The 56513-nt window shown below is 57.1% G+C and carries 58 protein-coding genes (2 of these 58 running past the window's edge); 24 read left to right on the forward strand and 34 right to left on the reverse strand.

All coding sequences use genetic code 11. The annotated features are described in order from the left end of the window. The 6 genes from A8B84_RS10515 to A8B84_RS10540 form a co-directional block, all read right to left on the reverse strand. Window positions 1-941, reverse strand: the 5' portion of a protein-coding gene (locus A8B84_RS10515; RefSeq protein ID WP_064229148.1) for an extracellular solute-binding protein. 100 nt of this gene lie to the left of the window's left edge; only the first 941 of its 1041 coding nucleotides appear in the window; the start codon lies at window positions 939-941; its stop codon lies off the left edge, out of view. Further along, window positions 938-1708, reverse strand: coding sequence for a spermidine/putrescine ABC transporter permease PotC (potC, locus tag A8B84_RS10520; protein ID WP_064229149.1), 771 nt, complete (start codon window positions 1706-1708; stop codon window positions 938-940). The genes A8B84_RS10515 and potC overlap by 4 nt, the downstream gene beginning before the upstream one ends. Beyond that, window positions 1708-2565, reverse strand: a complete 858-nt coding sequence (gene potB, locus A8B84_RS10525; RefSeq protein WP_064229150.1) for a spermidine/putrescine ABC transporter permease PotB — start codon at window positions 2563-2565, stop codon at window positions 1708-1710. Before potB ends, potC begins: the two co-directional genes overlap by 1 nt. Then, window positions 2558-3682 carry a spermidine/putrescine ABC transporter ATP-binding protein PotA gene (potA, locus tag A8B84_RS10530; protein WP_064229151.1) on the reverse strand — a complete coding sequence of 375 codons (1125 nt, stop codon included), beginning with the start codon at window positions 3680-3682 and terminating at the stop codon, window positions 2558-2560. Before potA ends, potB begins: the two co-directional genes overlap by 8 nt. Before the next feature lie 141 nt (window positions 3683-3823). Then, window positions 3824-4894, reverse strand: coding sequence for a TRAP transporter substrate-binding protein (locus A8B84_RS10535; RefSeq protein WP_201257888.1), 1071 nt, complete (start codon window positions 4892-4894; stop codon window positions 3824-3826). 107 nt (window positions 4895-5001) lie between these two features. Beyond that, window positions 5002-6678 (reverse strand): methyl-accepting chemotaxis protein, encoded by a 1677-nt coding sequence (locus A8B84_RS10540; protein ID WP_064229153.1) that lies wholly within the window; start codon window positions 6676-6678, stop codon window positions 5002-5004. Window positions 6679-6903: 225 nt separating this feature from the next. On the opposite strand from A8B84_RS10540, the gene A8B84_RS10545 reads away from it, so the two are divergent. Next, entirely contained in the window at window positions 6904-8256 is a 1353-nt protein-coding gene (locus A8B84_RS10545) for a CHAD domain-containing protein (protein WP_064229154.1), read from the forward strand. After that, the gene (locus A8B84_RS10550) at window positions 8240-8611 is read left to right on the forward strand and encodes a thiol-disulfide oxidoreductase DCC family protein (protein WP_064229155.1); all 372 of its coding nucleotides are present in this window, start codon (window positions 8240-8242) and stop codon (window positions 8609-8611) included. Before A8B84_RS10545 ends, A8B84_RS10550 begins: the two co-directional genes overlap by 17 nt. Here A8B84_RS10550 and A8B84_RS10555 read toward each other — a convergent pair. Continuing rightward, window positions 8608-9621, reverse strand: coding sequence for a DUF2235 domain-containing protein (locus A8B84_RS10555; RefSeq protein WP_064229156.1), 1014 nt, complete (start codon window positions 9619-9621; stop codon window positions 8608-8610). The two genes, A8B84_RS10550 and A8B84_RS10555, sit on opposite strands and share 4 nt — an antisense overlap. Window positions 9622-9669: 48 nt before the next feature. Continuing rightward, a complete protein-coding gene (locus A8B84_RS10560) occupies window positions 9670-9879 on the reverse strand; it encodes a DUF3565 domain-containing protein (protein WP_064229157.1) in 210 nt (69 codons plus the stop codon). A 94-nt stretch (window positions 9880-9973) separates the two neighbouring features. Here A8B84_RS10560 and A8B84_RS10565 point away from each other — a divergent pair, with 94 nt between their 5' ends. Next, window positions 9974-10354, forward strand: coding sequence for a rhodanese-like domain-containing protein (locus A8B84_RS10565; protein WP_064229158.1), 381 nt, complete (start codon window positions 9974-9976; stop codon window positions 10352-10354). 7 nt (window positions 10355-10361) lie between these two features. Here A8B84_RS10565 and A8B84_RS10570 read toward each other — a convergent pair whose 3' ends face one another. Then, entirely contained in the window at window positions 10362-10820 is a 459-nt protein-coding gene (locus tag A8B84_RS10570; protein WP_227512789.1) for a YchJ family protein, read from the reverse strand. Window positions 10821-10919: 99 nt separating this feature from the next. On the opposite strand from A8B84_RS10570, the gene A8B84_RS10575 reads away from it, so the two are divergent. After that, window positions 10920-11651, forward strand: coding sequence for a sulfite exporter TauE/SafE family protein (locus A8B84_RS10575; RefSeq protein ID WP_064229160.1), 732 nt, complete (start codon window positions 10920-10922; stop codon window positions 11649-11651). On the opposite strand, the gene A8B84_RS10580 is transcribed toward A8B84_RS10575, so the two are convergent. Continuing rightward, window positions 11648-12328 (reverse strand): hypothetical protein, encoded by a 681-nt coding sequence (locus A8B84_RS10580; RefSeq protein ID WP_064229161.1) that lies wholly within the window; start codon window positions 12326-12328, stop codon window positions 11648-11650. The genes A8B84_RS10575 and A8B84_RS10580 overlap by 4 nt on opposite strands. Before the next feature lie 163 nt (window positions 12329-12491). Between A8B84_RS10580 and A8B84_RS10585 the strand changes: the two genes are divergently transcribed. After that, a complete protein-coding gene (locus A8B84_RS10585) occupies window positions 12492-13829 on the forward strand; it encodes an HD-GYP domain-containing protein (RefSeq protein ID WP_064229162.1) in 1338 nt (445 codons plus the stop codon). A 96-nt stretch (window positions 13830-13925) separates the two neighbouring features. After that, entirely contained in the window at window positions 13926-14879 is a 954-nt protein-coding gene (locus A8B84_RS10590) for a GGDEF domain-containing protein (protein ID WP_064229163.1), read from the forward strand. A 17-nt stretch (window positions 14880-14896) separates the two neighbouring features. On the opposite strand, the gene A8B84_RS10595 is transcribed toward A8B84_RS10590, so the two are convergent. The 5 genes from A8B84_RS10595 to A8B84_RS10615 form a co-directional block, all read right to left on the reverse strand. After that, window positions 14897-15325 carry a hotdog fold thioesterase gene (locus A8B84_RS10595; RefSeq protein ID WP_064229164.1) on the reverse strand — a complete coding sequence of 143 codons (429 nt, stop codon included), beginning with the start codon at window positions 15323-15325 and terminating at the stop codon, window positions 14897-14899. A gap of 71 nt (window positions 15326-15396) precedes the next feature. Continuing rightward, window positions 15397-17664 carry an EAL domain-containing protein gene (locus A8B84_RS10600; protein ID WP_064229165.1) on the reverse strand — a complete coding sequence of 756 codons (2268 nt, stop codon included), beginning with the start codon at window positions 17662-17664 and terminating at the stop codon, window positions 15397-15399. Between the two features lie 120 nt (window positions 17665-17784). Further along, window positions 17785-18543: a substrate-binding periplasmic protein gene (locus A8B84_RS10605; RefSeq protein WP_227512854.1), complete on the reverse strand. Its 759-nt coding sequence runs from the start codon at window positions 18541-18543 to the stop codon at window positions 17785-17787. 46 nt (window positions 18544-18589) lie between these two features. Then, window positions 18590-19972: a ribonuclease J gene (locus tag A8B84_RS10610; RefSeq protein WP_064229166.1), complete on the reverse strand. Its 1383-nt coding sequence runs from the start codon at window positions 19970-19972 to the stop codon at window positions 18590-18592. Then, on the reverse strand, window positions 19969-20721 hold the full coding sequence (locus A8B84_RS10615; protein WP_064229167.1) for a substrate-binding periplasmic protein: 753 nt from the start codon (window positions 20719-20721) through the stop codon (window positions 19969-19971). The genes A8B84_RS10610 and A8B84_RS10615 overlap by 4 nt, the downstream gene beginning before the upstream one ends. A 215-nt stretch (window positions 20722-20936) precedes the next feature. On the opposite strand from A8B84_RS10615, the gene A8B84_RS10620 reads away from it, so the two are divergent. After that, a complete protein-coding gene (locus A8B84_RS10620; RefSeq protein ID WP_064229168.1) occupies window positions 20937-21620 on the forward strand; it encodes a type 1 glutamine amidotransferase domain-containing protein in 684 nt (227 codons plus the stop codon). A gap of 74 nt (window positions 21621-21694) precedes the next feature. On the opposite strand, the gene A8B84_RS10625 is transcribed toward A8B84_RS10620, so the two are convergent. After that, window positions 21695-22147: an acyl-CoA thioesterase gene (locus tag A8B84_RS10625; protein WP_064229169.1), complete on the reverse strand. Its 453-nt coding sequence runs from the start codon at window positions 22145-22147 to the stop codon at window positions 21695-21697. 95 nt (window positions 22148-22242) lie between these two features. Between A8B84_RS10625 and A8B84_RS10630 the strand changes: the two genes are divergently transcribed. Continuing rightward, window positions 22243-22971, forward strand: a complete 729-nt coding sequence (locus A8B84_RS10630) for a MotA/TolQ/ExbB proton channel family protein (protein WP_064229170.1) — start codon at window positions 22243-22245, stop codon at window positions 22969-22971. Beyond that, complete coding sequence (locus A8B84_RS10635) at window positions 22968-23993, forward strand: peptidoglycan -binding protein (RefSeq protein WP_064229171.1); 1026 nt, start codon at window positions 22968-22970, stop codon at window positions 23991-23993. The genes A8B84_RS10630 and A8B84_RS10635 overlap by 4 nt, the downstream gene beginning before the upstream one ends. Here the strand turns inward: A8B84_RS10635 and A8B84_RS10640 are convergent. The 17 genes from A8B84_RS10640 to A8B84_RS10720 form a co-directional block, all read right to left on the reverse strand. Next, entirely contained in the window at window positions 23990-24931 is a 942-nt protein-coding gene (locus tag A8B84_RS10640; RefSeq protein WP_064229172.1) for a ketopantoate reductase family protein, read from the reverse strand. The genes A8B84_RS10635 and A8B84_RS10640 overlap by 4 nt on opposite strands. 28 nt (window positions 24932-24959) lie before the next feature. Then, a complete protein-coding gene (locus A8B84_RS10645; RefSeq protein WP_227512790.1) occupies window positions 24960-25655 on the reverse strand; it encodes a hypothetical protein in 696 nt (231 codons plus the stop codon). Window positions 25656-25706: 51 nt separating this feature from the next. Continuing rightward, window positions 25707-25898 (reverse strand): 4-oxalocrotonate tautomerase, encoded by a 192-nt coding sequence (locus A8B84_RS10650; protein WP_064229174.1) that lies wholly within the window; start codon window positions 25896-25898, stop codon window positions 25707-25709. Window positions 25899-25907: 9 nt separating this feature from the next. Next, window positions 25908-26702 carry a 2-oxo-3-hexenedioate decarboxylase gene (gene dmpH, locus A8B84_RS10655; RefSeq protein ID WP_064229175.1) on the reverse strand — a complete coding sequence of 265 codons (795 nt, stop codon included), beginning with the start codon at window positions 26700-26702 and terminating at the stop codon, window positions 25908-25910. Continuing rightward, window positions 26699-27736, reverse strand: coding sequence for a 4-hydroxy-2-oxovalerate aldolase (gene dmpG / locus A8B84_RS10660; RefSeq protein ID WP_014579151.1), 1038 nt, complete (start codon window positions 27734-27736; stop codon window positions 26699-26701). Before dmpG ends, dmpH begins: the two co-directional genes overlap by 4 nt. A gap of 13 nt (window positions 27737-27749) precedes the next feature. Next, a complete protein-coding gene (locus A8B84_RS10665; RefSeq protein WP_062783127.1) occupies window positions 27750-28685 on the reverse strand; it encodes an acetaldehyde dehydrogenase (acetylating) in 936 nt (311 codons plus the stop codon). 26 nt (window positions 28686-28711) lie between these two features. Next, window positions 28712-29497: a 2-oxopent-4-enoate hydratase gene (gene dmpE / locus A8B84_RS10670; RefSeq protein ID WP_014579149.1), complete on the reverse strand. Its 786-nt coding sequence runs from the start codon at window positions 29495-29497 to the stop codon at window positions 28712-28714. Further along, entirely contained in the window at window positions 29497-30354 is an 858-nt protein-coding gene (locus A8B84_RS10675; protein WP_064229176.1) for an alpha/beta fold hydrolase, read from the reverse strand. Before A8B84_RS10675 ends, dmpE begins: the two co-directional genes overlap by 1 nt. Window positions 30355-30361: 7 nt before the next feature. Beyond that, window positions 30362-31822 carry a 2-hydroxymuconic semialdehyde dehydrogenase gene (locus tag A8B84_RS10680; protein ID WP_064229177.1) on the reverse strand — a complete coding sequence of 487 codons (1461 nt, stop codon included), beginning with the start codon at window positions 31820-31822 and terminating at the stop codon, window positions 30362-30364. 33 nt (window positions 31823-31855) lie between these two features. Beyond that, complete coding sequence (locus tag A8B84_RS10685; protein WP_064229178.1) at window positions 31856-32779, reverse strand: catechol 2,3-dioxygenase; 924 nt, start codon at window positions 32777-32779, stop codon at window positions 31856-31858. A 5-nt stretch (window positions 32780-32784) separates the two neighbouring features. Then, window positions 32785-33120: a 2Fe-2S iron-sulfur cluster-binding protein gene (locus A8B84_RS10690; RefSeq protein ID WP_064229179.1), complete on the reverse strand. Its 336-nt coding sequence runs from the start codon at window positions 33118-33120 to the stop codon at window positions 32785-32787. A 13-nt stretch (window positions 33121-33133) separates the two neighbouring features. Beyond that, window positions 33134-34195, reverse strand: a complete 1062-nt coding sequence (locus tag A8B84_RS10695; protein WP_062783135.1) for an NADH:ubiquinone reductase (Na(+)-transporting) subunit F — start codon at window positions 34193-34195, stop codon at window positions 33134-33136. 10 nt (window positions 34196-34205) lie between these two features. Beyond that, window positions 34206-34565, reverse strand: a complete 360-nt coding sequence (locus A8B84_RS10700; protein ID WP_064229180.1) for a phenol hydroxylase subunit P4 — start codon at window positions 34563-34565, stop codon at window positions 34206-34208. 67 nt (window positions 34566-34632) lie between these two features. Continuing rightward, a complete protein-coding gene (locus A8B84_RS10705; RefSeq protein ID WP_014579142.1) occupies window positions 34633-36180 on the reverse strand; it encodes an aromatic/alkene/methane monooxygenase hydroxylase/oxygenase subunit alpha in 1548 nt (515 codons plus the stop codon). A 14-nt stretch (window positions 36181-36194) separates the two neighbouring features. Further along, window positions 36195-36464 (reverse strand): MmoB/DmpM family protein, encoded by a 270-nt coding sequence (locus A8B84_RS10710; RefSeq protein ID WP_014579141.1) that lies wholly within the window; start codon window positions 36462-36464, stop codon window positions 36195-36197. Then, window positions 36461-37462 carry an aromatic/alkene monooxygenase hydroxylase subunit beta gene (locus tag A8B84_RS10715; RefSeq protein ID WP_014579140.1) on the reverse strand — a complete coding sequence of 334 codons (1002 nt, stop codon included), beginning with the start codon at window positions 37460-37462 and terminating at the stop codon, window positions 36461-36463. The genes A8B84_RS10710 and A8B84_RS10715 overlap by 4 nt, the downstream gene beginning before the upstream one ends. Window positions 37463-37512: 50 nt before the next feature. Beyond that, entirely contained in the window at window positions 37513-37773 is a 261-nt protein-coding gene (locus A8B84_RS10720; RefSeq protein ID WP_014579139.1) for a phenol hydroxylase subunit, read from the reverse strand. 382 nt (window positions 37774-38155) lie between these two features. Here A8B84_RS10720 and A8B84_RS10725 point away from each other — a divergent pair, with 382 nt between their 5' ends. From A8B84_RS10725 to A8B84_RS10750, 6 genes are all read left to right on the forward strand, one after another. After that, window positions 38156-39862, forward strand: a complete 1707-nt coding sequence (locus A8B84_RS10725; RefSeq protein WP_064229181.1) for a sigma-54-dependent Fis family transcriptional regulator — start codon at window positions 38156-38158, stop codon at window positions 39860-39862. Between the two features lie 256 nt (window positions 39863-40118). After that, window positions 40119-41111 (forward strand): WD40/YVTN/BNR-like repeat-containing protein, encoded by a 993-nt coding sequence (locus tag A8B84_RS10730; RefSeq protein WP_064229182.1) that lies wholly within the window; start codon window positions 40119-40121, stop codon window positions 41109-41111. A gap of 11 nt (window positions 41112-41122) precedes the next feature. Beyond that, entirely contained in the window at window positions 41123-43588 is a 2466-nt protein-coding gene (locus A8B84_RS10735; protein WP_064229183.1) for an efflux RND transporter permease subunit, read from the forward strand. 43 nt (window positions 43589-43631) lie between these two features. After that, window positions 43632-45545 carry a DUF1302 family protein gene (locus A8B84_RS10740; RefSeq protein WP_014579135.1) on the forward strand — a complete coding sequence of 638 codons (1914 nt, stop codon included), beginning with the start codon at window positions 43632-43634 and terminating at the stop codon, window positions 45543-45545. A gap of 15 nt (window positions 45546-45560) precedes the next feature. Then, window positions 45561-46889, forward strand: a complete 1329-nt coding sequence (locus A8B84_RS10745; RefSeq protein WP_064229184.1) for a DUF1329 domain-containing protein — start codon at window positions 45561-45563, stop codon at window positions 46887-46889. 75 nt (window positions 46890-46964) lie between these two features. Continuing rightward, window positions 46965-47561 (forward strand): antibiotic biosynthesis monooxygenase, encoded by a 597-nt coding sequence (locus A8B84_RS10750; protein WP_064229185.1) that lies wholly within the window; start codon window positions 46965-46967, stop codon window positions 47559-47561. A gap of 83 nt (window positions 47562-47644) precedes the next feature. On the opposite strand, the gene A8B84_RS10755 is transcribed toward A8B84_RS10750, so the two are convergent. Beyond that, window positions 47645-48757, reverse strand: coding sequence for an S-(hydroxymethyl)glutathione dehydrogenase/class III alcohol dehydrogenase (locus A8B84_RS10755; RefSeq protein ID WP_064229186.1), 1113 nt, complete (start codon window positions 48755-48757; stop codon window positions 47645-47647). A gap of 176 nt (window positions 48758-48933) precedes the next feature. Between A8B84_RS10755 and A8B84_RS10760 the strand changes: the two genes are divergently transcribed. From A8B84_RS10760 to A8B84_RS10800, 9 genes are all read left to right on the forward strand, one after another. Continuing rightward, window positions 48934-50256, forward strand: a complete 1323-nt coding sequence (locus A8B84_RS10760; protein WP_064229187.1) for a DASH family cryptochrome — start codon at window positions 48934-48936, stop codon at window positions 50254-50256. Between the two features lie 16 nt (window positions 50257-50272). Then, complete coding sequence (locus tag A8B84_RS10765) at window positions 50273-50779, forward strand: DUF6231 family protein (RefSeq protein WP_064229188.1); 507 nt, start codon at window positions 50273-50275, stop codon at window positions 50777-50779. After that, window positions 50770-52431: a phytoene desaturase family protein gene (locus A8B84_RS10770; protein ID WP_064229189.1), complete on the forward strand. Its 1662-nt coding sequence runs from the start codon at window positions 50770-50772 to the stop codon at window positions 52429-52431. The genes A8B84_RS10765 and A8B84_RS10770 overlap by 10 nt, the downstream gene beginning before the upstream one ends. A gap of 6 nt (window positions 52432-52437) precedes the next feature. Then, on the forward strand, window positions 52438-53031 hold the full coding sequence (locus tag A8B84_RS10775) for a tRNA-uridine aminocarboxypropyltransferase (RefSeq protein ID WP_064229190.1): 594 nt from the start codon (window positions 52438-52440) through the stop codon (window positions 53029-53031). Window positions 53032-53103: 72 nt separating this feature from the next. Next, window positions 53104-53361: a TIGR03643 family protein gene (locus A8B84_RS10780; RefSeq protein WP_064229191.1), complete on the forward strand. Its 258-nt coding sequence runs from the start codon at window positions 53104-53106 to the stop codon at window positions 53359-53361. 78 nt (window positions 53362-53439) lie between these two features. Beyond that, complete coding sequence (locus A8B84_RS10785; RefSeq protein WP_064229192.1) at window positions 53440-53859, forward strand: YkvA family protein; 420 nt, start codon at window positions 53440-53442, stop codon at window positions 53857-53859. 68 nt (window positions 53860-53927) lie between these two features. Continuing rightward, a complete protein-coding gene (gene pomA, locus A8B84_RS10790; RefSeq protein ID WP_064229193.1) occupies window positions 53928-54698 on the forward strand; it encodes a flagellar motor protein PomA in 771 nt (256 codons plus the stop codon). Between the two features lie 2 nt (window positions 54699-54700). Next, window positions 54701-55624, forward strand: coding sequence for a flagellar motor protein MotB (locus A8B84_RS10795; protein WP_064229194.1), 924 nt, complete (start codon window positions 54701-54703; stop codon window positions 55622-55624). A 222-nt stretch (window positions 55625-55846) separates the two neighbouring features. Next, a protein-coding gene (locus tag A8B84_RS10800) for an ammonium transporter (protein WP_064229195.1) crosses the window boundary here: on the forward strand, window positions 55847-56513 show its 5' portion. It continues 542 nt past the right edge of the window; the window shows 667 of its 1209 coding nt (coding positions 1-667); it begins with the start codon at window positions 55847-55849; its stop codon lies off the right edge, out of view.

The following is a 56513-nucleotide window of genomic DNA, read 5'->3' on the forward strand; positions in this document are numbered from 1 at the left end:
TTCGGATAGCTTGCCCGGTTGTTGGCGACTTCGTCCGGCAGCAGGTCCCGCGCCGCCAGATTTGGCGTGGCATAACCGATTTCCTCGCTGATCAGCGCGGAAATTTCAGGCTGCAGTACAAAACTGATGAACTGATGGGCGGCTTCAGGATTCTTGGCGTTCTTCGGAATCACGAAGCTGTCCAGCCAGGCAATGATGCCCTCTTCCGGATAGACGTACTCCAAAGACTCCATGGTGTCCTTGCCCATCACGGCTTCGCCGTTCCAGATCATGCCAACATCGGTCTCGCCTTCCAGGTACGGCATGCGGGGCGCATCGGAGTTGAAGGTTCGAACCGAGGGTATCAGCTCGGAGAGCTTTTCATAGGCCGCCTCGATTTCATCCGGATTGGTGCTGTTGCCGGAGTACCCCAGTACCCGCAAGCCAACGTGGAAAACTTCCCGCATGTCGTTGGTGAGCATCACCCTGCCATCGAAACGATCTTGCCACAGGTCTTCCCAGGCGGTGACCGGCTCGCCTTCGATGTCTGCGGTGTCCACTGCCAGGCCCGTGGTACCCCAAAGATAAGGCACGGAGAATTTGTTCTCCGGATCGATATCGAGGTTCACCAGCTCGGGATCCAGATTGTCAAAGCCCTCGATCTTGCTGCGATCAATCGGCAACAACAGGTCTTCCTGGCGCATCTTGCTGACGTAGTAGGTCGACGGCACCGCCAGGTCATAGGCTGCGCTATCATCCAGCAGTTTCAGACGGGCATACATGGCCTCATTACTGTCGTAGGTGGTATAGACCACCGGAATGCCGGTTTCCTCGGTGAAGCGGTCAAGCACTTCCTGAGGCATGTATTCGGACCAGTTATAGAGGTTGAGAACCTGGGGCTCCTCGGAACTGCACCCCGTCAATCCCACTGCCAGCATGCCGGCCAGTGCCAGTTTCTTCATCGTTTGCTCCTTATCAGAATCCATTGAGACAACATCAGCATAACCAGTGAAAACACCAGCAACAGTGTGCCCAGGGCATTCACCTCGGGTTTCAGGCCCACGCGCACCATGGAGTAGATGCGCAGGGGCAGAATTTCATAGCTCGGGCCACTCACAAAGGTGCTGACCACCACATCATCGAGAGACAGTGTAAACCCTAGCAGCCAGCCTGCCAGTAACGCCGGCATGATCACCGGGATCAGCACGGTGCGGGTCATCGTAAAATCAGAAGCGCCGAGATCCCGGGCCGCCTCGGGCAGGCTCTCGTCGAAACCACTCAACCGGGCCATGACCGTGATCACCACAAACGGCAGGCAGAAGGTGACGTGAGCCAGCAGCAGGGAAACGTAACCCAGCTGCAGCCCTACCAGCAGGAACAGGGCCAGCAGAGAAATAGCCAGGACAATCTCCGGCGACATCATCACCACAAACAGCATGCCATTGAGCAGCTTCTTGCCCCGGAACCGATACCGATGCAGGGCCAGGGCTGTCAGGGCGCCGATCACCGTGGACACCGTGGCCGCAGACAGCGCCAGCCAGAGGGAATTCCACATGGCATTGACCATGGCCCGGTTATTGAAAAGCGCCTCGTACCAGCGCAGGCTGAGCCCGCCCCAGGCGTAGCCGGTGCGGGATTCATTGAACGAGAACACCACCAGCACCACGATGGGCACATAGAGCAGGATGTAGACCAGGGTCAGATAGGTGCGGGGCAGCCATCGTGTCATCAGGCACCCTCCTCGCCAATTCGCCGTTTACTCAGGCGATGGGCGAACATGAGGAACGCCATGGTCACGGTAAGCACGATGCTGGCCGCAGCCCCGAAGGGCCAGTTACGGGCATCGAGAAACTGATTCTTGATCACATTACCCACCAGCAAATTGCGGGAACCGCCAAGAATATCCGGAACAAAGAAAAGCCCCATGGCCGGCAGCAAGACCAGCATCACGCCGGCCAGAATCCCCGGCAGGGTGAGCGGGACAATTACATGGATAAAGGTGGACAGCCGACCCGCGCCCAGATCGTGGGAAGCCAGCAGCAGTTCCTGCTTCAGATCCTCGAACACCGAATACAGCGGCAGGATCATGAACGGCAGCAGCAGATACACCAGACCAATGATCACCGCGCCCTCGGTATAGAGCAGCTGCAGGGGCTCATCGATCAGCCCGATCGACATCAGGGCGCTGTTCAGCAAACCGTTGGTGGCCAGGATCAGCTTCAGGGCGTAGGTGCGCACCAGGGAATTGGTCCAGAAGGGCACGATCAGCAGGAAAATCAGTATCAGCTGACGCTGTTTGCCCACCTTGGACAACGCCCAGGCAAACGGATAGCCAATCAGCAGACACACCAGGGTGGTCATCGCCGCCATGTACAGGGAGTGCAGGAAAACCTCCAGATACAGCGGATCAAATAGCTGGCGATAGGCATCCAGATTCAGGGGCAGAGACAGGAACGAGACCGGGTCCCGGGTCATGACACTGGCACCGACCACCAACAGGTTCGGTGCCAATACCAGAAACAGGAGCCAGCCCCACACCAGAATCAGAACGGCAGTCTTGAACGGCTGCTGCATAACCCTATGCATCGGCCGACACGCCCTCTTCGGGTAATGCTTCGCCGGTTTCCCCGGGCAACAACCATTCCCAGCCGTCCACCCAACTGACCTTGACCGGTTCGCCCAGACGGTAATCGAAGGCCGGATCGTCCTCATCAAAAAACTCACTGGCCAGAACTTCGGTACCGTCTGCGAGATGGATCACCGAATCCAGTGTGCTGCCCTTGTAGTTACGTTCGACAATCTTGCCCGCCACGCCCTGCTCGTCAGCGGGGTCCAGCACTCTGATATCTTCAGGGCGAAGAAGCACGTTCAGGGGCTGGCCTTCGCGCACCACAAAGTCGGGGCGGCGCAGGGTTCGCTTGAGGCCAAAGACATCCACCGTAATGGAACCGTCGTGGACCGTTTCGACGGTGCCGGGGAAAAAATTGGTCTCGCCAACAAATCGGGCGGTAAACAGGTTGGCCGGTCGCTCGTAGACCTCCCGGGGCGTTCCAAGCTGCTGAACCAGGCCATCCTTGAGTACCACCACCCGATCCGACATCGACAGGGCCTCTTCCTGATCGTGGGTCACAAAGACAAAGGTGATGCCGAGCTCCCGCTGCAGTCGCTTCAGCTCAACCTGCATGGTGCGGCGTAGTTTGTAGTCCAGGGCCGAGAGCGGTTCATCCAGCAGTAGCAGCCGCGGCCGTTTGACCACCGCCCGGGCGATGGCAACCCGCTGCTGCTGACCGCCGGACAGCTGATGGGGCTTACGACGGGCGAAATCCTGCAACTGGACCATGGCCAGCGCTTCATCGACACGCAGGCGTATCTCGTCCTTCGGGCGCTTTTCCATTTTCAGGCCGTAGGCCACATTGTCGAACACCGACATATGGGGGAAGAGCGCATAATGCTGGAATACGGTATTGAGCGGACGGTTTTCCGGGGCGGTGTAGGTGAGATCCTCTCCCGCCAGGGTGATGGTGCCCTCGTCAGGATGTTCGAAACCGGCCATCAGGCGCAGCAGGGTGGTTTTGCCGCAACCGGAAGGCCCCAACAGGGTAATGAACTCGCCGTCGTAGATCTCAAGATCCAGACCGTCGAGCACCGTTTTGCCACCGAATTGCTTGGAAAGATTGCTCAGGGATAGCAGTGTCTGTTTCATCGGCGCTGCCCAAAGAATGAGCGGCCTATTTTTCCAGAAACCAACACAAACAAAAAGGGGCGTCAGGGTATTTCAGCCCCGATGCCCCTTTGTCTGGCAGCGCCTTCAAGCCTTCGACAGGCTGGAACGCATCGTCAGAATTCAGTCTTCGGCCACGCTGTTCAGGTAGGCCTTGTCTGAAATGTTGGTCCACTGACGAACCTGCTTGAGGTAGTCACGCTGGGACTCGATGATTTCCTTCGCGAGCGGATCCTTCTCAGCGGCCTCGGCCAGCAGCCGGTTAGTGGTGCTGCGTAGTGCATCAATGACTTCCGGCGGGAACACCTTGTGGGTGACGTCCGGGTAGTCTTCCTTCATGCGATCCCAGGCTACGCCGCTTTGATGGGTGCTCTGGATGTACATGTCATAAGCGGCAGTGCGCATGGCGACCCGCAGAATCTCCTGAAGATCCTTTGGCAGCTCTTCCCAGGTCTTCTTGTTGATCAGGAACTGAACTTCTGCACCTGGCTCCTGCCAGCCCGAATAGTAGTACTTGGCGATCTGGTGGAAACCCATCTGGAAATCCAGGGCAGGACCGACCCATTCAACGGCATCCACGGTGCCACGCTCGAGTGCGGTGTAAAGCTCACCCGGCGGCAGGTTGGTCACGGCAACGCCCAGCTCGGACATGACTTCGCCGGCAAAACCGGGGGTGCGCATCTTCAGGCCCTGAAGATCCTCAAGGGAGTTGATCTCCTTGCGGAACCAGCCACCCATCTGGTTACCGGTATTGCCACCCGGGAAAGAGAGCATGCCGTAGGGCTCATACACTTTCTGCATCAGCTCCATGCCCTCGCCATGGTAGAACCAGGCGTACATTTCAGGCGCGATCAGCCCGAACGGGATGGTGGTGAAGTACATGGCATTAGGGATGGTGCCCTTGTAGTAATAGGAGGCGGTGTGCCCCATGTCGTACTGTCCGTTGCGCACCAGATCAAAGATCCCGAAAGGTGCCTTGTGCTTGTTGGACGGATCTATGCGAATCTGCAACCGGCCATCCGACATGGTTTCCGCCATGTCTGCCATATGCTGAACAGTCTCTCCCAGTACCGGAGAGTTGGGCCCCCAGGTTTGCGCAAGGCGCAAGGTGAAGTTTTCCTCGGCCACCGCGGACACGCTGAACACAGTAGCCGCAGCGGCCACGGCCGCAAGCAGTGTTTTCCGGATTGTCATTGTGTTGGCTTCCATTATTGTTGGTATGAAAACAGGTATTTCTGTCGCGAAACCATCATAGCTTTCTCATGGTGTTCCGCCAATCGGCAGAACACCATGAATCAGTATCAGACCTTGAACTGACCGACCAGATCCCGAAGGCTTTCACCCAGACGCGCCAGTTCGTGGCTGGCTTCGTTGGTCTGGGTTACACCGGTATCGCTGCGCTGGGCAGCATCAACGATCCGCACGACGTTCTGGTTGATCTCTTCGGCCACCTGGCTTTGTTGCTCTGAGGCTGTTGCGATCTGCGTCACCTGGTCGTGAATCTTGCCAACGGAGGTCTCGATGGTTCGCAGTGCACTGGTTGCGTGGTTGATCCTTTCGACGGTTTCCGTTGAGCGGTTGCGTGATTTGTTCATCCGCTCCACCGATGCCTTGGATTCAGTCACAAAGCCGTCAATCATGGTACGAATCTGATCGGCGGACTCGGCGCTGCGTTTCGCGAGCTGGCGCACTTCATCGGCAACCACCGAGAAACCACGCCCATGCTCGCCAGCCCGGGCGGCTTCGATCGCCGCATTAAGGGCCAGCAGGTTGGTCTGTTCGGTCACCGCATGAATGACATCAAGTACCTGCTGGATCTCATCGGATTTTTCCGCCAGAGCGTTGATGCTCTGGGCCGTATCCTCGATCTCCTCGGACAGCTTGTTCACCGCGCCCTGGGCACTGCTGATGGTTTCCCCACCCTCTCGGGCCATGCGGTCGGCGTCTGAGGCTGAACTTTCAACCTCGTTGGCATTGCCGGAAATCTGCTGGATGGTCGCAGCCATTTCATTAATCGCAGAGGCAATCTGGTCAGTCTCGGAGCCCTGTTCCTGAACCGAAGCCCTTGTTTCATTGGCAACCCGGCTCAATTCTTCGGCTGCGGACGCTACCTGATCTGTAGTCGCGCCAACCTCACGCATGGTGTCCTGGATTTTGATCACGAAGGCGTTAAAGCGCCGGCCCAGCTCGGCCAGTTCGTCATTGCCTTCGTCCGGCAGACGCTGGCGCAGATCTCCTTCACCGTCGGCGATTTCCTGCATCATGTTGCTGACGCTCTTCAACGGTCGGGTGACGCTACGACCAACGAAGATACCGATCACCAGGGCAATCACGACAACAACGACCGTCACCAACAGGATGAAGCCCAGGGTTTCAGCCATACCCGCCTCAATTTCTTCACGGGCGGCTGCCACCTGCCGGTCGATATCGGTTATGTACACACCAGCACCTATCATCCAGTCCCAGTCCGGGATGATGGTGGAGTAGGACATCTTGGGTTCTTCATTGCCAGAAGCCGGGTTCATCCAGTCATAGCCGTAAAAGCCGTTCTCCTCGGCCGCAGCAAAGAGATCCCCCACCAGTCGCTTCAGAGTCGGATTATTGGTTGGCCCTTCTTTGGAAGGGTCGGGGGCATAGGCGAGGTTGTAGACGTCACGGGTGTAGGCAAACACATAGTTGGTTTTATCGAAACGAATCGTACGCAAACGCGCTGCTGCCGCCTCCTTCGCTTCTTCCTCGCTCAACGAGGGATCGTTCTTGGCCTCCAGCACCACCGCTTTGGCTGCATCAACCAGGTTCTGGAGGCCAGCCTTGCGCGCTTCCAGGAGACTACTCTCCAGGCGTTTAAGTTCGGCTTCGCCGTTTGCCTGAATCTGATTGGCGGTGATCCAGGCAAGAGTTGCCGCCGTAATCAGTACAGGGATCATTACGGCCACAAGCAGGCGGCTTCGTATTTTTAACCGACTCAGAATATTCATCGTACCGGACTCCCAGGGAATAGCTGTTGATGCGGATTATCCACAGACCCACTCAGGTGATCTGTTCCAGTTTGTTAAGAGAGAGTTCAGCAAATGGCTCGTCGCCTCTGCCGCTCTATGGATAAACGGACCTTCCGCCAATGTTTTCAGATAAGTAGAGTAACGGCAGTAACGTAAATGTCTTGAGCAAGCGTTAGACTAAAGGACCACTACGAAGGTGGGCCAATGAAGCACCTGTTTCTGGTACGCCATGCCAAATCCAGTTGGGCCGATGAGTCTCTCTGCGACCGTGAGCGCCCCCTCAACGCCCGGGGTCAAAGCCAACTGGCGCCGCTGGGCAAAGCCCTGAAGGCTGTCGGCGCCTTCGAGGGCGAGGTTTACTGCAGTGACGCCACCCGAGCCCTGGCGACCCTTGAAGGCGCCTGGCCGGAAAGTCTCATGCCCGGACACTGGCACACCCGAAGTGAGCTTTACACATTCGACCACCGACGGCTGATAGCCTGGCTGGAAGAGCGGGGAGACGACTCCCGGGTTACGCTTGTAGGCCACAATCCCGCCTTGCTTGAACTGGCCCAGTGGATGCTGCAACAACCTCCGGAACAGCTGCCTACCGCCAGCTTCATCCACATCCGGCTTTCGATCAAGCACTGGCGCCAGCTTGATCGCGGCAAGGGCAAACTGGTGGCGCTGATGACACCACAGGATTACAGCTACGCCCACTTCGAACGAAAACTGAAAAAGAAAGCCAGAACCGCGGGGGACGATCCTGCAAGGGACATCCCCAAGGCCCTTCACCACCAACATGATCGGCTAAGGCAACTGGAGCGTGGAGTTATCCTCGGCCTGGATGACGAATTCCTGCACCAGTACCGGATCGCCATTCGCCGCAGCCGGGCCATTGCCGAGTCAGTGCAGGAAGTCACCTGTGACAAGGCATTGGCAAAGGCGGGTAAAACCCTGAAACGGCATGCCCGGGCAACAGGACCGTTACGTGATCTGCACGTGTTTCTCCAGGACCTGCCCGAACTGTGTGGCGACAACTCGGAAATCCGTGCAGCCCTGCAGATCTGGTTCGAACGGGAAGCCGCCAACCGCCACAAAAAACTGGTAAAACGCCTGCAGAGCAAGCGCTATCACGACAGCATGGAACATTGGCTGAATCTCATCGACTCCCGGAAGTTCCAGAAATTGGCCGGAACGCTGAGGGCAAAAGACATCCGAAAAGCAGTAGAACGTCGTATCAAGGAGTTCAACAAACTGACTGCCGAGTTGATGCATACCTCCCCGGACGAGGATATTCATCGGCTGCGCAAGCAACTTAAGCGAATCCGTTACCTGATGGAGCTGGACGCGAGGACCTGGAAGTCCGAGTTGAAAACGCTTAAGGCGCGGCAGCAACTTTACGGCCAATTTCAGGATCTGCATGTTCAGATCGAGCTGCTTGACCAGTTCCGCAAGGCGGCCCCGGAGGTTTTGCCCGCCGCTCTCAACGGCATCCTGGAAACCCTGGAAGAGCGCAAAGCGGGCACCCGGCAACAGATTCTGACCCTTGGAGGACTCAATGGAGCCCCGCTATGACACCTTGTTTTACGACGGACAATGCCCACTGTGCGCCAAAGAGATTCGCACCCTCCGCAAACTCCAGCGGGGCAACCTGATCTTCGCTGACATTCACGAACAGCACGACGGCAGCTCCAATCTGCCAGGCCATGAAGCCCTGCTCAAACGCCTGCACCTGATGACCTGGACAGGAGAGTGGGTCATTGGTCTGCCCGCAAACGTTCGCGCCTGGTCCCACACGCCCTTCGGTTTTCTGTTCAAGCCCCTGCTGTGGCCTGGAATCTATCAGATCGCCTCGCGTATCTACGGGAAATGGGCAGACAAGCGGTATGAGCGGAAGTACGCCTGTGCCATTGGCAACAAGGCGGCCTAACCGGTAAAACCAATGTTTTCCAGATTGGGTGGACGGTAGTCGGCATCGAGCCGCCAGCGCTCTGCCACAGAGGCGTGAATCGTTGTTTTTATGTTTTTCGGTTTCAGAGTTCGGACCAGCGGTTTCGAGAACCGGAAAATATGTCGGCGTGAGTTGTGCACCTTCGCCCGCGCACTTGGACTGATCCCCGCTGGCAGGTGCTCTTCCAGATCAAGCCCGGCATTCCTGGCTTGACCCACCATCCAGTCAAGGGCGATATCCGAGGCAAACAACCCTTGATCGTCCGCCGGGTAGCCGCCGCCAATATCACTGTGGGAGCCGGCAAACCACACCTGCTCAAGATCCAGTCCGTCCCGGGGCTCCCATAGCGTAGGCTCGAAATCTTCCCGACGCTCATCAATGGCCAGGGCATGGCGGGCTATGCGCACGTTGCTTCCCAGTTTGGTGTCGTAGAATTCATCCTTGCGATCAAACAGCCCCATCAGTGAAAAGGGCACACCCAGGGCACCAACCGTATCCCAGGCGCCCACGAACCGTATCTCCCGCGACTCATGGCTATGCGCTTTGCGGAATTCCACCGACCGGGCGCCCGAAGGCGCCCAGGCAGCACCGGTTTTTTTGTAGTGGTCGAAAGCCTGCTGTATCAGCCGGGCATCGGGCCGCTTGAGGATACCGCAGTTGTTGATCAGCCCGCACAGGGAACGCACGGTGTAGGCGCCACGGCTGAATCCGAACAGGTAAATGTCGGTGCCGGGCGTAAAATTCTGAACGATATAGCGGTAGGCATCCATGATGTTCTTGTGGATGCCCTGTCCGGTCACGCCACCAACCACCGCATTATGGTAGGAGCCGATACCCCAGTCATAAAACACGTGCTGGGGCCGGCCATCACTGGCTATCGGGCGAATGGCCCTGGCCATTCTCAGGACATTGGTGGGAACGTCTTTCTGCAGGTCTTCTTCAGGACGATTCCATGTGCCGTCGGCACAGACAACGAGGCGCTTCACCATGGCAGACTCCTTTGCCACAAAGTGGTCAGATTTTAACCACAGTATAGCTCAGGGCCGGTCATCCGGCGGCGCGCCCTCCTCACATTTCCGGCACTCAAGCTCAAACCAGAGCATCGATGCCCTTCCCTCTTCCGTGGTAACCCATGGGCGGTTCACCCAGGGCGGCGTGTGCCGCACATGCTGATTGTGCCCACACGCCAACTGGGCAACCCAGTGGTTTTCTTCGTCCTTATGATAACCGGTGATGGGCTGTTTCATTTGACCTCCTTCGTACATATGCGGGGTGACGCCAGGCGGCCCAAACCCTTATCCTGAGATATAAACTTATTCCATCAGCTTCAGGAGCTCAGCCATGAAAACTGCCCATGACCTTGTAGAAGCCGCCAGGAAAGACATTCAGGAAGTGCCCCTGGATCAGGCGGATGATGCCATCAAGAATGCCGATCTTCTGCTGGATGTGCGTGATGCGGATGAGTACCGGGCTGGTCATATACCGGGCGCGGTAAACATTTCCCGTGGTCTGCTGGAGTTCAAGTTTACCAATGATCCGGCGTTCGAGAGCCGCGACATGAACATCGTCTGCTACTGCAAGACGTCCGGGCGAGCCGCATTGAGTGCCAAAGCCCTGAAGGAAATGGGCTACATGCATGTGCAGTCCATCGCCGGCGGATTTGATGCCTGGCAGGAAGCCGACAAACCGGTCGCCAAGCCGGAACTACCCTCGTTCGAGTAATTGGCGCCTACAAGCAGCAGGCCTTGTACTTCCTGCCGCTGCCACAGGGGCAGGGGTCGTTACGACCGGGCTTCATCTGGCCCTCGCTGGTATCGCCCCGAAGGTAATACCAGCGACCCTGCTCCCGAACGAAATCGGAGTTTTCCTCGAGAAATCCCCAGCCCTTGCCCAGGCGGTAGAGCGCACGAAAATGAACCGTCCCGCGATCGCCCGACTCATTGGTGTCCAGGATCTGCAAACCGGTCCAGTTCGGCGAGTCTGCCAGAGTGAGCGTCTCCGGCCGCGTGCTCTGATGCCAGGTAGCTTGCAGGTACTCGGGAAGATCAAGAACGAACGCCGCGTAACGGGACCGCATCAGTGCCTCCGGCGATGGTGCCGGTTCGCCCTGATGGAAGGGCCGGCAGCATTCAAGGTAGGATTTGCCGCTGCCACAAGGGCAACTTTGGAGTTCAGGCTGCTGCGTCATCGGGGCTCAATCTTTTCGACTATGCTCGTAGTCCGGCAGTGTATCAGTATCAAACCGGTGTTGCTCCGGCCTTCTCCACTGACTTCTTGGTGATTCCCTTTGACGGATGTATCGCTGTTACAGATTCTCCTGGCCAACCTTGCCATTCTTGCCGGGGCCTGCCTGCAAGGCGTGGCCGGCTATGGCATTGGCACGCTGGCCGCGCCCTTGCTGTTTCTGATCAGCCCGGTGTTGGTCCCGGGACCGTTAATCCTGAATGCCACGCTGCTCACCGTCTTCATGCTGATACGCAATCGCGGTGCGCTGCAGGTCCGGGAAGTGCGTTTTGCCATCGTCGGCGGTGTTGCCGGCGCAATCCTGGCGGCTCTGACACTGCTGATAATCTCCACCGCGGGCTTTGAGCTGATCTTCGGTGTGCTGATTCTTGCTGGGGTAGCGCTCAGTATTGGTGGACTCAAGCCAGCGCTGAACGCCCGGAACAGTGTGATGGCCGGAGCCGCCTCGACCTATATGGGCACGATCACCGCCGTGGGTGGACCGCCCATCGCGTTGATCTACCAGAATGAAAAGGGGCCGCTGGTCAGGGCCAATATGTCCGCGTTCTTTTTGGCAGCCAGTGTCCTGAGCCTGTCAGGTCTGTTTGCCTCAGGCTACCTGGGCACCCGAGAGTTGTTCCTGTTCGCAGTTACCTTCCCGGGCGTCTTCCTGGGCTTCTGGCTCTCCGGCAAACTCGTCAACCGCATGCCCTTTGAGGGGCTTCGCCCGGTGATTCTGGCTATTGCAGCCATCGCCGGAACCGCCGCCCTCATTCGCGGCCTGCTCTCTCTTTAGGAATCTGCCCAGAGCCTTACCCGGAAGCGGTTCTTGCGCCACAGGAATGCCAGCCAGACTGCGTGGGCATTGATCAGGAACGCGAGGATCCACTCGAACGCATCGTCCTTACGGCTGTAGAATTCCGGGGCCACGCCATTCAGAATCACTGAAAGAATTCCGACGGCCAGGATCAGCTGGCAAAGATTCAGCAGCCTCATGCCCGTGTGCTTCCATAATGGATGACTGCGCAATCCGGAACTGACCAGCAGCTCACAGATGAAGGTGAGCGAGAAATACAGAACCACGCCAATACGGCGGATCAGGTTGAAGCCGTCACCGGCATGGCCCAGCGCCAGGGTATAGGCACCCAGCGAGACACTGGCCACCAGGCCCAGCCACGGAATCCAGGCAACTCCGGAGGAATGGACACCGAGCTGGCGCAGCCACCGGCCGTTAAGCCACCAGAACAGGATCCCCAGCAAAGCCGCCGGTAGCATGGTGCCTTTAAAAATGAAATAAGAAGTGCCGTGACGGCCGGTACGACTGATGCTGGTGCAACTGTCCCAATAGGGGAAGCACAACTCCACATGGCCTTCCAGTACCGATACGGTGAAGGTGATATGAATGGTAATCAGAGGCACCAGCGCCGCAGCAAGGGCGAGCCACCAGAGATGAAAGGAACGATGGTCAGTCATTGCAAGAATCCCTCTAAGCGACTCCAGCCCCGGAAACACAACACTGGCAAAACCGGTCGCCAACGAATTGAATGAACATTATTTGACCAGATTTTGCAATCCGGTCCATCCTGTCAGGGGATTTTTGCCTCAAAATAGTGCTCCAGGGATTCAGGATCAGGGTATGAGTGCACCGCATCAGGAAATTATTGAAAGCCAGATCGACGTGTCAAAACTAGCCATCGGCATGCACGTCATCCGTCTGGACCGGCCCTGGGAAGATACGGACTTCCTGATTCAAGGGTTTGTTATTCGAGATCAGACAGAGATCGACTCGCTACGGGCACAGTGCGAGTTCGTCTTCATTGAAGGGCGTATCGATGGGGCACCGCTGCCAAAACATGAGAACGACAGCGGTCGGAAGTCTTCCGGCCTGATGGGACTCTTCCGCAGAAAACAGGCTCCCGAACCTGTCCAGAATACCCACAGCCCTGTACCGCCGCGAAAGCGCGTCCGCTATATCAACAAGATCGACGCCGGCCGGGAGATGGAAACCGCGGTCATACGCTTCGAAGAGGCTCAAAAAACCGCCAAATCCATTATGTCTGGCTTGAGGGTGGGGCGCACGCTGGACCTGAACAACGCCCGCACAGTGGTTAACCACTGCGTGGAAAGCGTGCTCCGGAATGAGAACGCCCTGTTGTTGCTTACCAAAATCAAGCATCAGGATGAGTACACCGCCGAGCACTGTATCAACGTGTCCATTCTGGCGGCCGCCTTTGGCAAGCACCTGGGCTTGCTTGAAGGAGAAATCCGCAATCTGGCCCTGTGTGGTTTGCTCCATGATGTCGGCAAGACCCGGATTCCCGATGAAATCCTCAACAAACCGGGAGCGCTGACCCCTAAAGAATTCGACGTCATGCGTCACCACACCACCCACGGCCGTACCATTCTGATGGGGACCAGCAATTCCCTGAACACCGCCGTGGATGTGGCATTCAGCCATCACGAGCGGATGGACGGCTCGGGCTATCCCCGGGGCCTGCACGCCCAGCAGATCCCCTACTTTGCCAAGATCATTGGTCTGGTGGATACCTACGATGCCATTACCAGCAACCGGGTCTACGACAAGGGTCGGGCCTCCATGCAGGCACTGGAAATTATCCACAAGCACCGGGGCACCCAGTTCGACGAGGAGCTGGCGGATGCCTTTATCCAGATGATCGGGGTGTACCCCCCGGGATCCATCGTTGAGATGGTGAATGGCGAGGTTGGCATCGTTGTGGAGAGCCGGCCAGAGCATAAACTGAAGCCCTGCGTTCTGTTGGTCCGGGAGTCCGATAAAAGCCTGATGGCACCCTATCGGACGGTCGATCTGAAGGTCAGCCCTGAAGATGCTGCCGGTGAAATCTATCGCATCGCCCGGGAAGTCCCTGACGGAACCTACGAGATCGTGCTTCAGGAGTTTGTCGATCAGGGCCTGATTGTAACCACGCCGAGTCGCAGCCCTGACGCCATATAAGTAGCCCTGACGCCACATAAAAGGGACAGTCCGTTACTTTCTAACCTGGAATGCCCTGCTATACTGCTTGCCAAACAAATTCCGGCACAACAAGACATGAATTCCGGCATCCCTTCCCTCAACATTCCTGCCGCGCCAGACGGTGCTGACATTTCGAAGGTCACTCCTGCCGAAGGGCTCAGGGCCGTGCTCGACAATCTGGACGCCCTGGTTTATGTCTCTGACTTCGAAACCTATGAACTCCTTTACATGAATGCCTATGGCCGAAGAATCTGGGGTTCTATAGATGGGAAAAAGTGCTGGGAAGTCCTGCAGGATAACGCCAGCCCCTGCGACTTCTGCACCAATCACCTGCTGATTGATTCCGAAGGCACCCCTTCCCCGCCTCATATCTGGGAATTTCAGAACCGGTTGGACAAACGCTGGTACCAGTGCCGGGATCAGGCAATTCCCTGGATAGACGGCCGACTGGTCCGCCTCGAAATTGCTACAGATATCACCGACCGAAAGGAAATGGAGCTGGCGCTCAAGGAGGCCCATGAAAAAGCTCGGGCCGCTGCATTGGAGGACGACCTTACCGGACTTCACAACAGGAGAGCCTTTTTCGAGCTGGGTAACCAGCTTTTGAAGCAGTCCCGAAGAAACGGCTCGCCTCTGGCGATCATCATGTTTGACCTGGACCACTTCAAACAGATCAATGATAACCATGGCCACGAGACCGGAGATGAGGTTCTGCGGCACATAGGGCAGGTTCTGGAAACCAACGTCCGGGAGGCGGATGTTGCAGCTCGTATTGGTGGTGAAGAGTTCGCGATCCTGCTTGCTGATGCCGATGCCGTTCAGGCTTCAGAAATGGCAGAGCGACTGCTGAGCCTCATGCAGAAAACGCCAGTCCGGTACCGTGATGTCCGTATCCGGCCAACCGCCAGTTTCGGCATTTCAGCGCTTCGCCCTGAGGAGTCAAATCTCGAGAATCTTCTGGCGAGAGCGGATAACGCGATGTATGAGTCAAAAGCTCTTGGCAGGGGTCGGGTGCGTATCAAGCCCTGAATCGCACCCGGAGCAATTCACCCTGGCCGTTTTGTTACCGCCATGGTCAGCCGGGAAATACAGGTGGTTTTCCCTTCTTCGTTCTCAAGCAGAATTTCCCATACCTGAGTAGCACTACCAATGTGAATGGGCCTGGCCGTTCCATAGACCCAGCCCTTGGTGACCGGACGGATGTGGTTGGCGTTGATGTCCAGCCCCACCGCCACGGTTTCCGGATCTTTCAGACAGCAATTGGCCGCCATACTGCCCAGGGTTTCCGCCAGCAGGACGGATGAGCCTCCGTGAAGGATGCCAAAAGGCTGAACCGTACGCTCATCAACGGGCATGCGACCTTTAACGTAGTCATCACCAATCTCAAGGTACTCGATACCCATGTAGCTAACCGCCGTGTTTTCACTGGCTTTGGCAAGGTGTTCAAGGTTCGGGGTGCTGGTCCAGATTGCCATAGAGGAACTGCTCTCGTTGTTGTTTGAAACAGGAAAAACAAGACCCCCAGTTTATACAGATAGGATGCGAACTACCAAGCTCTTCTTTGCTGCCCCGTCATGGACTTTTCAATTAATCCCTCAAACTCCAGCGCAGGCAGTGGCCGGCTGAAATAGTAGCCCTGAAAGCGGGTGCAGCCCATGCCGACAAGGCGCTCCAACTGCCCTTTGGTTTCCACACCTTCCGCCACTGCTGATAACCTGAGCGCAGAGGCCAGGGCCAGGATGGTCTCGGCAATGGTAGCGTCGTTCGGGTCATCCAGAATGTCCCGCACAAACCCTTGGTCAATTTTCAGCTCATCGAGGGAGAGACGTTTGAGATAGCCAAGGGATGAGTACCCCGTGCCAAAATCGTCCAGGGAGATTCGTATCCCCATGCTTCTCAGTGTGCGAAGCGTCTCTTCCACCAATTCAAGGTCGTAGGCCAGCGCGCTTTCGGTAATTTCCACTTTCAGGTTTCTGGGGGATGCACCGGTTTTTCTCAGTAATGCCATCACGGTCGAACAGAAAGAGGGCAGGTGAAACTGCCTTGCACTCACGTTTACCGAAACCTGAAGCTGCGACAGTGCACCGGCCCGCTTCTTCCAGCTGGCGACCCGGGAGAGAACTTCTTCCAGAACCCAATAGCCAACCGATTCAATGAGCCCCGTCTCCTCCGCCAGCGGAATAAATTCGGCGGGAGACACCATACCGCGGCCCGGGCAATGCCACCGAAGCAATGCCTCGGCCCCTACCGGTTTACCTTTCTCGTCAACCAGAACCTGATAGTGGACCGCCAACTGATTCTTCCGTAAAGCCAATCGAAGGTCGGATTCCATGGCCAGACGCTCAGACACCTTTTTCTGCATCATCGAATCGTAAAAACGGATGCAATTGCGGCCGTCTTCCTTGGCACGAAACATGGCCATATCCGCCTGGCTGAGAAGCTCTTCAAGGGAGGTATCGTGATCGAAGAACAGGGTCACCCCGATGCTTGGGGTGCCCGTGTAGTCGATGCCGTTAAGATCATAGGGTTCGTTCAGGGCATCCCGGACCTTTTCGCAGACCTTTTCCACCCGGGCAGCGGCATTGGCAGCATCGGCTGGAAACCCTTTCAGAATAAGAACAAATTCGTCGCCTCCAAGCCTGGCGACAGTATCCCATTCGCGGACCGTCTGTTTCAGCCTCTGACCTACCTGAATCAACAGCTCATCACCGGTCAGATGCCCCGCTGAGTCATTGATGTTCTTGAAGTTATCAAGATCGATAAATACCAGGGCACCATGATTCTGATCCCGAGTGCTTCCGGTTAACGCCTGCGCCAGGCGGTCCCTCAGTAACCGACGGTTTGGCAGACCAGTGAGCGGGTCGTAGAACGCCAGTTTCTCGATCTCGGATTCTGACTGCTTGCGGTCAGTCACGTCGTAGAAATAGCCGTGCCAGATCGTACTGTTATCCGCCAGACGGGCGGGCACTGAACGGGCTTCTATCCATGCGGCACTGCCGTCTTTTCTGAACGCCCGGAAATCAGTTTCGAACGGCGTCATCTGCAGGCGGGATTCTTCTACCTTTTCAAGAAAGCCTGCCTTGTCATCATGATGAATGAGTTCCAGCAAAGGTCTGGCGTCTGGCCGGAGTGTGTCCACTGCCAAACCAAACATGATCTCTACTTTTTTGCTGAGGAAAGGAAAGGTTACTCGCCCGTCCGGGTAAATCCTGAACTGGAAGATGACCCCCGGGAACTGATCAGAATACCGGTAGAGGCTGTTCTCATACCTTGCATTGCGCCCGGCCAGTATTTGACGATGCACCGAGGAACCCAATACGTCACCCAACTGAACCAGGAACTCTCTCATTGCTGCATCCGGAGTTTCGGAGCGATCAAGAAAATCAAATCCCAGCACACCGGCCAGTTGGCCTTCCAGTTTTATCCCGATCAGGATCAGGCTTCGGATTCCCTGTCGCCGGAATTCGAGTTTTTCTTCATTTGCCTCATCGGGGAGTTTTTCAACGTCAGGAATAACAACAACCGGAAAGTCATCAAGTTGCTCTGCCAGCCACGGAAACCGCTCCATTGGCACATTCTGGATGGCATCTCGTTGGGGTGACGTTCCGGGGCTGCAGATCTCGTGAGTGATGGAGGCAGTCTGGGTGGCCTCTTCAAGCATCACCAGGTAGCTGCGATCCGCCTTAAGATGGGTGCCAAGTTCGGCAATGACCTTCTGGATGCTCCCATCCAGTTCGTCAATCCTCGACCGGGCCAGACTGAGAGACAGCCTGTAAACAAGTTCTCGTTGATCGCGGGTAACTGCTTCTACCATCGCTACGGACTCCTTCCCAGCAATACTTCCTGTTTATCCGTTACACTTGCTCGAAGCGCCTCTGACAACTTACGACGAGTACACTCCTACAGTTCACGCGCCTTCGACAAAGGCCACCTCTCAACTCGCTCCGGTATAAATCGCCTTGAACTGCCGGACCAACTCATCCACGCGGCCCGAATTAACGAGCTCATAGAGGCGCTCGGCAATGCGCTCTCTCAGCTCAAAGGAGTTGCAGGGTGAAGCCTTGGAAAAGGTAAAAAACAGACCCTCACGGCTCACCGGGGTTTGCAGGGGAACGAATTCTTCAGCAATGCCCATGTATTCAAGTTTCACCTCGCCCTGCAGGACTTCGTAGAGGACATAATCAACCCGGCCAACCTTCGCCATCTGAAAGGATTGCTCAATCGACCTGACACCTTCGATACGGAGGTTCTGTTCTGCATACCGGTCAAAGTTCTGGCCAAAGCTGTTGTTGATCAGGGTGCTACCACGCTTGCCCGCCAGATCCGGCCAGTGGCGATAGACAAACTCCCTGCCTTTGGGTACCCAGACAGCGGTCGGTAGGTGCGTGATCGGAGGCAGCAGATAATCCATGTAGCCAATACGCTCGGAGGTGATGAATGCACCCGCAACCATGTCGATTTCACCCTGGCGAGCCAAGTGTTGAACCCTGGCCCATGAGCCAATGTCTTTCACCTCCACGTAGACGCCAAGGGGCTCGGTGATTTCCCTCAGTAAAGCAGGTACAGCACCAATCAGATAGCCCGGATGTTGTTCATCGCGCCAGAGCAGGGGCGGATATTCCGGATTACCACTGACCGTGAGCGTATTGCATGGGGTTTCCGGCACAGCATTGGCCGGCACCAGAAACAGCACGGCAACCAAAAAGACAAGTGACCTACCAACAACAGACGAAAATGACTTATTCAACTCTGACAAGCCCCTCTTTTTGCCAGCCCAAACGGCCGGTTTCGACAACCTGACGACGTATTCCCGGCACCGGCCGGATCATGAAAAGATCGCCGTTTCGGCCCACCATGGCTCGGGGTACACCAGTTGCTTTGGCTATATCAGCGTGCGTTTCCATGTGTTCAGCCTCACCGTGAACCGGAATGGCAATGGCGGGCTTTACCCATTTGTACATTAACTCCAATTCTTCCTGCGCGGGATGACCTGAAGCATGAATCGGCAAATCAGCGTCTTCGGCGGTGATGACCCTGACCCCTAACTCTTTTAGCCTGTTGACCAGTGCCTTAATGGATTCCTCATTGCCGGGGATAGCACGGGCGCTAAAGATCACGGTATCCCCCGCTTCGAGCTCGAAATCCGGATGCGTACCTGTCGCCAGCCTGCGCAGGGCGGTTCGCGGCTCGCCCTGACTGCCGGTTGCCACCGCCAGGACTTCATCCCGGGGCAGGTAGCCAAGGTGACCGGGATTAATCAATTGGTCAGCCGAATCCCACAGTCCGGCGGCCCTGGCGGCGCCACTCATATTGATCAGGGAACGGCCCAGTAGCCCCATGTAACGCCCGGTTTCCCGCGCAATCGAGGCGAGCGTGTGCAGGCGGGCAATGTTACTGCCAAAGCAGGTGACTACCACACGTCCTTCGGCGGAACGGATGGCCTGCAGTAATCCTGCATGCAAGGTCGCCTCGGACACCGAGTGACCTGAGACCGTGGCGTTGGTGGAGTCGCACACCATGGCGTTCACACCCTCCTCCGCCAGGTCGGTAAAGGTCTTTGGCGAATAGCCATGGCCCACCAGCGGCTGCTCATCCAGCTTCCAGTCACCGCTGTGGAAGATGTTACCTGCAGCGGTGCGAATCATCAGGGCGTTAGGGTCCGGAATGGAATGAGTCAGCGCCAGCCATTGCACACTGAACGGCCCGATCTGTTTGCTCTGGCCCGTCTCCACCTCAATGATCGGAACCCGGTGTAGCAGATCGAACTCCGCCAGCTTTCGACGCAGAATTTCGGCGGTGAACCGGCTGGTGTATATCGGACACTGCAGCAGCGGCCAGAGATAGGGCACGGCTCCGACGTGATCCTCATGGGCATGAGTAATAACCAGGCCCGCCAGGCGGTCACGGCGGTCGGCAATGAACGCAGGATCCGCCATTTGTACCGGCGGCTCACCCCGGTGGTGCACGGTGCCATCGGCAGCAATGCGACCAGGCTTTGGAAAGGTAACGCCGCAATCCACCATCAACCAGGCACCATCGTGGCCGTAAAGGTTGAGGTTCATACCAATTTCGCCGGTACCACCCAGCGGTAAAAACCAGAGATCGGGCTGTTCGGGGATCATTCGGCGGCTCGGTCCAGATACTTCAACACCAGGTCCTCGTGTATGCCTTCCATTTCAATCAGTTTCAACGCGGCCCGGATGTCATCAGCGTATTGCAGCACGGGCGAGTTTTTTGCAACGGCAATGTAAGACCGTTCTCCGGGCACGAAGAACGGTGAAACCTCAACATCCAGCCCCAGCTTCTCAACCGCATACAAACCAACAAGCTCTGGCGCAATGACAACATCCACCCGGCCTTTCTGCATCATCAGCATCAGGTTTTCATAACGGGGCGCCGGTTCTTTGAGCAGTTTCTCATCATTATCGAACCTCGAGAAATACGAAGCACCTTCCAACACGCCAATGGCCCTGCCATAGAGATCGGCATAGCGCTCAATGCGGTGTTCTTTGTTCAAGTAGAAGAACAACCTTCGTTCCGGAGGAAACGCCGGTGCCACAAACTCCATCAGCTCGGCCCGCTCCTCGGTCTCCAGCGGCCCAAGCATGACATCCACCTCACCCTGCTGGACCATTCTCAATACCCGCCTGAAAGGCGCCTCTCGGTAGTGGACCTTCCAGCCCAACCGCTCGGCTATTTCCTCGAAGATATCTACATAGAGGCCGGTTCGTTCCCCACTCTGGATAATCCGGTACGGGGGTGCATGGTTGGCTCCTACGGTAACGGTCAGCGCTTCCACGGTCTCCGTGCCCTGCTGGGCCGCCACCGGAAACACCAACGCCATCAGAAGGGCGGCTGTAAGCACTCGCATTCCTGTCGTCCTTGCCTGTGAGCTTTTCAGATTTTTATACAGTCTGGTCACCTGTATTCAGTATAGACGGTTCAAGATCCGGGAACGTCGGATTTACGTAAAGACGGTTGAATTCAGCCACCCATGGCACAAGGTCAGTTACCAGATCAGTCAAGAAGTCATTAACCAAAGCAGCTAAAAGTGCCACACATTCGTCAACAGAAAGGACGGACACCATGAAGATTCTGATGGTTCTCACCTCCCATGACCAGATGGGCGACACCGGCCATAAGACCGGCTTCTGGCTCGAAGAGTTCACCGCGCCCTACTATGTTTTCCGGGATGCCGGTGCAGACATCACCATCGCCTCGCCGAAAGGCGGCCAGCCGCCGGTGGACCCCAACAGCGAGGCGGAAGCGGCACTCACTGAAACCACCCGTCGTTTCCAGCAGGATGCCCACGCCAAGGAATCCCTGGCCAGCACCAAGAAGCTGAGCGATGTGGATATGAACGAATACGACGCGATTTTCTATCCGGGTGGCCACGGCCCGCTGTGGGATCTGGTCAACGACGACAAGTCCATTGCTCTGATCAAAACTGCTTACGAACAGGACAAGGTAATCGGTGCAGTCTGCCATGCGCCTGCCGTGTTCAAGAATGTGGAAGTGAAGCCGGGCCAGAACATCGTAGGCGGCCGGGAAGTCACGGGCTTCACCAACAGTGAGGAAGAAGCAGTAGGCCTGAGCGGTGTGGTGCCATTCCTGCTGGAGGATATGCTGAAGGAGAACACTGCCACCTACACCCGCGGCGACGACTGGGCACCGCACATCGTGGTGGATGGCAAGCTGATTACCGGGCAAAACCCGGCATCCTCCGAGGGTGCGGCCAAGGCCGTTGTGCAGGCACTGCAAGACGCCTGATTCGAGAAAAATGGTTTAATAAACCCGGGGTCAGATGACATTTTCATCTGACCCCTTTTCGTCCGCCCCCACTGTCACGCGACCTCCCCCGCATGACTGATCAGTTCGCCGGGCGCGCCCTTCTCCAGCAACTCCCGGATATGATCCGGTATTGTCACTTTCCCCATCACCGAAGGCTGAATCACGACATAGGTAACGTCGGAATCAGCGATAAACGCCTCATCCCCGTACCGAAAGAACTCCAGATGCAGTGTGAACGAGGTATTGCCGATTCTTCCCGCCCGAATGCGCGCCTCCAGCACATCATCGAATTTTGCCGGGGCTTTCCAGTTTACGGTGAGACTCACTACCTGAATATCCAGGTCCTGATCCAGCAGGTGCTGGTAATCGCCGAACAGCGTGCGGATGTACTCGTTCACTGAAATATCAACGAAATCCGCATAACGGGCGTTGAATACCACCCCCTGGGCATCGCACTCGCCATAGCGAACCCGGAAGCGAAAGCGGAAAGGCAGTTCACCAGCCATGAAGCGCTCCGATTAAAGTTCAGTTACTGTCGCCAACAGCTTCTCATATCTGTGCTAACGTTTTGAGGAATATCTCAAAAAAGCTGGCCATCGCTATGAGCAACCCCAAGCACACCCTTTTCTGGATGACGCTGTTCCTTGGCGTGGTCGTCATCGTCGGCGCCCTGATCCACAAGCCCCTGATCTCGGCCTTTATGGCCAACTGGGTTTTCAATCTGCTGATTCTCGGGGTTCTGATCGTCGGCATTGCGCTCACTTACCGGCAGGTATTCGTGCTGTTTCCGGAACTGAAGTGGATCGCCCAGTTCAGAACCGGCCACGCCGGGCTTTCCGTGGTTCAGGAACCCAAATTGCTGAAGCCGCTGGCAAGACAGCTCGGCGAGGATGCCACAAAGGACCGGTTCACGCTCTCTACCCTGTCCCTGAGAACCGTACTCGACGGCATTCACTCCCGCATGGATGAACAGCGGGAAATCACCCGGTATTTCATCAGCCTGCTGGTGTTCCTGGGTCTGCTGGGCACTTTCTGGGGCCTGCTGGGCACCATCAACTCGGTCGGCCAGGTTATTACCGGCCTGGACATGAGCCAGGAAGACTTCGGCAAGGTGTTTGCGGAACTGCAGGAAGGCCTGCTTACGCCCCTGGAGGGTATGGGCACGGCGTTCAGCTCCTCTCTGCTGGGCCTTGGCGGCTCGCTGATCCTTGGTTTCCTCGACATCCAGGCCGGCCATGCCCAGAACCGTTTTTACGACGGCCTCGAAGAGTGGCTGACCGGTGTGACCAACCTTGTAGACCGGGTCGATAGCGAGAAAGACCTGTCATGATCGGTTCCAGGCGTCGAAGCCGAAGCACCACCAACGTCTGGCCGGGGTACGTGGATGCCCTCTCCGCCTTGCTGATGCTGGTGATCTTCATGCTGCTGGTGTACGTGGTCAGCCAGCTTTATCTATCCCAGACACTGTCTGACCGGGATACCCAGCTAGCCCGCCTGAATGCCCAGTTGAACGAACTCTCGGAGCTGCTGGGCCTGGAAGAGAGCCGAAGCGAGGCGCTGGAAGACCAGTTGACCAGCGTTCAGGACCGGAACGACAGCCTGGTCGGCCAGCTTGAATCCACCCGAGAGCAGTTGATGCGGCAAACCGCCATGGCCGATGCCCAGTCAGAGCGGCTGGCCAGCATGGAAGAGTCCATTGACGAAAAAGACGAGGTATCCGCCAGCCAGCAGGCAATGATTCTGAGGCTGTCCAACCAGATTGCTTCATTGCGGGAGCAGCTCAGGCAGATTGCCTCGGCGCTGGAGCTTCAGGAGGAGATGACAGCTGAGAAAGAGCAGGAACTGGAACAGGTCAGCCGACGGCTGAACACGCTGCTGGCCGAGCGGGTCAGCCAGCTGGAACAGTACCAGTCTGAATTCTTTGCCCGGCTGCGGGATATTCTTGCCGGTAACGAGAACGTCCGAATTGTCGGCGACCGCTTCCTGCTGCCCTCGGAACTGCTATTTGCCTCCGCCTCGGCGCAACTGGGCGAGGAAGGCCGACAAGAGCTGGACAAGCTTGCTGATTTGCTGCTGGATGTTTCTGCCAGGATTCCGGACGACGTGGACTGGATCCTGAGGATTGATGGCCATACCGACGTCCTGCCCATCAATACCGAGAGATTCCCCTCCAACTGGGAGCTCTCAACGGCTCGCGCGGTTGCTGTGGTTCGCTACCTGGCTGACCAGGGGGTGCCGGAACGGCGCATGGCGGCAGCCGGATTTGGCGAGTTCTTCCCGGTGGCGGAAGGCACCTCACCGGAGGCGTTGCAGAGAAACCGGCGGATTGAGCTGAAGCTGACGGATCGCTAACTCTGCGAGTGGGTCAGCAGGGCGTTCACCGTCATGGTGTAAGGAGCTTCAACGCCCAGGCGCTCGCAGCGTCTCAGCACCGCACCAGCGATGCTGTCGAGTTCAAGGGGCCGGCCTTTTTCCTTGTCGACCAGCATGGACGTCTTGATGGCGTTGAAGTTGCTGATCAGGTCGAACATCTCGGAGAGGTCTTCAGGGCCAAGGTTCACGTCATCGGCTTTAGAAGCCGCCACTGTTTCTGCCATCATTCCGTGGACAATCTTCCGGAATTCGGGGTGGTGGGTCAGCCTCCGGGTATCCAGACCCGTCAAGGCTGAGAGGGGATTAACGCCATTGTTGATCACCAGCTTGCGCCAGAGCTCGTAACGGATGTTGTCGGAGACGGTTGTTGGAATTCCGGCCGCCTCGAAATCTTCCTTTAATTGCTGCAGTAACGGGCCACGGCGGTCAGATCCGGAGACCATGGGCCATTCGCCCATGACAATTTGGGCAGGACCCTCGGCTTCTACCACGCCCGACTGGACAATATGCCCACCAATCCGGACAGCCAGGCCGCCCAGAACTCTGTGCTCCCCCAGCAATGCGGCCAAGGCAGGCTCGTTGTCCACTCCGTTTTGAAGAGAGAGGACAGGCACCTTGCCGTGATAGAGCCAGGGGCCCAACTCAGCCAGCATCGTTTCAGTCGCCGTGGATTTGAGCGTGACCAGAACGACATCAAAATCATCCGGACGATAACCGGCAACAACCGCTGAATGATCCATGGCCTTAACCGGAAATGACCACATCTCATCCCCGTATTGGACCGTCAGCCCATTCTCCTGCAGAGCTGCCAGGTGAGCACCACGAGCGGTCAGAACCACCTCATGTCCAGCATGCAGCAGCCGAGCAGCGTAGTAACCCCCGATGCCACCGGCACCCACTATCAATAATCTGAGCATTTACGGAATCCCCGGTGTTTTCCTCAGTCTATTGCATCCAGCCATAGCCGGCGAATGAGTGACTGTCCTCGTTCAGTGCAAAACCGAATACCCGTTGCGGAGCTTTCAGGCCTCCCAGACTGAACGCAGTATTCAACACGCACAGTCTGGGATCCGCCAGGGGCACATCCTGCCCACTCCTGGCCCGACGGCCGGCGGGACGTGCCCCAGACATAGCCTGAAGCCAGAGCTGTTCGTGCTCCCATTGCTGTATCAGATTTCTGATGTAGGCATCATGGGGCTGGTGATTCATCTCACTTTCCCCTGGTTCTTTCTGATCCAGGCAAATCAGGAGAACATCTTGCTCCCTGAGCGCTTCCAGACAATGACCAATCTGCCGGTAGTCGTCACTGGTCATCCCGGTATTCAGCCTCAGTTCGATGACCTCCTCGGGCGCAACACCCATCATGTTGCAGGCCAGCAATTCCAGACCGGGATCCCGCCCTCCTTGAATTTTGGCCTGGAATCCCCGTTTAGCCATCAGTGATTGCAGACGTTCCGCAAGGACACCTTTGCCGCACTGGTGAAAAATTTCGGGTGTATCGCCTCCCTTCCGAGAAGTGATGAAGGTGACATTGCCAACCTGCATGTCCCGCTTGATCAGACGACGGAGCCGGGGTTGGCTTATCGGATCTGAATACGCATCTCTGTCACAGGACAGGTAAAACACTGGCAATTTCGGCACGGAGCCTCCCATCAGGCCTTTAGAGAGCGAATCGATCGGTAAACCGGGGCGTCAACGCCCCAGTTTTTTGGCCGACTGGCCGCCAATACCGAAATGCTGCTTGGGCATTTCGGTAATAATAATCCGCACACTTTCCGCCGGAGCTCCCAATGACCGCGATATCGCGTCGGTTACCTCCCGGATCAGCATCTCCTTCTGCTCATCCGTCCGACCTTCCAGAATATTAATCTGAGCAACAGGCATGGGACCTCCTTATTCGAACCGGGCGGACACAGTACCCAGCCCCTGGTAGCGAACCGAGATGTTGTCACCGGGCTCAACAGTAATCGCGGCGGTAATGCCTCCGGTCATGATGAATGTGCCTGCCGGAATGTGTTCGCCACGCTCGGCCAGCAGGTTGGCCAGCATGGCAACACTGGAAGCCGGATGGCCCAGAACGGCTGCACCCGCGCCCACATCCACAACCTCACCATTTTTCTCGACCACTACACCCAGTGTCTTCAGGTCGACATCGGCAACATCGGCCATCTGGCCACCCGTGATGAAACGGGTAGATGAGGCGTTGTCCGCTACGACACTCACCAGATCGAACTTGAAGTTCTCATAACGAGAATCGATGACTTCGACAGCCGGTATTACGAAGTCGGTGGCTGCTAGAACCTGCCCGATATGGCAGCCCGGCCCTTTCAGGGGTGCCTTGGTAACAAAGGCTATCTCCGCTTCGATTTTCGGGTGGATCAGCTCTTTGGTGTTGACCACACCACCGTCAGGGACACTGAAGTAATCAGCCAGGAAGCCGTAGATCGGCGTCTCCACGCCCATCTGGGCCATCTTGGCCCAGGAAGTCAGGCCCATTTTCATACCCACAATCTTGTTACCACGGGCTTCCTTGCGACGACGGATCTCCCACTGCACGTCATAGGCATCCTCGAAGGTCATATCCGGGAAGTCGTTGGTGACCTTGGTGATGTCGTGGGCCTGAAGTTCGGCGTTTTCCACATGCTCGGCCAGAGCCAGAACCTGCTCTTGGTTTAGTGTTTTGCTCATGCGTTTTGCTCCTTTTGGGCCGCCAGCAGATCCAGCGCCACGTCCACGATCATGTCTTCCTGGCCGCCAACCATGCGGCGCTTGCCCAACTCAACCAGAATATCCACGGCCTTCAGACCGTACTTCTGCGCCGCCACTTCGGAGTGGCGCAGGAAGCTGGAATAGACACCGGCATAGCCCAGGGCCAGGGTTTCGCGGTCCACCCGCACCGGGCGGTCCTGCAAGGGGCGCACAATGTCATCGGCCGCGTCCATCAGGGCGTACACGTCCGTGCCATGTTCCCAGCCCATCTTGTCAAAGGCCGCAATGCAAACTTCCAGCGGTGCGTTTCCGGCGCCAGCGCCCATGCCGGCCAGGGAAGCATCGATCCGGTCACAACCTTCCTCAACGGCAACAATGGAATTGGCCACGCCCAGCGCGAGATTGTGATGAGCATGCATGCCCGTCTGGGTCTCCGGCTTGAGTACATCCTTGAGTGCCCGGAATCGGTCCCGGATGTCGTTCATGTTCATGGCGCCGCCGGAGTCGACGACGTACAGGCAGGTGGCGCCGTAGTCTTCCATCAGCTTGGCCTGCTCTGCCAACCCTTTTGGTGTCTGCATGTGGCTCATCATCAGAAAGCCGACGGTGTCCATGCCCAGCTTGCGGGCGTGTTCTATGTGCTGTTTCGAGACATCCGCTTCGGTGCAATGAGTGGCCACACGCACGATCCGGGCACCGGCGTTGTAGGCGTTGTCCAGGTCATGGACGGTGCCGATGCCGGGCAGCAGCAGGGTGGCAATTTTGGCGTGCTCGATCACTTCGGCCACTGCCTCGATCCACTCCAGGTCGGTATGGGCACCGAAGCCGTAGTTGAAGCTCGAGCCCTGCAGCCCGTCGCCGTGGGCCACCTCAATGGAGTCCACCTTGGCCTTGTCCAGGGCCCGAGCGATGTCCTGCACGTTCTTGATGGAGTACTGGTGGCGGATGGCGTGGCTGCCGTCGCGCAGGGTCACGTCGGAGATGTAGAGTTTCTTGCCGGGGTTGAATGTCATGAGAATATCCTCCTCAGTTGACCAGCGATTCGGCGATGCGCTCGGCGGTACCGAGAGCGGCGGAGGTCATGATGTCCAGATTGCCTGCATAGGCCGGCAGGTAGTGGGCCGCGCCCTCCACTTCCAGGAAGATGGAAGTCTTCAGGCCGCTGAAGCGACCCAGGCCTGGAACGTTCATGGGCTGGTCTTCGGGGATGTCATCAAACTGCACTTTCTGCTTCAGGCGGTAGCCTGGCACATAGCTGTTTACGGCCTGGACCATTTCTTCCACCGAGGCCTCCACTTCAGCCTTGTCTGCGGCGTCGGAGAGCACGTACACGGTATCGCGCATCAGGAGGGGCGGCTCGGCCGGGTTCAGGATGATGATGGCCTTGCCCTTCTGGGCACCGCCCACCACCTCAATGGCCCGGGACGTGGTTTCGGTAAACTCGTCGATATTGGCGCGGGTACCGGGGCCGGCGGACTTCGAGGAAATCGAGGCAACGATTTCGGCGTAGTGGGCCTTGGCCACTCGTGAAACCGCCGCAACCATGGGAATGGTGGCCTGGCCGCCGCAGGTAACCATGTTGACGTTGCCTTCCTGAAGCTGCTGCTCAAGGTTCACCACCGGCACGCAGTAGGGGCCGATCGCCGCAGGCGTCATATCAATAATCTTGATGCTCTCCTTGTGGCCGCGCAGAAAAACCTCGTTGTGCATGTGGGCCTTTGCGGAGGTTGCATCGAATACAATGTCGATGTCGGCGAATTCCGGCATCTTCACCAGTCCATCCACCCCTTCGTGGGTGGTGGCCACGCCCATCCGGGCAGCACGGGCCAGACCGTCCGATTCCGGATCGATCCCGACCATGGCGCCCATTTCAATGTTCTTGCCATTGCGCAGAATCTTGATCATCAGGTCGGTGCCGATGTTGCCCGAGCCGATGATGGCTGCCTTTATTTTCTTGCTCATAGCCTAGTCCTCGTTGTTCTTTTCAATCAGGCGAAACGCACCGAGGCGCTACCGATGCCACCGATATCGACCCGCATATAATCACCGGCCTTGACCGGCTCCAGTGGCACCAGAGAACCGGAAAGGATGACCTCCCCTGCCCTCAGGGAAATACCGAACTCGCCCAGAGTATTGGCCAGCCAGGTCACGCAATTCACCGGGGAACCGAGTGCTGCCGCTCCGGCTCCGGCACTGAGAACACTGCCGTTCTTCTCCACCACCATGCCGCAAGTCACCAGATCCACCTTGCGCGGAGACACCGCCTGATCCCCCAGAACAAACAAACCACAGGAGGCGTTGTCGGCAATGGTGTCCTGGATGGCGATCTTCCAGTCCTGGATGCGGGAATCGACGATTTCGAAACAGGGCATCACACACTCGGTTGCCGCCAGCACATCTGCATTTGTGATCCCTGGTCCGGTCAGATCCTTTTTCAGGATGAAGGCAATTTCGCCCTCCGCCCGGGGGGCAATCAGCCGATCACTGATGGGCATCACCTCGCCACTGTTGAACACCATGTCGTCGGTGAGATACCCGAAATCCGGCTGGTGTACGTTCAGCATGTTCTGCACCGCCTTGCTGGTTACACCGATCTTCTTGCCAATGATGGAGGCCCCATCGGCAAGACGACGCTCCAGCATGCGCAGAGAAATGTGGTAGGCATCGTCGATACTGATTTCTTGACCACGACTGGTCAGCGGCGCGACTGCCTCCCGGCTCAACATGGCCTGGTATAACTCGTCGCCAAGCGCCTGAATTTTTGACTGTTCCATTAATTACCTCCGGTGGCGGCCTGGTCGGCTTCGCTCAGGAAATCGTTGACCAGTCGTGCAAAACGGCTGGCATGTTCAATTTGTGTCCAGTGTCCGCAACGTCCAAAAACATGAAGCTGGGCCCGGTTGATCAGTTCGGCCAGCTTCAGTGACGCCTCCAGCGGGATCACTTCATCCTCGCGGCCATGGAGTATCAGGGTTTCGTGGGGTAGCGCCCGAATGTCCTCTTCCTTGCTCGCAAGGTTGTCGACCCAACGCTGGCGCGGCGCCGGGAACATGGCGGAAAACGACTCCTGGAAACCTGGACGAACACTGGCCTGGTAACGCATCTGTGCCAGCTCTTCGGTCAGCAGACTCTTGTCGTAGGCGAACACATCCATCAGCCGGCGCATGGTGTCCAGCGAGGGCTCGTAACCCCAGACTTCATCCAGACCCTGGGTGATCGGAAAGCTCACGCCCACCGACCCCATCAGCACCAGCCGACGCACCCTTTGCGGATGTTCAATGGCCAGGGCAAGGGCCAGTCCGCCGCCGAACGAGTTACCCACGAGATCAACCTGTTCCAGGCCCAACTCGTCCAGAACGCCAATTGCGTGCTTCACCCAGCGTTCCCGGTTGTAGGTTTGGTCCGCAGGCCGCTCGCTGTATCCAAAACCAAGCATGTCTGGCGCAATCACGCGCCGATTTCGAGCCAGCTCAGGCATCACCAGTCGCCAATTGGCCCAGGCTGTAACGCCTGGACCTGACCCGTGAATCATCATGACCGGAAATCCCTCTCCCAGGTCGTGCAGGTTGGTGCTGTAGCCAGCGGCGTTAATCTCTCGCCCGATTTCCGGACTCTCTACAGGTGCGTTCATGGCTGCCTCACAGTTTCACGCAGATGTTCTTCATCTCGGTGTAGAACTCCAGCGAATGAACGCCACCCTCGCGGCCAACACCCGATTGTTTGCTCCCGCCGAAGGGGGTCCGAAGGTCCCGCAGGAACCAGCTATTCACCCAGATAATGCCCGCCTCAATCTGGCCAGCAACGCGGTGCGCACGGGTGATGTTTTCGCTCCAGATCGCAGAGGCCAGCCCGTACGGCAGGCTGTTGGCCAGCTCAATGGCCTCCTCTTCGGTGTCGAAGGGGCGAATGTGGCAACAGGGGCCGAAGATTTCGTCCGTCACCACCGCCGAGTCGTCCGCGAGACCGGTCCAGATGGTCGGCTCAACCCAGGCGCCGCCCGCCAGCTCTGCAGGCATGTCCGGAACACCGCCGCCGGTGACCACGGTAGCGCCGTCATCAACCGCTTTCTGGTAGTAGGAGAGGACTTTCTCACGGTGCTTGAGACTCACCAGTGGCCCAAGGTTGGCGTCGGCATCATCGGGGGGACCGATCTTCAGGCCCTCCGCCGCTTCCTTCAGACGGCCGACGAACTCGTCGAAGATCGAACGCTCAACGTAGACCCGCTCCGTACCCAGGCAGACCTGACCACAGTTCGCGAAGGCGGAACGCATGGTGCCCTCAATCGCCTTTTCCATGTCGCAGTCTGCGAATACCAGACCGGCATTCTTGCCTCCCAGCTCCAGGGAAATGTCGCGGATACCTTTAGCAGCGGCCTTCATAATGACCTCGCCAGTACCGGTCTCGCCGGTGAAGGTAAAGCCGTCTACCTGTGGATGCTCGGTCAGATACGCACCGGCAGAATCACCGCCGAAGCCATGCACCACGTTGTAGACACCGTCCGGAACGCCGGCCTCTTTCATCACCTCGCCCAAAAGGGCTGTGGTGGTCGGTGTCTCTTCCGACGGCTTGACCACCACCGTGTTGCCGCAGGCCAGGGCCGGTCCGACCTTCCAGGTCATCAGCAGCAAAGGCAGGTTCCAGGGACTGATGACGCCAATGACGCCTTTCGGACGACGGACCGCATAGTTCAGGGCACCGGTACCATCCGGAGTCGGCATTTCAAAGGATTCGGTGGGCACGTTCTTGATCATGTCCGCGAACACTTTGAAGTTGGCGGCCCCCCGGGGGATGTCGATATGGCTGGCCAGAGATTTCGGCTTGCCGGTATCGAGACACTCTGCCTCCAGGAACTCATCAAAACGGGCGTTGATACCATCCGCCACTTTGTGAAGGATGGCGGTACGCTGTTCCAGGGTCATTTTGCCCCAGGGACCCCGCAGCGCGGCCCTTGCCGCCTTCACTGCTGCGTCCACCTCTTCCCGGCCAGCTTCGTGAACCTTGCTGATCACTTTGCCGTTCGCAGGATTAACGTTGTCGAACAGCCTGCCACTGGCCGAACCAACGTACTGCCCATTGATGTAGTGTTTGATGTCTTTCATTGCTGCTAAATCCTGTTGCGCCAGTGTCGGTTGTCAGGTCAGTACCGTCAGGAACCGTTCGTTCAATACCCGGTCGTGGTAGAAGATGGCCTTGCCCAGTTGCTCTGCCTGCCAGGTAACCGGCTTGTGATCGGGGTAGTTGTAATCTCCGCCACAGAACACTTCGTTGCGGTTGCCGGAAGGATCGAAGAAATAGATCGTCTTGCCATGGGTCAGGCCATGCCGCGTGGGACCGATATCAATGGAGGTGTCGGTCATAGAGATCAGATCGGCCGCCCTGAGCACGTCTTCCCAGGTTTCCAGGTAGAACGAAGCGTGGTGGAACTTGCCTTTCTCTTCATGATGAATAAAGGCAATGTCATGAGCCTTGGTGGACAGAGTGAGGAACTGCGCGATTCGGGTTCCGTCGCCGTCGAGCACCTGTTCGGCCAGATAGAATCCGAGTACGTTAACGAACAGGTCGTAGGTGGCAGCCAACTCTGGCCCATAAAGAAGGCAGTGGTCGAAGCGGACCGCTTTCATGCCATCCAGGCCACGCGGCCAGGCTTCCGGGTTGACTTCGGTAATGCCCCATTTGCCGGTGTACTTCTTGTCAGCGTAAAGTTCGAACGTGTGACCCGAGGGGGCGTTGAACCGAACCCGCCGACCGCAATCTTTCAGTTCCCCTTCCGGAACCTGTTCAACCTCCACGCCATGATCTGCCAGATCTTTTTCGAGTTGCTGCAGGGAGGCTTCATCCACCACCTTGAAGGCCATAAAGTCCATGCCAGGCTCCTCAGCAGGTCGGAGCACAACCGAGAACTTGTCCACCTCCGTCCAGGCTTTCAGATACACGCGACCGTGATCGTCCCGGTCGGTTTCAATCAGACCCAGAAGGTCTGTGTAGTGTTTGAGGGCCTCATCCATATCGAGTACGCGGATCTGGACGTGGCCGGGACGCATTACACCTTTTTTCATGACAGTTACCTCAACGCTCTTGTTGTTGTTTGCTCGCTCGTTTCGCCCGGCGCGGATGGCTCCAGGCACTCAATAGTCAGATCGGTGACCGGATAGACCCGGCAGGCCAGGACCTCCCCTTGCTCAATGGCTTCCGGCGGTGCGTGTGCGCGGCTCATCTTTCCGCACTCGTATTCACCCTCGACCACCCGGATCTTGCAGAAGCCGCAGCCACCGCCACGGCAGCCGACGGGCACGCACTTCACACCCCATTGCTCCATCGCTTTGAGAACGCTTTGCCCTTCAGTGCAAGTAAAGCTGTCCCCGGTTGTCCGGTTGGTTACCTGACATCCGATACCCATGGCGCACCTCCGGTTATATCTTCTTGAACAGAGCCGAACGCTGGGTGTCTTCCGCCCCGTCCGCCGCTGTCAGGAACTTCTCCATAAAGATGTCACGCTCGAACAGCCGCCCCTGCATCAGTGCCGTGATAGCCGCATCAATCATCGGAGGGGGGCCACACAGGTAGGCCTTGTTGCCAGCAAAACGGCCATCGAAATGGGCTTTGGCTGCGTCATGGACATAGCCACGGAAACCCTGCCATTCAGAGTCTTCTTCCGCCTGACTGAGAGCCGGTACATAGGTGAAGTTGTCGTGATCGCGATCCAGAGCCTCGAATAACTCCCGGTTGTAGAGCTCGGCAAGGTTTCTGGCGCCCTGGAACAGGACAATCTTGCGTTCGTCGTTCTGTGCCAGAAGATCCAGGATCATCGATTGGGGGCTGGACAACCCTGAACCGCCAGCGATGAAGATCAGGTCGCCAGGCTGGGAACTGCGCACGAAGAACTGGCCGTAGGGGCCTGAAAGATTCAGCGCATCACCGGTTTTCAGTTGTTCGTGGATGTAGGTAGTGGCAGCCCCGCCCTCAACGAGACGAACATGCAGCTCCACTTCATCGGCTTTGCCGGGTGGATTAGCCAGAGAGAATGCCCGGGCGCCATCGACACCAGGCAACTCGATATTGATGTACTGGCCCGCCTGGAACGTCATGGGGCGGTCCAGCTTCAAATGCACACCTCTGATGGTTGGAGAAAGCTCCACGATGTCCGTCACAGTGGCGGTATAGTCCTCAACCGGGTAGCCCTCGAAATCCGGATCCACATCGATATCCGCTTCGATGGTGACATCGCTTTCAACAGTGGCGCAGCAGGCCAATACCTTGCCCTCGTCACGTTCGATATCCATCAGGGCGAAGGGCGAGGCGTCACCAATTTCGACATCACCTTCCAGTACCTGGACCTTGCAGGTGGCGCAGGTGCCATGCCCGCAGGCAAACGGCAACCAGACACCCTGGCGCAGTGCGGCTTGAAGGATGGTCTGCCCATCCTCCACTTCAATCTGCTCGCCTATGGGCTCGATCGTTACGGTGTGACTCATGGCGCTTACCTCAGGATGCAGAGCCGGCAATGCCGTTCAGTTCTGGAGTGATCACAGTCAGCATGCTCTTGTGGTCAATGCCACTGCTCTTAAGGGTGGCCGATGGGTCCGGCGTGAAAGGCTCGCCGTTGAGTTGCCACTGGGCGTCCAGGAATCTGGCTCTGGCCGAGTCCGGGTGAGCCTCGACCGCCGGCTTCAGCACCTCCTCGATGAAGGCTCCAAAGGTCATGTCTGGCTGCACCAGGAAGGCAAACGGTGAGCAGTACATCAGATGGCGGGGCCAGTAGAGATACAGCAACTGCATGCCATGAAAGTTCTCTACCTTGTCCCGGGGTTCAAACTTGTAATCGTATAAAGCGTTCACACTCATGATGGTCACCTTGTTGTTTTTGTGGGGGGGAAACGCCCGGTGCCGATGACATCGGGCGAATCCCGGATCAGGCTGCGTCTTGCTTGGCGCTCTCGGTCTTCTCCTCGGATGACTTGCCCTTTATGGCGAGCCAGCGCTTCTGGTCCGGGGACCCCACATAGTCGAAATTGTCTTCGCCGATATTGATGTGGTAGTACTTCGAAACCACCGTCTCGACGTCGCCGCCTTCACAGTTGCCCTGGTAGATCTGGTGCACCGGCAGCCATGCCTGGACGTATTTCTCGGGCTCGTTCTTGAAGATGTCGCAGCATCCGTCCGAGCAGAAGTGATAACGTTCGCCCTCATGCTCGATCTGGCGGTGGCTGAGCATGCTCGGATCGTCTTTTTCGGTGAAAATGGTCGGGATCTGGCACACCTGACACAGCTGGGGCAGCGTGTTGTTGTAAAAGCGGCGGCCTTCGGCGTGCTCTTTCGCCCAATGCTCGAAGCGCGGACGGTAGTACTTGTCGAAGGTGTCCGGGTACTTCTCGGACAGCCAGTCCAGCTCTTCCTTTTCAGGCATCCAGGTGTGGAAGTTGGTGGCATGGCCGTACTGGTAGAAGGTGGCCCAGGCCTGATGGCTTACATGGTTCTTCGCGTCATTGGCGATGTCCTGGTACTTGGGCGGACGAATGCCATAACGCTCCAGGTCCTTGAACAGCGCGCCCCCGTTCTGCTCGTAGTAAACCTCCCAGGCTTCCGCCCAGGACATGACCTTGTTCGGCAGCATGTAGTCCATCATCATCCCCACCAGGCTCAGCAGGCGGAAACCACGCCAGAACCACTTGTCGATCCACTGCTGGACGATGGGCACGTTGTCTTCGTGCTGCTCCAGAATGAACTTGATCACCTCAAGACCAAGAGTCATGTGCCGGGCTTCGTCTGACTGGGCGGAGAAACCGAAGGTAACGGTTGCCATATCGCCGTTGTAGGCAGCGCCGGACATGAACGGCACGAACAAAAGGTTCGTCAGCACATACTCGAACGAGAATGAAATCGCCGTCAGGAACTCGAACGGGCCGGCAGAGCGAGCGTCGTCAAAGAACGACTTCGGCACAGAGAGGAACCACACCCGGTCGTGCATGTGCGCCGCATCATGCAACCCGTTGAAGTGTTTGTTGTAGTGGCTCATCGCGTGCTGCTGGGTCTGGGAATGACGCAGCTCGTCAATGGCCTGCATCTGACAGGCGACCCGCGCACCGGCACCGCTGAACTGGCGGCCAACCTTGGCATAACCCTGGTACGCCGCATGCTCCAGCGGCGACACACCACTGAGAAACAGCTTCAGCGCGTTGACGTAACGGGCATCTGAAATGTTCTGGTGACCATTGTTCTGGGCGAACGCATCAAAAATCGCGTACAGCTTCTTCTCTTTCTCGGCCTGGTACTTCCAGTAGGCATCCATGGTCAGCCGGAACGGATCCTCCCACTGGGACCAGTCGGTAATCTTGATGCCTTCGAACCGCTCGTCCGGGTAGATGTCTTCTTTCTTCTGGTAGGTCGGCTCCCAGGACATATCCCGGGTCAGGTACTGGTACTTGTCTTTCAGGTTCAATTTCTTGTTTTTAACAGCCATGATAGGTCTCCCGATTAGTTCCACTGAAGAATGAAGTGGTCATCGTCTTCATCGACATTGCCGCCGATACTGATTACATCGATGAGCATTTCCTGAACGTCCCAGTCCCGGCCAAGCTTTTCTTCCATTGTTTCCCGGTTGATGACCAGGCGCTTCTCGGCCTGGATCCGGATCATTGCTGGCTGGTGCTGGAGCTCCGCTTCCGGGTTGTCCTCCATAATGGCTTCCGCCAGATACCGGGCGTTGTCGTTGTCCTGAAAGGCAATGAATACGAGCTGGCTCATGCGGATACTCCCTGGCTCTGCAAACCACATTTCTTGAGACGGGTGGCGAGTTCGGCGCGAGCTTCGTCTAGCGCGTCAATGCCAGCTGAGGCTTGCGCCAATGGTTTCAGGGCGTTGTAGGCCTGGGGCTCCCAGTGATCGATCCACTTCTGAAGCAGTTCACGGTTGTCGTCGCTTTCACCCGCAACAACTTTCAGCATGGCGTTGGTCCAGCGAAGCGACTCCTTGTACCAGTCGCGCATGAACTCGGTGAGCATGGAGACATCCTCCGCACCCTGGCTCTCGAACCAGGTGTCGATCTTGTCGTAGACCAGGGGGTACATCAGGCCGTCCATGAGGATGTTCTGAACCAGGGTCAGCTCGAACCAGTCATCAATCACCAGGGAGTCTTCGACCAGTTTGCGCATGGGCTGCCAGAGCTCGTCATCCATCCAGTAGCCCTTGGATTCATCGAGTCCAGCACCGGTGCTGCCGTCAATCATCAGGGCAATCCGGGAGAGGTACTGGCCAATTCCCAGTCGATCCATCCCGGTGTAGATATGCATCTGGGAGACAGTTGTGGCGGTCGCATCACCGGCGATCTTGCTGTTATTCATGTTGGCACCAAGCTCAACATGACGCAGGGGCACCAGCAGGCGTAGTAGCTGTTTCTGGGTTTCCTGGGGAAGGCGGGTCAGCAGATTACGCTTCTCGCAGAAACCAAAGCTGGTCTCGGCCGCCTCCTGCATCTTGGCTCGATTGCCTACATAGGCGCCGTAATAGAACTGGCGCGGATCGGTAACCGCATACCAGTCTTCCATGCGGATCGCGGTGCGCGTCGGATCGTTCAGGGTATGCTCGGAATCCCATTGCGGCCGATAGTGGAAGTTGGTCTTGGCCTCAATGTCGTAACTGGCTTCCTGATAGCGGGTTGCCGGCTTGTCGCCAAAGCGACGGGCAATGTGGCCATAGGTGTGGCGGATAGGTTCCACCGAATTGGTCTTGATTTCGATACTCATATCAACCTTACCGTCTTGTTGTTGTGAATATGGATGCTGATGCGCTTCGCTCAGTAACGCTGCCCACGCTCCCCGAAGCGCCACTTGACCATGTCTTCATCGATCTCGCGGATCATCTCGGAGTCCATGTGGACCACCTTGTTGTGCCTGCAGAAGATTTCGAAGGCCTCGCGGGGAAGAACGAGTTCAACGAACAGCTCCGGGTAACCAATGGCGAAGTCGAATTCCACGAACTTGTCGCCCGGCTCACTCCGCACCCGGATGTATCGCGTCAGCTCGTCGAAGGATTTGATGTCGTTCTGGGTCGTCATTCTTTGCCCCATTGTCTTTGTTGTTGGCTGGTGAGAGAGGAGCAACGGGTGTGCCAAACCCTGAGCGGGCGACAATCAAAGTTTTCAAGCTACTGTTTTAATTAGCTTTATTTTGTTATTCGGAGTGGCAGGCAAGGATATTTCAGGGAACACAACGAGGGTTGGTACGGGCGGATTTTCACTATTTGATCAACTTGGGAAAGCCATCTCAGCAAATGCTCAGATGCACAGAAAATCATCAGAACAATGGCCAGATTTTTATCATTTGATTGATTTTTGACTTTCATCAGGTGTTATATAGAGCAGCAATTTCGTGCCCGCACTCGGACTCTCAACCAGGGCACAACCCCAACCCCACACAACAACAAACGGGGCTCCTGACATGGCAATCAGCTACAAGCCACAGCTGCAATACGTGGACTTTCAGGATCTTACGGAACAGATCCGGTTTCAAAGCACGGAAGGCAAAATCTGGTTTGGCGAACAGCGGATGCTCCTCATGCAGGTCTCCGCCATGGCTGCATTCCGCCGCGAGATGGTCAATACCATCGGCATTGAGCGGGCAAAAGGGTTTTTCCTGCGCCTTGGCTATCAGTCCGGACTTCGGGATGCAGAACTTGCCCGCAAGCTTCGCCCGCACTGCAGCGAACTGGACATATTCCTGGCCGGGCCCCAGCTCCATTCTCTGAAGGGCATGGTGAAAGTCATCCCGATTGAGATTGATATCGATCAGGACACGGGGGGCTTTTACGGGGAACTTGACTGGTTTGACTCTTTCGAGGTGGAGATCTGTCAGACCGAACTCGGCCAGATGGACGAGCCTGCCTGCTGGTCGCTGCTCGGCTATGCCTGCGCATATACCTCCTCGTTTATGGGACGCCAGATCATTTTCAAGGAGGTCACCTGCCGGGGCTGCGGCGACGAGAAATGCCACATTGTCGGGAAACCGGCCGAAGAGTGGGAAGACTCAGAGGAGTTCATCAAATACTTCAAAGCAGATCCCATGATCGAAGAGCTCTACGACTTGCAGTCTCAGGTGAGCTCACTTCGCAGTAGCCTTGAGAATCAACAGGGGCAGTATTACGGCATTGGCCAGTCCGCTTCTTATAACAAGGTCTGCAAGATGATCGACAAGGCCGCCATGGGCAAGGTCTCGGTCCTCCTTCTGGGTGAAACCGGCGTCGGCAAAGAGGTCATCGCCAGAAGCGTCCACCTCCGCAGCGAGCGGGCGGAGCAGCCATTTGTCGCCGTGAACTGTGCAGCCATACCTCCCGACCTGATTGAAGCCGAACTCTTTGGTGTCGAAAAGGGGGCCTACACCGGCGCGAATCAGTCACGTCCGGGCCGCTTCGAGCGGGCTAACGGTGGCACCATTTTTCTGGATGAAGTGGTCGAACTTACGGCTCGAGCGCAGGCCACGCTGTTAAGGGTACTGCAGGAAGGTGAACTCGAACGGGTGGGTGACAATCGCACCCGCTCGGTCAATGTTCGTGTGATTGCTGCCACGAACGAAAGCCTCGCCGAAGCCGTTGAATCCGGTAAGTTCCGCGCGGATCTGTACTACCGACTGAATGTGTTCCCGGTAAAAATCCCACCCCTTCGGGACCGGCTGGAAGATCTGCCTCTACTGGTGGAGCATTTTCTAAAGAAGTTCCATTCGGAATACAACAAAAGAACCCTGGGTCTTTCGGACAAGGCACTGGCTCTGTGTATGAATTATCGTTGGCCCGGGAATATTCGAGAGCTTGAAAATGTGATCGAGCGGGGCGTGATTCTTACTGATAACAACGAATCTATCAGTCAGGAATCCTTGTTCGCCGTCTTCCCGGACAATCATTCGGAAAAACCCCATGAAGTCGTGGATGGCGAGGGTCATGTGGTACACGAAGGTTCGCCAGGAAATTCCGGGGGCTGGGCGGATCAGATTCTGGGCGACTCCATCAGTCTGGATGAAGTTGAAGAGACACTCATGCGCCGCGCCATGGAGCAGGCCAACCAAAATGTCTCTGGTGCTGCACGCATACTCGGACTTACCCGCCCGGCCCTGGCCTACCGGCTTAAAAAATCCGGCATCCTCGCCGAAAACTGAAAGCAAACCCCATCGGGCAACAGGGATGTTGCGACGACCGAATCCCACCTTATGAAATAAGCAATCCGCCTCTTGGTTTGATCATTTGATTAAAATCAAACTTTTCTATCGGCCTGATAGCGCGTCCAAACGACCAGTTAAATTCTGAATTAATTATTTATTTTCAGATAGTTAAAAAAGCCTTAAAGGACATGGCATACCGGTTGCTCTCTCACCGTCAGTCGCTTTTTCACAAAAACAAAGACGGTGACAGAAAATGCAAAATACCCCTCTGCGCTCATGGCGCACTGTCGGTACAGCGATCGCAATAGCCAGTAGTTCATCGCTGCTGCTGACGGGTTGCGAAGCGCCCCTCAATCTCGAGGCGGTACGCCAGGTTTCCGAACAATCCTCCAAGCGCACAGACTTCTACCAGTCCATGGTCCGGAACGATCAGGTCATTGTCGTTACTGGCAACGACGGTGTACTGCTTACCAGCCGGGATAACGGCGAAACCTGGAAGAGACAGGCACTTAATTCCACAGCAAGCTTTTTGGCTCTGGATGTCTGCCCGGACAACTCATTTATCGGACTGACCTTCGACAACCAGGTATGGCAAGGCAATGTCCAGGGAAGCCTCTGGACCCCGCACCCGTTGCCGAGCCAGGAACAAATGTTGACCGTGGCTTGTGCCCCTGACGGAAGTTGGTGGGCAGCAGGCAGCTTTACCACCATCCAGTACAGCTCTGATCTGGGCCAGAACTGGGATGAAACCTCTCTTTACGAAGACGCCATCATCAACAACCTGCAGTTCATTAACGAGGATCAGGCCATCGCCACCGGCGAGTACGGCATGGTGCTTCGCAGCGATGATGGTGGCTTTAACTGGGATTACGCCGGTTATCTGCCGGATGAGTTCTACGCCCATACCAGCTACTTCCGCTCCATGGAGGAGGGCTGGGTTGGCGGCCTGAACGGGTTCATCTACCACACCACAGACGGCGGTGAGAGCTGGGAGCAGATGCCCACTGAGACCAATGCTCCGGTATTCGGTTTCATCCCCGGCAGCTCCGAACTCTATGCGGTTGCCGACAATGCCACCGTTCTTCAGTTGCAGGGGCCCGCCTGGAAAAAAATCTCGGAATCTGACCAGCCGCTGTATCTGCGAACCGGCCTGCTCATGCCCGAGCAAAGACTGCTTGTTGCCGGAGGTCGTGGCCTACTTTTCGACCTTGAACTTCCTGCGGCGAACGCCGCCAGCAAAGACTGAGGATATCAACCATGCCCGGATTGCATCGTTTCACACATCTGCTGCATCTGCTGGAAGTGTGGATATTCAACAACCCTCGCAAGGTGCTTTCAGTGATCGCGATACTGACACTGATCTTCGCCCTGCGTATCCCAGGCCTGAAAATCTACACGGATTTCGCGGATCTTTTGCCTCAGCAACACCCTTACATCCAGCTGCATAACAGCATCAAGGACAGTTTCGGTGGTGCCAATGTTCTTGTGGTCGGGGTCGAGTTTTCCGACGGTGATATCTTCACTAACGACAACCTGGCCAGAATCGATCGAATCACCCAGGCGGTCGACAGCCTGCCGGGCGTCAACCACAACCTGGTTTCCAGCGTCACCCACCGCAATTCCCGGAAAATCTGGCTGACGGAAGTCGGCAGCATCAACTCCGAGCCCTATTACGACTCTACCAGCGGCGAATATTCCCAGCAGGCACTGGATGCCATGCGAGCCGATGTAGCCGCCAATCCGCGGGTTTACGGGCCGCTGGTTTCCCCCGATCTGAAGATGGCGCTGGTCAAGGCGCAGCTCATTGAAGGCAAACTGGATTACGAAGCAACCTTTGCCCAACTTCAGGAACTGCGCGCCAATGAGGCTGGCGAGGGTGTCACCATCTACGCCACCGGTCAGCCGGTGCTGGTGGGCTGGGCCTACACCTACATGGACCAGATCCTTCAGATCTTCATTTTCACGGTGCTGACCATGTTGGCACTACTCATCTTCCACTTCCGTAAAGCGTACGGTGTGCTAATCCCCCTTGGAGGCGTTCTCATCTCCACCGTGTGGGGACTTGGGATTATCAGTGTACTCGGCTACAACCTGGACCCCTTAGGTCTGGTAATCCCCTTTTTGATTGCAGCGCGAGCCATGAGCCACGGTGTGCAACTGGTCGAGCGCTACTATGCAGAAACCCTGGTACTGGGTAGCGGCCCGAAGGCCGCAAAAGCAACCTTCGACAGCCTTTTCCGGCCAGGCTCTCTGGGGGTCGTCTCTGACGCTATTGGCCTGTCGTTGATCGCCATTGGCTCGATCCCCCTGAACACCCATCTTGGCATCTACGCGTCACTCTGGGCGATCACCGTTGTATTTACCGTCCTGATCGGTGTTCCGTTGCTGCTTTCGATCCTGCCCACACCGAAAAACCCGGAAATTCGCGAAACGGCTTTACGCCACATCGGTGCCAGCTGCTCTCAAACCGTCACACGGCCAGGTGCTGCTCGGATCATTCTGGCGGTAGCTGCCATCTCCATGCTGGGTGGTTTGCTGGCTGCCTCCAATGTACAGATTGGTGATTCCGAGCCCGGCTCGCCGATCCTTTACCCCGACCACGATTACAACATCTCTTCCCGCGTAGTTAACGACCGTTTCCCGGGTTCCGAGGAGCTCTACATTGTTGCCGAAACCAGTGAAAAAGGCGGACTAAAGCGTCCCGAGGTGCTTGAGGCCCTGTCTGATCTTCAGGCCCATATGCTGCTGGACCCGGAAGTGGGCGGCAGCAAGGGATTACCCGACCTGGTCAAGCAGGTGAATCGTTTGATGCACAACGATGACCCCCGCTGGTACCAGATTCCCCACGATGCCGGCTACGTGGGCGGGTTGATGTTCACGTACATGGCATCGAGTCCGGTGCCTGGCGCTCTGGATGAGTTCAACGACACCGACGATCGTGTCGCCAACCTGGTGTTCTATTACAAGGACCGTCAGGGCGAAACCATCCGTCGGGCGATTCATATGGCCAAGGAATGGATCGCTGAAAACGGAGACAGCGTTGAAGGCCTGACCATTCGACTGGCGGGCGGCACGCTTGGTGTGGCAGCTGCCATGAACGAATCAGCCTTTGAAACCAATGTGATCGTTCTGCCACTGGTCTTTCTGCTCATCTTTGCCTTCGTGATGCTGTTCTACACCTCCTGGCACGCCGGTCTGATGATGCTCCTGGCAATGCTGTTCGCCACCACCCTTACCTACGCCTACATGGGCCTGAATGGCCTGAGCATCGACATCAATACCGTACCGGTCATCGCTGTGGGAATCGGCGTAGGCATCGATTATTCGATCTACATGATGGACCGCATTCGCGAGGAAATGGCCAAGTGTGGGGACCTGCGCGAATCCGTCAGACGTGCCATTTCAACCACGGGCATGGCCATCAGTTTTACCGCACTGACCCTGATGGCCGGGATCATCATGTGGGTCATCTTCTCCAATCTTCGATTCCAGTCAGATGCTGCGCTGCTGCTGTGCGTGATGATCGTCATCAACGGCATGGCCGCCATGCTGCTGGTGCCTTCCTGGGTACTGGCCTTCAAACCGCGATTCATCACCGACGTCTACGCCGATGAAGACGGAATCCTGCATTCGGACCACAAGGAAACGAAATCAGCTCCATCCCCTGTGTTGGATTCAAGACAGGACGATGGGTTTGTGACGGGAGCGCCGTACCGGGCCTGAACCCGGTACCAAGCCCCACTAAAACCTGTAACGAGGACATGCCATGCAAACAACAATAAAAGGCCTGAGGTTCTGGTGCTGCACCCTTGCGGGTAGTGCCACCCTGGCGCTGGTTCCAATGACTACAGCCGTTGCTGCGGAAGATGCCCGCGTCAACGGTTTCTACGAAAACGCAACCTACGGGCGAGAGGGCGTTGGTCTATCCAAGTTCCGGAATACGCTGCAACTGGAAGGCGAGAAACGAATTGGCGACGTGGGCATTTTCAGCAACGTTTCCATTAACGGCACATTGCGTGGCACCTATGACGGGGTGTACGACCTGAACAAGGATGAATATGGACGTACCGCTGGTGGTGCCATTCTTCTTGAAGACACCGCACTGGCGCCCAATCCTGACCCATTCGTACCCCATGGTGGCGGTATCGCTCCGACACCCAACTTCGGTTTCGACATCAATCAGAACCCCAACGACGGCATGATCGTCCTGGGTGAAAACCTGCACCCTCAGGATGGTGGTGTCGGATTTGGTGTTCCGGTGCGCCCCTGCGATGTCGACAGCCGGGGCTGTATTGATGACTACCTGGACAAGGATCTGAACGAGCTTCGTTTCCAGGAGTTCAACGACCGGGCGGATTTCATCCGTGAACTTTATGTCGATTTTGACCTGAACTTCGACAGCGGCAACGTGCTGAGCACCCGCCTGGGTAAACAGCAGGTCATCTGGGGCCGCACGGACCTGTTCCGGGTACTGGATGTTATCAACCCGGTGGATTTCTCCCGCAACAACATCTACGACGAGCTGGAAGACATCCGAATCCCCATGTGGATCCTGAAATCAGACTATCGCATGGGCCCCACCGAGGTATTCGATGGCCTGGCCTTCGACGACCTGAACTTCCAGGTGGTCTGGAACTTCGATCAGTTCCGTCCCCATGATATTGGCCAGTGTGGGCAGCCGAACGTCATTCTGGATGCAGGCTGCTTCTTCCGTGGTATGAATAATCTGTGGGAAAACGGCGGCACCGTTGCCAACTTTGCCAACGGCAGCATCGCGACAGACTTTGGCCCCGGGCAGATCGGTATCCGTGAGGCGCATCTGCCGAGCTGGAGCCTTTCCAACACCCAGCTGGGTTTGAAACTGGAAGGTGTATACGGCGATCTCGGCTTCTCTCTGAACGCCTTGACCTACCGTTCCCAGCTTCCTTCCCTCCGCGGTGGCATCCCGGCTGAGAACGCATTCACCGGCGATACCGCCGTTTGGCCAAGCCTGATCGCGTTCGATATCCACTTCCCGAGAGTAAACCTGGTCGGCGGCTCACTGGACTACTACTCCCAGGGCATCGACACCGTGTTCCGGGTTGAAACTGCCTACACCTCTGGTGAAGAGTTTGCCAATACCCTGCGCGAAAAGCTGTATTCCGAGTCTGATGTCGTTCGCTACGTCGTGGGGGCCGACAAGAACATATTTATCCCTGCCCTGAACGAGTCCCAGGCGTTCCTGTTTTCCGGTCAGATCTTTGGCCAGCACATTCTTGACCACGAACGCGAACAACGTCTGCTGGGCGAAGCCGGCATTCCAGACTGGGAACAGAACTGGATTGCGACCCTGTTGATCAAGGGTTTCTACATGAATGGCCGTCTTAGCCCACAAATCATTACCGCCCACGACGTCCGTGCCCAGGCAACTGCAGTTGCACCGTCAGTGGAGTGGCTGGTTAACGACAACTTCAGGCTCACAGCCGGCGCAAACTTCAAGGTCGGCGATGGTGCCCGCAAGTTCGATGACTGCCGCACCTGTAACCCCTGGGATCCGTTCACCGCCGCCTATCCTGGCCAGCCTGCGGGTGAATCTGCCGGTCTTTCCGGATACGAACCCCTTGGCCGCTTCCAGTCAGGACCGATCGGCATGGCCCAGAAAGAAGACGAAATCCAGCTGACCGCACGTTACAGCTTCTGATAACGAGGAACCAAAATGACTACGACAAAGAACAAATCCGTTTTTAGATGGCTGATGGCTGGCTGCACGGCAGGCCTGATGTCGACAGCGCTAATGGCCGATGAGGCAGTTATTACCAACTCCTTCTATCCCTACAACACAGAGACACCGAGCTTTGATGGACTAAAAGCAGGAATGGTCATTGACCAGAGCAACGTTGCCCAGTTCAAGGACGCCATCGATCCCGCATTCTACGGTTTTATCGAGCAGGGCATGACCACCATCACCGTAGGCGAGACCACCTCCTTTGATCTGCATCCGAACTATGTCGAAGCTACGCGGGTTTCGCTGGGACAAGTGTCTCTTGGAAACGAGGTGGGCGAGATCAGTGGCTGGAGTGCAGGCCGCCCCTTCCCCGAAGAACCTGACGCCAACGATCCACGAGCCGGCGAAAAGCTGGCCTGGAACTACAAGTATGGCTATAACTGGGGCGACAGCGCGGCTATCTACCCGTTCTACTGGAAATACCGGGACATGGACTCTGGCAAGGTGGAGCGCACTATCAAGTTCAACTTCCACTTCCTGAACTATAAAGGCCGGGTCACCCAGGAACCGACGCCGGAAATCACTCCGAACCCGTCTGACCTGTTCCGGGCGATTTATGTGCAGGTACTGGACCCGGCTGATGTCCGCAACACCCAGCTCCTGATCCATCGTGCAGCGGACGATCTGAAGCGGGACAACTCCTGGCTGTACCTGGGCTTCCAGCGTCGGGTCCGTCGTCTGGCAACTGGCCAGGTCACTGACGCGTTTCTCGGCTCTGATCTGATGATCGAGGACTTTGAGGGCTATAACGGCCGGATTTCAGACATGAACTGGACCTACAAAGGCACTCGCTACATGCTGATGCCCTTCTACAACCACAATGATCTGACGCTGGATGCCGAAACCCACATCGACAGTGATGGTTATCAGGTTGTGTCCTTCAGTGGCCAGGGTGGCTGCTTCCCTGATATCACCTGGCAGTTGCGTAAGGTCTACGAAGTTGAATCGGTTCCTGTGGACGAAAGCCACCCGCTCTCAAAACGTGTTCATTTCATGGACGCGCAGACCTTCACCATTCCCCGAACTGTGTCCTACGACCGCAAGGGTAGCCTCTGGAAGACCTTTACCATTGGCCAGGCACACCCCGATCACCACCTGCCGAAAAACAAGGGCAGCGGTGTGTCCATTGACGACAGCTTCAGCATGATTGATGTCCAGGCCAGCCACTGCACCACCGGCCAGTTCAAGGGACAGGTTGATCCGGAACTGTCGCCGCCCCAGATGTTCAACGTTCAGCACCTCCGGGCAACTGGAAGCTGATCCAAGGACCCTTGTTGCTTCTCCATTGGGCCCGCTCAGGCGGGCCCTTTTTTTGGATCATTGAGGACATTGAACATGATGGATAGCCAATCAACTGCCAGCGAACAAGGTTCAACAGATCCTCTGACAGTTGTCGTCTCTCGGCGGGTCAAAAAAGGCAATCAGGAAGAGTTCGAGGCTCTGAGCAGCAAAATGACCGAACGAGCATCCCGTTTTCCGGGATATCTCGGTACCACCATGTTCAGGCCGGCCTCAGAGGACGACCCGGAATATCGCATCGTGTTCAAGTTCCGAGACCGGGAATCCCTTGAGCGATGGGAGAGCTCCGAGGAAAGAGCGGACCTGCTCGGGCAGATTGAGAGCCTGCTGATTCAGCCCAGTGAACGGGAAGTCACTTCGGGAATCGTCACCTGGTTCACTCTGCCAGGCCAGAATCCGGTGACGCCACCACCCAAATGGAAGATGACCCTTGTCAGTTGGCTGGCACTCTATCCGGCTGTCACGCTCGTCTTCGTAATGTTCGGAGACTGGTTGGCACAGATACCGCTTTTTGTACGAACACTGCTGGTCACCGCGGTGGTGATGCTGTTGATGAGTTATGTGCTCATGCCGAGAATGACTCGCTGGTTCGCATTCTGGTTGTTTCCCAAGAAAGGCGACTCATCCCGATGAGCAAACGACCTCTTGAACCACATCGGCCAGCAATGGGCATGGAGCAGGCCAAACCGGCCTGACCTGCTCACGACTGCATCAGTTTAGAAATGAATAACCGTCCGGATGCTCTTACCCTCATGCATCAGGTCAAACGCCTTGTTGATGTCTTCCAACGGCATTTCATGGGTAATGAACACATCCAGCGGAATCTCGCCCCTCTCGGCTTTCTCCACGTAGCCCGGCAGTTCGGTGCGACCTTTTACACCGCCGAAGGCTGAGCCACGCCAGACGCGACCCGTCACCAACTGGAACGGGCGGGTACTGATTTCCTCACCGGCACCGGCAACACCGATGATGGTGGATTCGCCCCAACCTTTGTGACAGGCCTCGAGCGCCGCTCGCATCAGCTTCACATTACCCACGCACTCGAAGGTGTAGTCGGCGCCACCATCGGTCATCTCGACAATCACTTCCTGAATCGGCTTGTCATAGTCATTGGGATTGACCACATCGGTGGCACCCAGCTGCTTGGCGATGTCGAATTTACCCGGGTTGATGTCGACCCCGATGATCCGGCCGGCCTTGGCCATTTTGGCGCCAATGATCGCCGCCAGGCCGATACCGCCGAGACCGAAGATGGCTACGGTTGCGCCTTCCTCGACCTTGGCGGTGTTCAGCACCGCACCGATACCTGTGGTCACGCCGCAGCCGAGCAGGCAAACCTTGTCCAGGGGCGCTTCCTTGGGGATCTTGGCCAGGGAGATTTCCGGCAGTACGGTGTACTCGGAGAACGTCGAACATCCCATGTAGTGATACAGCGGCTGGCCATTGTAGGAGAAGCGGGAGGTACCGTCCGGCATCACGCCCTTACCCTGGGTTGCACGAACAGCGCCACACAGGTTGGTTTTACCGGATGTACAGAATTTGCACTCGCCGCACTCAGCCGTATACAGGGGAATGACATGATCCCCTACTTCCAGGTTTTTTACGCCCGGCCCAACGGCTTCGACAATGCCGCCTCCTTCGTGACCCAGAATGGTGGGGAACAGGCCTTCCGGATCGGCACCGGAGAGCGTGTAGGCGTCGGTGTGACAGACACCAGTGGCAACGATGCGCACCAGAACCTCGCCCTCCTGGGGCGGTGCAACGTCAACTTCGACGATTTCTAGCGGTTTGTTGGCTTCAAAGGCCACCGCGGCACGGGATTTGATCACTTTCGGCTCCTTGATTGCTATGGCGCAGGTATTTGGTTACGGCCTTTCAGCCGTGACTGTTTGACTCATTCTAGCCGACTTGGCAGTGGGCATGTTGCGATTCAGAGGCTCCGAAATCTTTTCTGGATCTGGAGCGTATCTACAGGGCAGAATCAAAAGGTTGAGGAGCTCTTACGTTGCACACGCTTTACTGGTTTACACGGGACCTTCGCCTGCACGACAACGCCGCTCTGCTGGCCGCTTCAAAGTCCGACATGCTGCTCTGCGTCTACGTGGTGGATCCGCGCTGGTTCGCACCCGGCCCCCTGCAAAGCAAAGCCATGGGCGACCACCGCTGGCGTTTTCTCTGGCAAAGCCTGATGGCCCTTGAACGAAGCCTTCGGCCGTTGGGGCAAAGACTCCACATTGCCTATGGCGAGCCGGAAACGGTCATCCCGGAACTTGCCCACGCTCACAGCATTGAGCGCATCGTTCGCTCCCGCCTGCCGGGCACCCGGGAAGCCGGCCAGTGGCGAGCCATCAAGGACAAACTGCCCAAGACCCTGTTCCAGCAATTCGAGACACTGAGCATGTTCACCGAGGGCTCCCTGCCGATGGCTCTCGAGGATTTGCCGGATACCTTTTCCCAGTTCCGCAAGCAGGTTGAGAAAACCGGTGAACGCTGCTCAGAACGGTTGAGGATTCGCACGCTGACGGCCCTGCCCCCACCGCCCGGCTTTCCGGAAGACAACCGGGGCGACTGCCCGCCCATACCAGAGCCGATGCAGCCGTTGCAGTTCATGGGCGGTGAAGCGGCAGGCCTGGGTCGGCTGAAGGAATTTCTCTACGACAATCACAGCATCGACCGCTACAAAGAGACCCGCAACGCTCTGGATAGCTGGGATGCCTCCTCCAAGTTCTCGCCCTGGCTGGCCAACGGGTGCCTCTCGGTTCGGGAAGTGGCAGAAACCATCACCGAATATGAAGCCAGTGAGACCAAAAACGAGTCCACCTACTGGCTCTGGTTCGAACTGCTGTGGCGGGAATACTTCTACTGGTACGCCCTGAAACACGGCGCCAACCTGTTCCGCCGGGATGGCGTCCAGCGCAAACGTCGGCATGGCACATTCTACGGCCACCGTTTCAAGGCCTGGTGCCAGGGCAACACAGAATACCCGATCGTAAACGCGGCCATGAATCAGCTGCGGGAAACCGGTTACATGAGCAATCGGGCCCGGCAACTGGTGGCAAGCTGTTTCATTAATGAACTGGGCCTGGACTGGCGTTACGGGGCGGCATGGTTCGAGGAGCAGTTGATCGACTATGATGTGGGGAGCAACTACGGCAACTGGCAGTACCTGGCTGGCGTAGGGGCGGACCCGAGAGGCCTGCGGCAGTTCAATCTGGAAAAACAGACGCAACAGTACGATCCCACCGGCACCTTCATTGACCGCTGGGGCGGACACGCGGAACAGCCCGTAGGTTTACACACAGTGGATGCGGCAGACTGGCCCCTGTAGTAAAAGGCAAATAGCCATGACGAATCGGACCGACAACGAAAGCACCAGCACAGCAAGGGAAACCCTGGCCCGCATCATCGACACCAGCTCACCGGCAACCTTGCTGAGCTGCGGCAGCCTGGCAACCGAAATGTCGCGAATCTGGCAGAAACACCAGGAAGGTGTGGACGTGCACACCCTGGACACATCCGATCCGAACGCCAGCCTGGTGCTCGAAAGGGTCGTAGACTTGGCTCTGGTCACCGAAACTCTGGAGCATCTGCCCCACGATGAGGGCGCTCTACTTTTGGGGCAGCTCAGGAATTACGGCACCCATCAGATTGCCGTTCTGGTGGGAGAGACTCCTGACTGGGCCTTTACCGATTTCATCGGCCTCGGCTTTCGTCGCCATGCCGAACTGGAAAATGATAACGGCGCACTCACGCTGTATACCTACAATCTGGATACTTACAACCACAAACGGGCCTGGAACAATCCAGAGAACTGGGCCAATCCGGAAATGTGGGGCAAAGCATGGTGGTAGAAAGCGCGGTAGTGAACAGTCCGTCCTCCCAGAAACTCAAACCGAGCACGATCCGGATCGGCACCCGGTACCGGGCCAATCGGCTGAAAGGCCCCTACGACGCCATTGTGATCGGCTCCGGCATCGGCGGGCTGACAACAGCCGCGTGCCTGGCGAAAGCCGGCAAGAAAGTCCTGGTGCTTGAACAGCATTACACCGCCGGCGGCTATACCCACAGCTATGCCCGAAACGGCTACGAGTGGGACGTGGGCGTCCATTACATCGGCGACATGGGCTCTCCCCACACCCTGGGGCGCAGGCTGTTCGATTACATCACCGACGGCAAGCTGGAATGGGCACCCATGGACGAGAACTACGACCGGTTCTTTCTGGGTGACAAGGTCGTGAATTTGCGGGCCGGCAAGGAAGGGCTGCGGCTCTCATTGCTGGATGCCTTCCCGGATGAGCAGGAGGCCATCGACAAGTATGTGAAACTGCTGGGCAAGGTGGCGGATGGCATGCAGTGGTATACACTCTCCAAGCTGACACCCGGGGTTCTGAGTCCGATAGTACACAAAGGTCTGGATGTGGCCCTGCCGAACTGTTTTAACAAAACAACCTGGGAAGTTCTGAGCGAATTGACCGACAACCAGGAACTGATCGGTGCCATAACCGGCCAGTGGGGCGATTGCGGCGTCACGCCCAGGCAATCGAGTTTCATGGTTCATGCCTTGATCGCCAAGCACTACCTCTACGGCGGTTTCTATCCCGTCGGCGGTGCCTCGGAGATCGCGAAAACCATTATTCCTGTCATTCAGCAGCCTGGCGGCGAGGTATTCACCTACGCCGACGTCACCGACATCCTGGTGGAGAAAGGCAAGGCAACCGGCGTGCGCATGGCCGATGGCGAGCAAATCCGGGCACCGATGGTCATCAGCAACGCCGGTGTAATCAACACCTTCGAAAAACTGCTGCCAGCCGATGCGGCGGAAAAGGTTGGCTACAAGAGCAAACGCCGGCACATTATTCCCTCCATGCCCCACATCGGGCTTTATATCGGCCTGAAAGGCACGCCGGAAGCACTCGGCCTGCCCCGCACCAATTTCTGGATCTATCCCAGCGCCGATCACGACGACAACGTGCAACAGTTCCTGGATGACCCGGAAAACACCGAGTTTCCGGTGGTGTATATCTCCTTCCCGGCTGCCAAGGATCCGGATTACCAGAACCGTTGGCCGGGCACCTCCACCATCGAGATTGTGGCACCGACCACCTGGGAGATGTTCGAACCCTGGCAGGACACCATCTGGGGCAAGCGGGGCGAAGACTACCAGACTCTAAAACAGAAAATCACTGACCAGTTGCTGGAAGTGATGTACGAGAAGCTGCCCCAGCTAAGGGGAAAAGTGGATTACGTGGAAACCTCCACGCCGCTCTCCACCGCCTGGTTCTGCCGTTACGGCCGGGGCGAGCTGTACGGTCTGGACCACAACCCGGAGCGCTTTGAGCAGGACTGGCTGAAACCGAAAACCGATATTCCCGGGCTGTATCTCACCGGCCAGGATATCCTCACCTGTGGCGTAGTGGGTGCGATGATTGGTGGTCTGGTCAGCACCCTCGCCATTCAGGGCTGGCGCGGCGCCGGGTTGGCGAAACGCATTTTCGTGGGGTGACAGGGGTTGCCCAGACCGATCTGTGCCGATTGCGGCATGCACCGCAATATCTGTGTCTGCGAGGCCTGCGCCCCCGTGCCCAACCGCACCAGGGTGTCGGTGCTCCAGCATCCAACGGAAGTTGGCCACCCCAAAGGTACGGTCCGCATACTGTGCCAGTCCCTTAAAAACCTGGAAGTTTTCTGCGGCGAGACGCCGGAGGATTTCCGTGAGGCCGGTTTCGAAACCGACACTGTAACCGGGAATTCAGCCCTGCTGTTTCCGGGGCCCGGCAGCGACACCCTCGAATCCTCAGATCTGAGCCATATCGACCACTGGATGATTCTCGACGGCACCTGGCGCAAGGCTGCCAGAATCCTTCACCAGAACCCGGCACTGGCGTCGCTGCCCCGCTTCCATTTCGCCAGTCCTCCAGCGTCTGCCTACACCATCCGCAAGGCTCCTGGCTCGCATCATCTGGCCACAGCAGAGGCGGTCGCCTATCTGCTCAACGTGGTGGAGCCGGGCCTGGATACCCGGCCCATTTCCAGGGCAATGCGTACACTGGTGGACAAACAGTTCGCCCAGATCCCGGCCCGGCTGCACAAGCACTATCAATAAACCCGGCCGGGTGAGACGAGCGCCCGGTCCGCACGTAATCTCCGGAAACCTGATCAAAACCGAGAGCAGCCCATGTCCAAGCAATTTGACCCGGCAGACCTCTCCCGCATCATCGAAATGGCGTGGGAGGACCGCACACCCTTCGAGGCCATCGAAGCCCTCTATGGCCTTCGCGAAAAGGATGTCATCCGCCTGATGCGTCGCGAGCTCAAGCCGGCCAGCTTCCGGCTCTGGCGCAAGCGGGTAACCGGGCGCAACACCAAACATCGCCAGCTACGGCCTGAGGGTGTAAACCGCGGCTATTGCCCGACCCAGTACAAGCACCGATAAACGCCTTGCCATTGGCATTGACGACGAAGCTGCGCGATCATGAGCATTCAGGCATCAAGCAAGTGAGGAACCCTCTCGATGGCATTGTTCAACCAGAAAAACGCCCGCAAACAGTTGGACGCCGAGGCGAGCAAGGTTCATCGGGCGGATCTGGAAACGCTGCTGGACCGCCAGCGCAGTATTGAAGAGAAAGTGAAAGGCAGCGGCAAACTGTCTCGTTTCAGCGCCGACATCAAGCTGATGTTTTCGATGATCCGCGATTACTGGTACGGCAATTACCGGAGCGTTCCGTGGAAAACGATCGCAGCGGTGGCGGGCGCGCTGATCTATGTGATGAACCCCCTCGATGTAATTCCCGACCTGATTTTCGGATTCGGACTGGTGGACGACGCCGGCGTTGTAGCGCTGTGCCTGAAACTGGTGGAGTCCGATATTCACCGCTATGCTGCCTGGAAAGAACAGCAGGAAGAACTGGAAAGAACCCATCAGACGAATTGATTAAATTCTGATCTGAAGGTAATCTCACACCCCTTCTCAGCCTCGCTCAAACCAAATCTGGAGATACCGTGGATTTCGCCACTCTTATCGGTCTTGTTGGCGCAATTTTGCTCATTGCTTCGGCTGTTATTCTTGGCGTCTCTCCGTCCGTTTTCATCAACCCACCATCCCTGCTGATCGTTATCGGCGGCACTATGCTGGTTGTTCTGGCCAAGTTCAGCTTTGCTCAGTTCCTGGGCGCTTTTAAAGCCGCTGCCCGCGCCTTCAAGTTCAAGCTACCGGAAACCCAGGCAAGCATTGAAGAGCTGGTGGACATCGCCAACGTGGCTCGTAAGGAAGGGGTTCTTGGCTTGGAAGACCGAGAGATCAGCAGCCCCTTCCTGGCCCAGGGTATCCAGATGCTGGTGGACGGGCAGGACAGCAAAACCATCAAGGAACTCCTGAACAAAGAGCGGCTGATGACCCTCGACCACAACCGTTCCGGCGCCAAGGTGTTCACGGCCATGGCCGATGTGGCTCCGGCCATGGGCATGATCGGCACCCTGATTGGCCTGGTGCAGATGCTTTCGAACATGGAAGACCCCAAGTCTATCGGCCCGGCCATGGCTGTCGCCCTGCTGACCACCCTCTATGGCGCCATGATCGCCACCATGATTGCCACCCCGATTGCCGACAAGCTTTCTCTGCGAATGACCGAGGAAGCGCGCATGCAGTCGCTGTACATTGATGCCCTGGTGGCCATCCAGGAGGGCACCAACCCACGCATCATCGAGCAGATGCTTTCAAGCTACCTGCCGCCCAAGGAACGTGAAAAAGTGGCCGAAGCAGAAGGCGCGTAACCATGGACGAGTTGCCAGAAGAGGAAAAACCGGGGATTCCGGCGTGGGTTGTTACCTTCGCTGATCTTATGTCCCTGCTGATGTGCTTCTTCGTTCTGCTGCTGTCCTTTTCGGAGATCGACGCCCAGAAGTTCAAGCAGATCGCCGGTGAACTCTCCAAGGCCTTCGGCGTTCAGCGGGACGTGCCCGCCCTGGAAATCCCCAAGGGCACCACCCCCATCTTCGACAAGTTTTCGCCCGCACCGCCAGAGCCTACCGTGGTCAACGAGGTCAAACAGACCACCACCGAGGACGACCCGGAACTTCAGACCCTGAAAAGCCCCACCGACATGGCCGTTGAAGCCGCCATGGAGGAACAGCTGCAGGAAACAATGGACGAGATCCTGCAAGTTCTGGAACCTGCAATCGCCGATGGGCGCATCAATGTGAGCGAGGATCAGCGGCGAATCGTGATTCGGGTTGAGGAAAAAGGTTCTTTCCCTTCGGGCTCGGCTCAGCTGACCTGGGAATTCGAGGGCCTGCTGCTGGATATGGCGGAGGTAATTGAAGGCATTCCCGGTGACCTGACGATCGAGGGACACACCGACAACGTGCCTATCCGGACCGACCGTTTTTACAGTAACTGGGACCTCTCCGCCGCCCGTTCAGCAGCCGTTGCCAACGTTCTGGTTGCCCGGGACCAGGTGGAACCCACGCGTCTGTCCGTCACCGGTCTGGCGGATACCGAGCCGCGGGTACCCAACACCTCTGCAGAGAACCGCGCCAAGAACCGGCGCGTGGAAATCATCATTGATCTCTCCGGCCCGATGCAGGAACAGGAAGTACGCCTTCGGGAACTGATCCAGTCCGAATCGGATGATGCCAAATCCAGCCTCGGGATCGAATCCGAATCCGACAGCTCGACACCAAACGAAATCAGTTGGTAAGCGCAATCTATTTTGGTGCGCTACACGCTAAAACGCACAGTATGAGTGCATTATTAGAGTGAAAATAGTACCTCACATTTCTGAAAGCCCCCTCAACTGCCCTTCAGCTCTTGATATGCCTTGTTTTGGAACAGCTCTTGCTTCAGCTGCACCTCAACAATGCACAAGCCAACGTAAACGGTCCGATAGAGGCCGGACACACAACATCAGGAGCGAAAACCCGTGGACATCACGAGTGCAGTACATACCCTGACCGAAAGCGCCAACACGCTGTTCATCCTTATCGGCGCCATTATGGTGCTGGCCATGCATGCCGGCTTTGCCTTCCTGGAAGTGGGCACTGTTCGCCACAAGAACCAGGTCAATGCCCTCGTCAAGATCATGACCGACTTCGGCATCTCCGCCGTGGCCTACTTCTTTATCGGCTATTACATCGCCTACGGCAGCCATTTCATGAGCGGCGCCGCCGAGCTCACTGCTGCCAACGGCTATGATCTGGTGAAGTTTTTCTTCCTGATGACGTTCGCCGCGGCCATTCCCGCCATCGTGTCCGGCGGTATTGCCGAACGCGCCAAGTTCTACCCGATGCTGATTGCCTCAGGCCTGATTGTCGCCTTTATCTATCCCTTCTTTGAGGGGCTGATCTGGAACGGCAACTATGGTTTCCAGGGCTGGCTGGAGAGCCAGTTTGGTGCATCCTTCCACGACTTTGCCGGCTCCGTTGTAGTGCACGCGGTGGGCGGCTGGATCGCCCTGGCGGCCGTACTGGTTCTGGGTGCACGAAATGGGCGCTACCGCAACGGCAAGGTGGTGGCCTTTGCCCCCTCCAACATCCCCTTCCTCGCCCTGGGCGCCTGGATTCTGACCGTCGGCTGGTTTGGCTTCAACG

The sequence above is a fragment of the Marinobacter sp. EhC06 genome, assembly GCF_001650915.1.
GTDB lineage: Bacteria > Pseudomonadota > Gammaproteobacteria > Pseudomonadales > Oleiphilaceae > Marinobacter.

What these genes read in the sequence shown, in the direction of transcription:
- potC (WP_064229149.1), bottom strand. Translation starts at nt 1,708, where the DNA reads ATGACACGATGGCTGCCCCGCACCTATCTGACCCTGGTCTACATCCTG.
- A8B84_RS10595 (WP_064229164.1), bottom strand. Translation starts at nt 15,325, where the DNA reads ATGGCAATCTGGACCAGCACCCCGAACCTTGAACACCTTGCCAAAGCC.
- A8B84_RS10740 (WP_014579135.1), top strand. Translation starts at nt 43,632, where the DNA reads ATGCAAACAACAATAAAAGGCCTGAGGTTCTGGTGCTGCACCCTTGCG.
- A8B84_RS10720 (WP_014579139.1), bottom strand. Translation starts at nt 37,773, where the DNA reads ATGACGACCCAGAACGACATCAAATCCTTCGACGAGCTGACGCGATAC.
- A8B84_RS10770 (WP_064229189.1), top strand. Translation starts at nt 50,770, where the DNA reads ATGGTGGTAGAAAGCGCGGTAGTGAACAGTCCGTCCTCCCAGAAACTC.
- A8B84_RS10780 (WP_064229191.1), top strand. Translation starts at nt 53,104, where the DNA reads ATGTCCAAGCAATTTGACCCGGCAGACCTCTCCCGCATCATCGAAATG.
- A8B84_RS10630 (WP_064229170.1), top strand. Translation starts at nt 22,243, where the DNA reads ATGAGCAACCCCAAGCACACCCTTTTCTGGATGACGCTGTTCCTTGGC.
- A8B84_RS10765 (WP_064229188.1), top strand. Translation starts at nt 50,273, where the DNA reads ATGACGAATCGGACCGACAACGAAAGCACCAGCACAGCAAGGGAAACC.
- dmpG (WP_014579151.1), bottom strand. Translation starts at nt 27,736, where the DNA reads ATGACATTCAACCCCGGCAAGAAACTCTACATCTCCGACGTGACCCTG.
- A8B84_RS10555 (WP_064229156.1), bottom strand. Translation starts at nt 9,621, where the DNA reads ATGGTGAAGCGCCTCGTTGTCTGTGCCGACGGCACATGGAATCGTCCT.
- A8B84_RS10690 (WP_064229179.1), bottom strand. Translation starts at nt 33,120, where the DNA reads ATGGGTATCGGATGTCAGGTAACCAACCGGACAACCGGGGACAGCTTT.
- A8B84_RS10795 (WP_064229194.1), top strand. Translation starts at nt 54,701, where the DNA reads ATGGACGAGTTGCCAGAAGAGGAAAAACCGGGGATTCCGGCGTGGGTT.
- A8B84_RS10650 (WP_064229174.1), bottom strand. Translation starts at nt 25,898, where the DNA reads ATGCCTGTTGCTCAGATTAATATTCTGGAAGGTCGGACGGATGAGCAG.
- A8B84_RS10725 (WP_064229181.1), top strand. Translation starts at nt 38,156, where the DNA reads ATGGCAATCAGCTACAAGCCACAGCTGCAATACGTGGACTTTCAGGAT.
- A8B84_RS10785 (WP_064229192.1), top strand. Translation starts at nt 53,440, where the DNA reads ATGGCATTGTTCAACCAGAAAAACGCCCGCAAACAGTTGGACGCCGAG.
- A8B84_RS10640 (WP_064229172.1), bottom strand. Translation starts at nt 24,931, where the DNA reads ATGCTCAGATTATTGATAGTGGGTGCCGGTGGCATCGGGGGTTACTAC.
- dmpH (WP_064229175.1), bottom strand. Translation starts at nt 26,702, where the DNA reads ATGAGCAAAACACTAAACCAAGAGCAGGTTCTGGCTCTGGCCGAGCAT.
- A8B84_RS10675 (WP_064229176.1), bottom strand. Translation starts at nt 30,354, where the DNA reads ATGAACGCACCTGTAGAGAGTCCGGAAATCGGGCGAGAGATTAACGCC.
- A8B84_RS10625 (WP_064229169.1), bottom strand. Translation starts at nt 22,147, where the DNA reads ATGGCTGGTGAACTGCCTTTCCGCTTTCGCTTCCGGGTTCGCTATGGC.
- A8B84_RS10550 (WP_064229155.1), top strand. Translation starts at nt 8,240, where the DNA reads ATGGAGCCCCGCTATGACACCTTGTTTTACGACGGACAATGCCCACTG.
- A8B84_RS10695 (WP_062783135.1), bottom strand. Translation starts at nt 34,195, where the DNA reads ATGAGTCACACCGTAACGATCGAGCCCATAGGCGAGCAGATTGAAGTG.
- potB (WP_064229150.1), bottom strand. Translation starts at nt 2,565, where the DNA reads ATGCATAGGGTTATGCAGCAGCCGTTCAAGACTGCCGTTCTGATTCTG.
- A8B84_RS10610 (WP_064229166.1), bottom strand. Translation starts at nt 19,972, where the DNA reads ATGATCCCCGAACAGCCCGATCTCTGGTTTTTACCGCTGGGTGGTACC.
- A8B84_RS10590 (WP_064229163.1), top strand. Translation starts at nt 13,926, where the DNA reads ATGAATTCCGGCATCCCTTCCCTCAACATTCCTGCCGCGCCAGACGGT.
- A8B84_RS10710 (WP_014579141.1), bottom strand. Translation starts at nt 36,464, where the DNA reads ATGAGCCAGCTCGTATTCATTGCCTTTCAGGACAACGACAACGCCCGG.
- A8B84_RS10540 (WP_064229153.1), bottom strand. Translation starts at nt 6,678, where the DNA reads ATGAATATTCTGAGTCGGTTAAAAATACGAAGCCGCCTGCTTGTGGCC.
- A8B84_RS10580 (WP_064229161.1), bottom strand. Translation starts at nt 12,328, where the DNA reads ATGACTGACCATCGTTCCTTTCATCTCTGGTGGCTCGCCCTTGCTGCG.
- A8B84_RS10705 (WP_014579142.1), bottom strand. Translation starts at nt 36,180, where the DNA reads ATGGCTGTTAAAAACAAGAAATTGAACCTGAAAGACAAGTACCAGTAC.
- A8B84_RS10735 (WP_064229183.1), top strand. Translation starts at nt 41,123, where the DNA reads ATGCCCGGATTGCATCGTTTCACACATCTGCTGCATCTGCTGGAAGTG.
- A8B84_RS10535 (WP_201257888.1), bottom strand. Translation starts at nt 4,894, where the DNA reads ATGACAATCCGGAAAACACTGCTTGCGGCCGTGGCCGCTGCGGCTACT.
- A8B84_RS10665 (WP_062783127.1), bottom strand. Translation starts at nt 28,685, where the DNA reads ATGAGCAAGAAAATAAAGGCAGCCATCATCGGCTCGGGCAACATCGGC.
- A8B84_RS10545 (WP_064229154.1), top strand. Translation starts at nt 6,904, where the DNA reads ATGAAGCACCTGTTTCTGGTACGCCATGCCAAATCCAGTTGGGCCGAT.
- A8B84_RS10570 (WP_227512789.1), bottom strand. Translation starts at nt 10,820, where the DNA reads ATGACGCAGCAGCCTGAACTCCAAAGTTGCCCTTGTGGCAGCGGCAAA.
- A8B84_RS10700 (WP_064229180.1), bottom strand. Translation starts at nt 34,565, where the DNA reads ATGAGTGTGAACGCTTTATACGATTACAAGTTTGAACCCCGGGACAAG.
- A8B84_RS10635 (WP_064229171.1), top strand. Translation starts at nt 22,968, where the DNA reads ATGATCGGTTCCAGGCGTCGAAGCCGAAGCACCACCAACGTCTGGCCG.
- A8B84_RS10600 (WP_064229165.1), bottom strand. Translation starts at nt 17,664, where the DNA reads ATGGTAGAAGCAGTTACCCGCGATCAACGAGAACTTGTTTACAGGCTG.
- A8B84_RS10680 (WP_064229177.1), bottom strand. Translation starts at nt 31,822, where the DNA reads ATGAAAGACATCAAACACTACATCAATGGGCAGTACGTTGGTTCGGCC.
- A8B84_RS10615 (WP_064229167.1), bottom strand. Translation starts at nt 20,721, where the DNA reads ATGCGAGTGCTTACAGCCGCCCTTCTGATGGCGTTGGTGTTTCCGGTG.
- A8B84_RS10715 (WP_014579140.1), bottom strand. Translation starts at nt 37,462, where the DNA reads ATGAGTATCGAAATCAAGACCAATTCGGTGGAACCTATCCGCCACACC.
- A8B84_RS10750 (WP_064229185.1), top strand. Translation starts at nt 46,965, where the DNA reads ATGATGGATAGCCAATCAACTGCCAGCGAACAAGGTTCAACAGATCCT.
- A8B84_RS10585 (WP_064229162.1), top strand. Translation starts at nt 12,492, where the DNA reads ATGAGTGCACCGCATCAGGAAATTATTGAAAGCCAGATCGACGTGTCA.
- A8B84_RS10745 (WP_064229184.1), top strand. Translation starts at nt 45,561, where the DNA reads ATGACTACGACAAAGAACAAATCCGTTTTTAGATGGCTGATGGCTGGC.
- potA (WP_064229151.1), bottom strand. Translation starts at nt 3,682, where the DNA reads ATGAAACAGACACTGCTATCCCTGAGCAATCTTTCCAAGCAATTCGGT.
- A8B84_RS10620 (WP_064229168.1), top strand. Translation starts at nt 20,937, where the DNA reads ATGAAGATTCTGATGGTTCTCACCTCCCATGACCAGATGGGCGACACC.
- dmpE (WP_014579149.1), bottom strand. Translation starts at nt 29,497, where the DNA reads ATGGAACAGTCAAAAATTCAGGCGCTTGGCGACGAGTTATACCAGGCC.
- A8B84_RS10560 (WP_064229157.1), bottom strand. Translation starts at nt 9,879, where the DNA reads ATGAAACAGCCCATCACCGGTTATCATAAGGACGAAGAAAACCACTGG.
- A8B84_RS10730 (WP_064229182.1), top strand. Translation starts at nt 40,119, where the DNA reads ATGCAAAATACCCCTCTGCGCTCATGGCGCACTGTCGGTACAGCGATC.
- A8B84_RS10685 (WP_064229178.1), bottom strand. Translation starts at nt 32,779, where the DNA reads ATGAAAAAAGGTGTAATGCGTCCCGGCCACGTCCAGATCCGCGTACTC.
- A8B84_RS10565 (WP_064229158.1), top strand. Translation starts at nt 9,974, where the DNA reads ATGAAAACTGCCCATGACCTTGTAGAAGCCGCCAGGAAAGACATTCAG.